Annotated in this window: 60 protein-coding genes (2 of these 60 running past the window's edge); 25 read left to right on the top strand and 35 right to left on the bottom strand. The window is 71.8% G+C overall.

Going from position 1 to position 54,390, the window contains the following annotated elements; translation table 11 throughout:
- The 3 genes in view from IF61_RS0117770 to IF61_RS0117760 are tightly spaced (each overlapping or abutting the next) and all read right to left on the bottom strand, a layout consistent with a single transcriptional unit that may run on beyond the window.
- On the bottom strand, positions 1-714 hold the 5' portion of the coding sequence (locus IF61_RS0117770) for an L-aspartate oxidase (protein WP_030367396.1). The gene continues 1,038 nt to the left of window position 1, outside the view; only the first 714 of its 1,752 coding nucleotides appear in the window; it begins with the start codon at positions 712-714; its stop codon lies off the left edge, out of view.
- Positions 711-1,637, bottom strand: a complete 927-nt coding sequence (panC, locus tag IF61_RS0117765) for a pantoate--beta-alanine ligase (protein ID WP_245684542.1) — start codon at positions 1,635-1,637, stop codon at positions 711-713. The genes IF61_RS0117770 and panC overlap by 4 nt, the downstream gene beginning before the upstream one ends.
- The gene (locus IF61_RS0117760; protein ID WP_030367394.1) at positions 1,634-2,554 is read right to left on the bottom strand and encodes a Rossmann-like and DUF2520 domain-containing protein; all 921 of its coding nucleotides are present in this window, start codon (positions 2,552-2,554) and stop codon (positions 1,634-1,636) included. The genes panC and IF61_RS0117760 overlap by 4 nt, the downstream gene beginning before the upstream one ends.
- Before the next feature lie 266 nt (positions 2,555-2,820).
- On the opposite strand from IF61_RS0117760, the gene IF61_RS0117755 reads away from it, so the two are divergent.
- Positions 2,821-3,396 (top strand): Uma2 family endonuclease, encoded by a 576-nt coding sequence (locus IF61_RS0117755; protein ID WP_245684541.1) that lies wholly within the window; start codon positions 2,821-2,823, stop codon positions 3,394-3,396.
- Positions 3,397-3,446: 50 nt separating this feature from the next.
- On the opposite strand, the gene IF61_RS35310 is transcribed toward IF61_RS0117755, so the two are convergent.
- Entirely contained in the window at positions 3,447-3,785 is a 339-nt protein-coding gene (locus IF61_RS35310; protein ID WP_043189574.1) for a hypothetical protein, read from the bottom strand.
- Positions 3,786-3,884: 99 nt separating this feature from the next.
- Between IF61_RS35310 and IF61_RS0117745 the strand changes: the two genes are divergently transcribed.
- The gene (locus IF61_RS0117745; RefSeq protein ID WP_030367391.1) at positions 3,885-4,958 is read left to right on the top strand and encodes a DUF5937 family protein; all 1,074 of its coding nucleotides are present in this window, start codon (positions 3,885-3,887) and stop codon (positions 4,956-4,958) included.
- 371 nt (positions 4,959-5,329) lie between these two features.
- On the opposite strand, the gene IF61_RS0117740 is transcribed toward IF61_RS0117745, so the two are convergent.
- On the bottom strand, positions 5,330-5,929 hold the full coding sequence (locus IF61_RS0117740) for a short chain dehydrogenase (protein WP_030367390.1): 600 nt from the start codon (positions 5,927-5,929) through the stop codon (positions 5,330-5,332).
- Positions 5,930-6,031: 102 nt separating this feature from the next.
- On the opposite strand from IF61_RS0117740, the gene IF61_RS0117735 reads away from it, so the two are divergent.
- A complete protein-coding gene (locus IF61_RS0117735; RefSeq protein WP_030367389.1) occupies positions 6,032-6,895 on the top strand; it encodes a LysR family transcriptional regulator in 864 nt (287 codons plus the stop codon).
- 15 nt (positions 6,896-6,910) lie between these two features.
- Here the strand turns inward: IF61_RS0117735 and IF61_RS0117730 are convergent, their stop codons facing one another.
- A complete protein-coding gene (locus IF61_RS0117730) occupies positions 6,911-7,591 on the bottom strand; it encodes a response regulator (RefSeq protein WP_030367388.1) in 681 nt (226 codons plus the stop codon).
- 82 nt (positions 7,592-7,673) lie between these two features.
- The gene (locus tag IF61_RS0117725) at positions 7,674-8,879 is read right to left on the bottom strand and encodes a sensor histidine kinase (protein ID WP_030367387.1); all 1,206 of its coding nucleotides are present in this window, start codon (positions 8,877-8,879) and stop codon (positions 7,674-7,676) included.
- Positions 8,880-9,000: 121 nt separating this feature from the next.
- Here IF61_RS0117725 and IF61_RS0117720 point away from each other — a divergent pair, with 121 nt between their 5' ends.
- Together IF61_RS0117720 and IF61_RS0117715 are read left to right on the top strand one after the other, a co-directional pair.
- Entirely contained in the window at positions 9,001-10,041 is a 1,041-nt protein-coding gene (locus IF61_RS0117720; RefSeq protein ID WP_052392781.1) for an SAM-dependent methyltransferase, read from the top strand.
- A gap of 22 nt (positions 10,042-10,063) precedes the next feature.
- Positions 10,064-11,206, top strand: coding sequence for an NADH-quinone oxidoreductase subunit D (locus IF61_RS0117715; protein ID WP_030367385.1), 1,143 nt, complete (start codon positions 10,064-10,066; stop codon positions 11,204-11,206).
- Positions 11,207-11,318: 112 nt separating this feature from the next.
- On the opposite strand, the gene IF61_RS0117710 is transcribed toward IF61_RS0117715, so the two are convergent.
- The 4 genes from IF61_RS0117710 to IF61_RS0117695 all read right to left on the bottom strand — a co-directional run bounded on the left by IF61_RS0117710 (position 11,319) and on the right by IF61_RS0117695 (position 15,003).
- Positions 11,319-12,356: a hypothetical protein gene (locus IF61_RS0117710; RefSeq protein WP_030367384.1), complete on the bottom strand. Its 1,038-nt coding sequence runs from the start codon at positions 12,354-12,356 to the stop codon at positions 11,319-11,321.
- 183 nt (positions 12,357-12,539) lie between these two features.
- On the bottom strand, positions 12,540-13,526 hold the full coding sequence (locus tag IF61_RS0117705) for an ABC transporter substrate-binding protein (RefSeq protein WP_030367383.1): 987 nt from the start codon (positions 13,524-13,526) through the stop codon (positions 12,540-12,542).
- A gap of 65 nt (positions 13,527-13,591) precedes the next feature.
- Positions 13,592-14,275 (bottom strand): ABC transporter permease, encoded by a 684-nt coding sequence (locus IF61_RS0117700; RefSeq protein ID WP_030367382.1) that lies wholly within the window; start codon positions 14,273-14,275, stop codon positions 13,592-13,594.
- Positions 14,275-15,003 (bottom strand): ABC transporter permease, encoded by a 729-nt coding sequence (locus IF61_RS0117695; protein WP_030367381.1) that lies wholly within the window; start codon positions 15,001-15,003, stop codon positions 14,275-14,277. The genes IF61_RS0117700 and IF61_RS0117695 overlap by 1 nt, the downstream gene beginning before the upstream one ends.
- Positions 15,004-15,140: 137 nt before the next feature.
- On the opposite strand from IF61_RS0117695, the gene IF61_RS0117690 reads away from it, so the two are divergent.
- Positions 15,141-16,304, top strand: a complete 1,164-nt coding sequence (locus IF61_RS0117690) for an ABC transporter ATP-binding protein (protein WP_030367380.1) — start codon at positions 15,141-15,143, stop codon at positions 16,302-16,304.
- 584 nt (positions 16,305-16,888) lie between these two features.
- On the opposite strand, the gene IF61_RS0117685 is transcribed toward IF61_RS0117690, so the two are convergent.
- The 6 genes from IF61_RS0117685 to IF61_RS0117660 all read right to left on the bottom strand — a co-directional run bounded on the left by IF61_RS0117685 (position 16,889) and on the right by IF61_RS0117660 (position 22,099).
- A complete protein-coding gene (locus tag IF61_RS0117685; RefSeq protein ID WP_030367379.1) occupies positions 16,889-17,377 on the bottom strand; it encodes a DUF3180 domain-containing protein in 489 nt (162 codons plus the stop codon).
- A gap of 55 nt (positions 17,378-17,432) precedes the next feature.
- Positions 17,433-18,026 (bottom strand): 2-amino-4-hydroxy-6-hydroxymethyldihydropteridine diphosphokinase, encoded by a 594-nt coding sequence (folK, locus tag IF61_RS0117680; RefSeq protein WP_030367378.1) that lies wholly within the window; start codon positions 18,024-18,026, stop codon positions 17,433-17,435.
- A complete protein-coding gene (gene folB, locus IF61_RS0117675; RefSeq protein ID WP_030367377.1) occupies positions 18,023-18,382 on the bottom strand; it encodes a dihydroneopterin aldolase in 360 nt (119 codons plus the stop codon). The genes folK and folB overlap by 4 nt, the downstream gene beginning before the upstream one ends.
- A 312-nt stretch (positions 18,383-18,694) precedes the next feature.
- Positions 18,695-19,192 carry a nuclear transport factor 2 family protein gene (locus tag IF61_RS0117670; protein WP_043189567.1) on the bottom strand — a complete coding sequence of 166 codons (498 nt, stop codon included), beginning with the start codon at positions 19,190-19,192 and terminating at the stop codon, positions 18,695-18,697.
- Complete coding sequence (folP, locus tag IF61_RS0117665; RefSeq protein ID WP_078660294.1) at positions 19,189-20,133, bottom strand: dihydropteroate synthase; 945 nt, start codon at positions 20,131-20,133, stop codon at positions 19,189-19,191. Before folP ends, IF61_RS0117670 begins: the two co-directional genes overlap by 4 nt.
- Before the next feature lie 112 nt (positions 20,134-20,245).
- Complete coding sequence (locus tag IF61_RS0117660; protein ID WP_078660293.1) at positions 20,246-22,099, bottom strand: phosphatidylglycerol lysyltransferase domain-containing protein; 1,854 nt, start codon at positions 22,097-22,099, stop codon at positions 20,246-20,248.
- A gap of 170 nt (positions 22,100-22,269) precedes the next feature.
- On the opposite strand from IF61_RS0117660, the gene IF61_RS0117655 reads away from it, so the two are divergent.
- Positions 22,270-23,379 carry an alpha/beta hydrolase gene (locus IF61_RS0117655; RefSeq protein WP_030367373.1) on the top strand — a complete coding sequence of 370 codons (1,110 nt, stop codon included), beginning with the start codon at positions 22,270-22,272 and terminating at the stop codon, positions 23,377-23,379.
- A 215-nt stretch (positions 23,380-23,594) separates the two neighbouring features.
- Here the strand turns inward: IF61_RS0117655 and folE are convergent, their stop codons facing one another.
- From folE to dacB, 6 genes are all read right to left on the bottom strand, one after another.
- On the bottom strand, positions 23,595-24,200 hold the full coding sequence (folE, locus tag IF61_RS0117645; RefSeq protein ID WP_030367372.1) for a GTP cyclohydrolase I FolE: 606 nt from the start codon (positions 24,198-24,200) through the stop codon (positions 23,595-23,597).
- A gap of 148 nt (positions 24,201-24,348) precedes the next feature.
- On the bottom strand, positions 24,349-26,343 hold the full coding sequence (ftsH, locus tag IF61_RS0117640; RefSeq protein ID WP_030367371.1) for an ATP-dependent zinc metalloprotease FtsH: 1,995 nt from the start codon (positions 26,341-26,343) through the stop codon (positions 24,349-24,351).
- A gap of 268 nt (positions 26,344-26,611) precedes the next feature.
- Positions 26,612-27,151, bottom strand: coding sequence for a hypoxanthine phosphoribosyltransferase (hpt, locus tag IF61_RS0117635; RefSeq protein WP_030367370.1), 540 nt, complete (start codon positions 27,149-27,151; stop codon positions 26,612-26,614).
- A 99-nt stretch (positions 27,152-27,250) separates the two neighbouring features.
- A complete protein-coding gene (gene tilS, locus IF61_RS0117630) occupies positions 27,251-28,273 on the bottom strand; it encodes a tRNA lysidine(34) synthetase TilS (RefSeq protein ID WP_030367369.1) in 1,023 nt (340 codons plus the stop codon).
- A 189-nt stretch (positions 28,274-28,462) separates the two neighbouring features.
- Positions 28,463-29,605 (bottom strand): zinc-dependent metalloprotease, encoded by a 1,143-nt coding sequence (locus IF61_RS0117625; protein WP_030367368.1) that lies wholly within the window; start codon positions 29,603-29,605, stop codon positions 28,463-28,465.
- 210 nt (positions 29,606-29,815) lie between these two features.
- On the bottom strand, positions 29,816-31,303 hold the full coding sequence (gene dacB / locus IF61_RS0117620) for a D-alanyl-D-alanine carboxypeptidase/D-alanyl-D-alanine endopeptidase (protein ID WP_078660292.1): 1,488 nt from the start codon (positions 31,301-31,303) through the stop codon (positions 29,816-29,818).
- Positions 31,304-31,385: 82 nt separating this feature from the next.
- Here dacB and IF61_RS0117615 point away from each other — a divergent pair, with 82 nt between their 5' ends.
- On the top strand, positions 31,386-31,883 hold the full coding sequence (locus tag IF61_RS0117615; RefSeq protein ID WP_030367366.1) for an inorganic diphosphatase: 498 nt from the start codon (positions 31,386-31,388) through the stop codon (positions 31,881-31,883).
- 579 nt (positions 31,884-32,462) lie between these two features.
- Here the strand turns inward: IF61_RS0117615 and IF61_RS0117610 are convergent.
- Together IF61_RS0117610 and IF61_RS34275 are read right to left on the bottom strand one after the other, a co-directional pair.
- Positions 32,463-34,139 carry a threonine/serine exporter family protein gene (locus tag IF61_RS0117610; RefSeq protein WP_030367365.1) on the bottom strand — a complete coding sequence of 559 codons (1,677 nt, stop codon included), beginning with the start codon at positions 34,137-34,139 and terminating at the stop codon, positions 32,463-32,465.
- Positions 34,140-34,401: 262 nt separating this feature from the next.
- Entirely contained in the window at positions 34,402-35,442 is a 1,041-nt protein-coding gene (locus tag IF61_RS34275; protein WP_078660291.1) for a DedA family protein, read from the bottom strand.
- Positions 35,443-35,724: 282 nt separating this feature from the next.
- Between IF61_RS34275 and IF61_RS0117600 the strand changes: the two genes are divergently transcribed.
- Complete coding sequence (locus tag IF61_RS0117600) at positions 35,725-36,090, top strand: YbjQ family protein (RefSeq protein ID WP_030367363.1); 366 nt, start codon at positions 35,725-35,727, stop codon at positions 36,088-36,090.
- Positions 36,091-36,188: 98 nt separating this feature from the next.
- Here the strand turns inward: IF61_RS0117600 and IF61_RS0117595 are convergent, their stop codons facing one another.
- On the bottom strand, positions 36,189-36,947 hold the full coding sequence (locus tag IF61_RS0117595; protein WP_030367362.1) for a MerR family transcriptional regulator: 759 nt from the start codon (positions 36,945-36,947) through the stop codon (positions 36,189-36,191).
- 76 nt (positions 36,948-37,023) lie between these two features.
- Here IF61_RS0117595 and gad point away from each other — a divergent pair, with 76 nt between their 5' ends.
- The 6 genes from gad to IF61_RS35910 all read left to right on the top strand — a co-directional run bounded on the left by gad (position 37,024) and on the right by IF61_RS35910 (position 41,987).
- A complete protein-coding gene (gene gad, locus IF61_RS0117590; RefSeq protein ID WP_030367361.1) occupies positions 37,024-38,484 on the top strand; it encodes a glutamate decarboxylase in 1,461 nt (486 codons plus the stop codon).
- 98 nt (positions 38,485-38,582) lie between these two features.
- Positions 38,583-39,329, top strand: a complete 747-nt coding sequence (locus tag IF61_RS33425) for a transglutaminase-like domain-containing protein (protein ID WP_030367360.1) — start codon at positions 38,583-38,585, stop codon at positions 39,327-39,329.
- 48 nt (positions 39,330-39,377) lie between these two features.
- Entirely contained in the window at positions 39,378-39,809 is a 432-nt protein-coding gene (locus tag IF61_RS0117580; RefSeq protein ID WP_052392777.1) for a DUF6234 family protein, read from the top strand.
- The gene (locus IF61_RS0117575) at positions 39,806-40,027 is read left to right on the top strand and encodes a GntR family transcriptional regulator (RefSeq protein ID WP_052392776.1); all 222 of its coding nucleotides are present in this window, start codon (positions 39,806-39,808) and stop codon (positions 40,025-40,027) included. Before IF61_RS0117580 ends, IF61_RS0117575 begins: the two co-directional genes overlap by 4 nt.
- Positions 40,028-40,128: 101 nt before the next feature.
- Entirely contained in the window at positions 40,129-40,632 is a 504-nt protein-coding gene (locus IF61_RS0117570) for an SH3 domain-containing protein (protein ID WP_030367357.1), read from the top strand.
- A complete protein-coding gene (locus IF61_RS35910) occupies positions 40,629-41,987 on the top strand; it encodes a hypothetical protein (RefSeq protein WP_030367356.1) in 1,359 nt (452 codons plus the stop codon). Before IF61_RS0117570 ends, IF61_RS35910 begins: the two co-directional genes overlap by 4 nt.
- Positions 41,988-42,334: 347 nt before the next feature.
- Here the strand turns inward: IF61_RS35910 and IF61_RS0117560 are convergent, their stop codons facing one another.
- Positions 42,335-43,282 carry a DMT family transporter gene (locus IF61_RS0117560; protein WP_169748827.1) on the bottom strand — a complete coding sequence of 316 codons (948 nt, stop codon included), beginning with the start codon at positions 43,280-43,282 and terminating at the stop codon, positions 42,335-42,337.
- Between the two features lie 273 nt (positions 43,283-43,555).
- Here IF61_RS0117560 and IF61_RS0117555 point away from each other — a divergent pair, with 273 nt between their 5' ends.
- A complete protein-coding gene (locus tag IF61_RS0117555) occupies positions 43,556-44,428 on the top strand; it encodes a 2OG-Fe(II) oxygenase family protein (RefSeq protein WP_245684540.1) in 873 nt (290 codons plus the stop codon).
- Between the two features lie 128 nt (positions 44,429-44,556).
- The gene (locus tag IF61_RS35300) at positions 44,557-44,679 is read left to right on the top strand and encodes a SapB/AmfS family lanthipeptide (RefSeq protein ID WP_107043058.1); all 123 of its coding nucleotides are present in this window, start codon (positions 44,557-44,559) and stop codon (positions 44,677-44,679) included.
- A gap of 55 nt (positions 44,680-44,734) precedes the next feature.
- Here the strand turns inward: IF61_RS35300 and lspA are convergent, their stop codons facing one another.
- The gene (lspA, locus tag IF61_RS0117545) at positions 44,735-45,301 is read right to left on the bottom strand and encodes a signal peptidase II (protein ID WP_245684539.1); all 567 of its coding nucleotides are present in this window, start codon (positions 45,299-45,301) and stop codon (positions 44,735-44,737) included.
- A 200-nt stretch (positions 45,302-45,501) separates the two neighbouring features.
- Between lspA and IF61_RS0117540 the strand changes: the two genes are divergently transcribed.
- From IF61_RS0117540 to IF61_RS0117525, 4 genes are all read left to right on the top strand, one after another.
- Positions 45,502-45,750, top strand: a complete 249-nt coding sequence (locus IF61_RS0117540) for a hypothetical protein (protein WP_030367352.1) — start codon at positions 45,502-45,504, stop codon at positions 45,748-45,750.
- 107 nt (positions 45,751-45,857) lie between these two features.
- Positions 45,858-47,144, top strand: coding sequence for an MFS transporter (locus IF61_RS0117535; protein ID WP_157848619.1), 1,287 nt, complete (start codon positions 45,858-45,860; stop codon positions 47,142-47,144).
- Positions 47,141-47,719: a hypothetical protein gene (locus IF61_RS0117530; protein WP_030367350.1), complete on the top strand. Its 579-nt coding sequence runs from the start codon at positions 47,141-47,143 to the stop codon at positions 47,717-47,719. The genes IF61_RS0117535 and IF61_RS0117530 overlap by 4 nt, the downstream gene beginning before the upstream one ends.
- A gap of 34 nt (positions 47,720-47,753) precedes the next feature.
- Complete coding sequence (locus tag IF61_RS0117525; protein ID WP_052392773.1) at positions 47,754-48,809, top strand: terpene synthase family protein; 1,056 nt, start codon at positions 47,754-47,756, stop codon at positions 48,807-48,809.
- 10 nt (positions 48,810-48,819) lie between these two features.
- Here the strand turns inward: IF61_RS0117525 and IF61_RS0117520 are convergent, their stop codons facing one another.
- The 4 genes from IF61_RS0117520 to IF61_RS0117500 all read right to left on the bottom strand — a co-directional run bounded on the left by IF61_RS0117520 (position 48,820) and on the right by IF61_RS0117500 (position 51,523).
- The gene (locus IF61_RS0117520; RefSeq protein ID WP_030367348.1) at positions 48,820-49,560 is read right to left on the bottom strand and encodes a TetR/AcrR family transcriptional regulator; all 741 of its coding nucleotides are present in this window, start codon (positions 49,558-49,560) and stop codon (positions 48,820-48,822) included.
- A 10-nt stretch (positions 49,561-49,570) separates the two neighbouring features.
- Positions 49,571-49,984: a hypothetical protein gene (locus IF61_RS0117515; RefSeq protein WP_030367347.1), complete on the bottom strand. Its 414-nt coding sequence runs from the start codon at positions 49,982-49,984 to the stop codon at positions 49,571-49,573.
- A 126-nt stretch (positions 49,985-50,110) separates the two neighbouring features.
- On the bottom strand, positions 50,111-50,557 hold the full coding sequence (locus tag IF61_RS0117505; RefSeq protein ID WP_030367346.1) for a hypothetical protein: 447 nt from the start codon (positions 50,555-50,557) through the stop codon (positions 50,111-50,113).
- Positions 50,558-50,650: 93 nt separating this feature from the next.
- Positions 50,651-51,523, bottom strand: a complete 873-nt coding sequence (locus tag IF61_RS0117500; RefSeq protein WP_030367345.1) for a universal stress protein — start codon at positions 51,521-51,523, stop codon at positions 50,651-50,653.
- A 108-nt stretch (positions 51,524-51,631) separates the two neighbouring features.
- Here IF61_RS0117500 and IF61_RS0117495 point away from each other — a divergent pair, with 108 nt between their 5' ends.
- Positions 51,632-52,129: a peptidylprolyl isomerase gene (locus IF61_RS0117495; RefSeq protein ID WP_030367344.1), complete on the top strand. Its 498-nt coding sequence runs from the start codon at positions 51,632-51,634 to the stop codon at positions 52,127-52,129.
- 68 nt (positions 52,130-52,197) lie between these two features.
- Here the strand turns inward: IF61_RS0117495 and IF61_RS0117490 are convergent, their stop codons facing one another.
- The 3 genes from IF61_RS0117490 to rpmB all read right to left on the bottom strand — a co-directional run bounded on the left by IF61_RS0117490 (position 52,198) and on the right by rpmB (position 53,641).
- Complete coding sequence (locus IF61_RS0117490) at positions 52,198-52,845, bottom strand: hypothetical protein (protein ID WP_030367343.1); 648 nt, start codon at positions 52,843-52,845, stop codon at positions 52,198-52,200.
- A 236-nt stretch (positions 52,846-53,081) separates the two neighbouring features.
- The gene (rpsN, locus tag IF61_RS0117485) at positions 53,082-53,387 is read right to left on the bottom strand and encodes a 30S ribosomal protein S14 (protein ID WP_030367342.1); all 306 of its coding nucleotides are present in this window, start codon (positions 53,385-53,387) and stop codon (positions 53,082-53,084) included.
- A 17-nt stretch (positions 53,388-53,404) separates the two neighbouring features.
- Positions 53,405-53,641 (bottom strand): 50S ribosomal protein L28, encoded by a 237-nt coding sequence (rpmB, locus tag IF61_RS0117480; RefSeq protein WP_030367341.1) that lies wholly within the window; start codon positions 53,639-53,641, stop codon positions 53,405-53,407.
- Positions 53,642-53,691: 50 nt separating this feature from the next.
- Here rpmB and rpmG point away from each other — a divergent pair, with 50 nt between their 5' ends.
- The 3 genes in view from rpmG to IF61_RS0117465 are tightly spaced (at most 5 nt apart) and all read left to right on the top strand, a layout consistent with a single transcriptional unit that may run on beyond the window.
- Positions 53,692-53,856, top strand: a complete 165-nt coding sequence (rpmG, locus tag IF61_RS0117475; RefSeq protein WP_030367340.1) for a 50S ribosomal protein L33 — start codon at positions 53,692-53,694, stop codon at positions 53,854-53,856.
- Between the two features lie 5 nt (positions 53,857-53,861).
- Positions 53,862-54,137, top strand: coding sequence for a type B 50S ribosomal protein L31 (locus IF61_RS0117470; protein WP_030367339.1), 276 nt, complete (start codon positions 53,862-53,864; stop codon positions 54,135-54,137).
- Positions 54,134-54,390, top strand: the beginning of a protein-coding gene (locus IF61_RS0117465; RefSeq protein ID WP_245684538.1) for a CobW family GTP-binding protein. Its footprint extends 937 nt past the window's final position; only the first 257 of its 1,194 coding nucleotides appear in the window; the start codon lies at positions 54,134-54,136; the stop codon falls past the right edge of the window. The genes IF61_RS0117470 and IF61_RS0117465 overlap by 4 nt, the downstream gene beginning before the upstream one ends.

The following is a 54,390-nucleotide window of genomic DNA, read 5'->3' as shown; positions in this document are numbered from 1 at the left end:
GACCTCGGCGCCGGCCCGCAGGGCGAGGGCGACGCCGTCGCCGGTGGAGACGGCCGGGTTCGTGGTCGCGGAGAAGACCTGGCCCATGCCGCCGGTCGCGAGGACGACGGCCCGGGCCCGTACGGCGCCGACGCCGTCGCGCTCGCCCTCGCCCATGACGTGCAGGGTGACGCCGGCGGCCCGGCCCTCCTCGTCCTTGAGGAGGTCGAGGACGAGGGCGTGCTCGATCGTTTCGATGCCCGCCGCGCGGACGGCCTCGACGAGGGCGCGGGAGATCTCGGCGCCGGTCGCGTCACCACCCGCGTGGGCGATGCGGCGGCGGTGGTGACCGCCCTCACGGGTGAGCAGGATGGCGCCGGTCTCGGCGTCGGTGTCGAACTGCGCGCCCGTGGCGATGAGCCGGCGCACCGCGTCGGGGCCCTCGGTGACCAGGGTCCGCACGGCCTCGTCGTCGCAGAGGCCCGCGCCGGCGACGAGCGTGTCGTCCAGGTGCTGCTCGGGGGTGTCGCCCTCTCCGAGCGCGGCCGCTATCCCGCCCTGGGCCCAGCGGGTGGAGCCGTCGTCGAGGAGCGCCTTGGTGACGACGGTGACGTGCGCGCCGGCGGCGGCGCAGCGCAGGGCGACGGTGAGCCCGGCGACGCCGGAGCCCACGACGACGACGTCCGCGTCGACGGACCAGCCGGGGCGGGGCGCGTGGAGCCGTATGCCGGTCATCGCTGCGCTCCCGTGGCCGGTCCGACGGTCAGGGGGACGTTGTCGATCAGGCGGGTGGTGCCGACCTTGGCGGCGACGGCGAGGACGGCTTCGCCCGCGAAGTCGCCGGGGACGTCGGTGAAGTCGGCGGGGTCGACCAGGGCCGCGTAGTCGAGGTGCAGCGGGGGGTCGAGCCGGGCGGCCTCGTCCAGGACGGCGCGGGCGGCGGCCAGGGCGGCCGGGGCGGCGGCCTTCTCCTTCTCGGCCGCGGCCAGGGCGCGGGACAGGGCGAGGGCGGTCCGCCGCTCGGCGGCGGAGAGATAGCGGTTGCGGCTGGAGAGGGCGAGGCCGTCGGCCTCCCGTACGGTCGGCACGCCCACGATCTCCGTACGGAAGTTGAGGTCGCGCACCATGCGGCGGATCAGGGCGAGCTGCTGGGCGTCCTTCTGGCCGAAGAAGGCCAGGTCGGGGCGGGTGAGATGGAGCAGCTTGGCCACGACCGTGAGCATGCCGTCGAAGTGCCCGGGGCGGGAGGCGCCTTCCAGGCGCTCGCCCATGGGGCCGGCGGTGAGGCGGACCTGGGGCTCTCCGCCCGGATACACCTCCTCGGCGGAGGGGGCGAACACGGCGTCCGCGCCCGACGCCTCGGCGATCTTCAGGTCGGCGTCCAGCGTGCGCGGATAGCGGTCCAGGTCCTCGCCCGCACCGAACTGCAGGGGGTTGACGAAGACCGTGGCGATCACGAGGCCCTTGCGGCCGACGCGCTCGCGCGCGGCGCGTATGAGCGTGGCGTGGCCCTCGTGGAGCGCGCCCATGGTCATCACGACCGCGGTGCGGCCGGGGACCGCGTAGTGGTCGAGGAGGTAGTCGAGATCCTCGACGGCGGGTACGAGCTCGAAGGCGGGCTCGCGGTCCCGGTCCTTCAGCCACTCGGCAAGCGTCACGGCCGTCCTCCGTCGGACAGTACGCCGAGCAGGTCCTCGGCCAGTTCGGGCTTGAGCAGGCCGGCCGCGAGGGCGCGGTCGGCGGTCGTACGGGCCATCGCCAGATAGCCGGCGACGGCCTGGGGCGCGTGGGTGCGCAGCTCGGCGATGTGCGCGGCGACCGTGCCGGCGTCGCCGCGGGCCACGGGGCCGGTCAGGGCCGCGTCGCCGCTGCGCAGGACGTTGTCGAGCGCGGCGCCGAGGAGCGGGCCGAGCATGCGGTCGGGAGCCGAGACGCCGGCGGTCCGCAGCAGGTCCATGGCCTGGGCGACCAGGGTGACCAGGTGGTTCGCGCCGAGGGCGAGGGCCGCGTGGTAGAGCGGGCGGGCCTCTTCCGCTATCCACTCGGGCTCGCCGCCCATCTCGATGACCAGGGCCTCCGCGGCGAGCCGCAGCTCCTCGGGAGCGGTGACGCCGAAGGAGCAGCCGGCGAGGCGGTCGACATCGACCGGGGTGCCGGTGAAGGTCATGGCGGGGTGCAGGGCGAGCGGGAGGGCCCCGGCGCGGCGGGCGGGGTCGAGGACGGCAGTGCCGTACCGGCCCGAGGTGTGCACGAGGAGCTGGCCCGGGCGCACGGCGCCCGTCTCGGCGAGGCCCGCGACCAGGCCCGGCAGGGCGTCGTCGGGCACGGTGAGCAGGACCAGCTCGGCGCGCGCGAGGACCTCGGCGGGCGGGACGACCGGGACCTCGGGCAGCAGGGCCGCGGCCCTGCGCACCGAGGCGTCGGAGACTCCGGAGACGGCGACCGGGCGGTGCCCGGCGAGCCGGAGCGCGGCGGCGAGCGCCGGGCCGACGCGGCCCGCGCCGACGACGCCGACGGTGAGCCGGGCGGGGCGGTCCTGGGGGCTCGGGTGCTCCGGGAGGATGTGTGCGTTCACGCGGCGATGGCCTTCCGTTCCAGTCCGCGGGGGGTACCGGACGATTCCTTCGTCATGCTACGCGAGGCGCGAGGAGTGGCCCCCGGTCGTCCCCAGCCCTGTGGATAACGCCGGAGATGTGGATAACTCGGCCACACGTTCGAGTGATCGGTCAGGGGAAGGCCGACGATCGCCGGTGGCCGGGTCTAGCCTGAAAACCTCAGGTAGAGGGAGGCACGCCGTGACCGCACTGGATGAACGGCCGCACACCGATGACGACTGAGCAGATGCTGACCAAGCAGTTCGAGAACCTCGCCGAAGCCACCATGCGCGAAGCCGAGGGGCTACGTCTGGAGCTCATCAACGGAAAGATGGGGGTCAAGGCCGTGCCCGATGGGCTCCACGAGACGATCACGATGTGGCTCGTCCGGCAGTGCCTGCAGCACCAACCCTCCCTGGATCTTCACACCGGGCAAGGCCTCAAGATCGAGACCTACCGCATGGGGCGTGCCCGCCCCGACGGGACCCTCGCTCCCACCGGCCATTTCGTCCAGGCCGGGAAGTGGGCCGAGCCGGACGGCGTGCTGATGACCGTCGAGGTCACTTCGCACGACTACGACACCAATAAGCGCGATCGCGTCGAGAAGCCCCGCGCCTACGCCGAGAGCGGCATTCCCGTGTACTTGCTCATCGACCGCGACGCCGACGAGGTCACCGTGTACAGCGAACCTGCAGAGGGCACCTACCAGGAACGTCACACCGCTGCCTTCGGCAAGAGCCTCGAACTGCCCGCACCGGTTGGGTTCATTCTCGACACCGAGCCCCTGAAGGCATGGAATGCCGGACGGGAGAACGCCCGGTAGTCCGGTCCCCGGTGCCGGGCGTCTCGTTCACCGAGGTCACCGTCGGCGCGTCAGCACTCGGCTGGACGGCCGCAGACGTCCGGGACGCGGCGGGTGCGGCCCTGCGCCGGATTCGGACGGACGACGGACGGGCGGAGGGCAGCGGGACGGACGACGGCCGGGCTGAGCACTGACACGCGCCGCGAGCCGCGGAGCAGGAGGAAACGGAACAGCTCCGCCCGGCGGGCGCGGCGGGCTGCGACCCGCTCGTCGACGACGCCCTGGAAGGCGCGCCAGGTACGGAAGGAGCGGTAGGCCTCCACGTCCCCGGTGCCGGGGGCGGGCGGAGCCGGCTGGTTGAGCTGGGCGGCGCGGTAGAGGTCGAGCATGTGCTGCTGAGCTGCGTTCATGTCCTCAACGGTGCGCCGGTGGGCGCTGACCTGCCGCGTCAATTGACGAGAGCCGTCAAATGACGGCCGGACCCTCGCGGGGGCAGGCACGATGGGCACATGAGCGTGGAGATCAACATCGCCGGGCTGCCGCACGAGCGCATCCTTTTCAACCCGTCGCCGCTGGCAGAGCTCGGTGCGATGCTGCACGTCCTGGCGGAGCCCGGCCACCACCCCGGGCTGCACGGCTGGGCCACGGCCACCGCCTCCGGGCTCCGGCCCGACCTCGCCGACCGGCTGACCGAGGCCGACTTCCTGTGGCGCTCGGCCCGCTCCGACCTGCTGCTGCCCGCCGCGCCACGCGCCACGCTCGCCGAAGAGCTCGACGACCTCGACCGCATGGACGACGAGAAGTTCGTGGCCGCGGCCTTCGAGGTCACCTGCAGCTCGCAGCCCGTCCCCTCCCCACTGGTGGACGCCGGGCAGCGGGCGCGGGTGCGCGAACTGTCCGCCGCCCGGGGCCCGCGGCAGGCGCAGTTCACCGACCGCATGCTGGAGAACCCGACCGCGCTGCGCGCCTGGCTGCGCAGGCTCATGGAGGACTGCGAGGAGGCGTTCTTCGCCGACAACTGGCAGCGCGTACGGGTGCAGCTCGCCGCGGACGCCCGTCACAAGGCGGACCTGCTGCGGCGCAAGGGGCTCGCCGAGGCCATGGCCGCGGTCTCCACGGCCGTCTCCGTCGGCGCGGACGGCACGCGGATCGTCTTCGACAAGTTGCAGGACGGCCGGGCGACGGCCTACGCGGACGGCCTGACGTTCATACCGACCGCCTTCGGGTGGCCGCACCTCATCGTCCTGAACCGGCCCGGCTGGCAGCCGATGGTGCAGTACCCCGTGGCCGCGCCCGAGCTCCCCAAGGGCCTCGCCCTGCAGCTGGTGCAGCAGCGGATGGAAGCGCTCGCGCACCCCGTCCGGATGCGGCTGTGCCGCACGCTGGCCCGCGGCCCGCACACCACCAGCGAGCTGGCCACCGTCTTCGGCCTGACGCCGCCCGAGGTGTCCCGGCACATAGCCGTGCTGAAGAAGGCGGGCCTGCTGTCCACGCGCCGCCGCGGCCGGTACGTCCTCCACCAACTGGACCTCCCGCTGGTGGCCCGCCTGGGCAGCGACTTCCTGGAGACGGTCCTGAGATGACGCGCCGGCTGCACCGGGCGCCCGGGGATGGGCACCCGCACCCATGAACCCGCCGCGACGGCGGCCGGCCCCCACGGGCGTGACCGGTGGTGCCGTACGCACCTCAGGCCAGCCCGGCACCGCCGGACACCTTGCAGGTGGCTGAGCGCCGCCGCGGCGGAAGAAGGTTGCCGGACCAGCAAAGGGCCGGCCAAGGCCACCGCCCATAAACCCGCCGCGACGGCGCCCAGCCCCCACAGACCTGACCGGCGGTGCCCTACACGCCCCACGCCGGCCCGGCACCGCCGGGCACCTTGCCGGTGGTCACGCACCGCCGCGGCGGAAGAAGCTGCCGGACCCGTAGCAGGGGGAACAGGCACGGGCCCCCGCGGTCAGCGGACCCCGTACACCCGCCCCGTCTGCGCGCCCTCGATCGCGCGGACGTACGCCGTTGCCACCCGGGACGCCGGGACCGCTTCCATGCCGGGGAAGAACGGGGCGTAGCCCGGGAGGGATTCCTCGACCACGGTCGGGCTGACCGCATTGATCCGCTGCGGCGCGAGCTCGATCGCCGCGGCCCGTACGAACGCCTCCACCGCCCCGTTCGCTGCGGAAGCCGCCGCCCCCGCCACGATCGGCTCGTCCGTGAGCACCCCGCTGATCAGCGTGAACGACCCGGTGGGGGCCACATGCCCCGCACCCTGGCGCACCAGCTCCACCTGGCTGAGAGCCTTGCCGCGCAGCGTCGCCGCGAAGTCGTCCGCCGTCAGCTCGCCCAGCGGCTTGAAGACGGCGTCACCGGCCGCGACCGCCACCGCGTCGAGCCCTTCCACCTGCCCGTACAGCCGCCCGACCGCCTCCGGGTCGGTGACGTCGCAGATCACGTCCCCGCCGCTGCGCCCCACGCCGATCACCTCGTGGCCCCGCGCGGCCAGCGCCCCCCGCACCGCGCCGCCCAGCGTCCCGCCCGCGCCCACCAGAAGGATCCTCATAATCCACCGTCCCCACATCGGAAATCGCTTGTGGAACCGACGCTACGGAGCCCTCCCCCTCCCCCGGAAATGCCTTCTGCGCAGCAGCTATGCTTCCCATGCATGGATGTGGAGCTGCGTCACCTCAAGGCTTTGGCCGCCATCGCCGACGAGGGCACCGTCACCGCCGCGGCGGCCCGGCTGCACGTCACGCAGCCTGCCCTGTCCCGGACGCTCGCCCAGTTGGAGGCCCGCGTCGGCGTGCGGCTCGTCGACCGTTCGTCCCGGCACCTGGACCTCACCCCGGCCGGGGTCACCCTGCTCGGGCACGGCCGGGCCATCCTGGCGCACCTCGACGCCGCGCTCGCGGACACCAAGGCCGTCTCCCGCCCCCTCCGCCTGGGCTACACCTGCGCGGTCCTGGGGCAGCAGACCGTTCCCCTGCTGCGCTCGTGGCGCCGCTCGCACCCGCACGTGCCCCTGGAAGTGGTCCGCCGGGACAACCACACCGCGGGCCTGGCCACCGGCGACGCCGACGTGGCCGTGCTCCGCACCCGCCCCCGCGACCCGCGCATCCGCAGCGAGGCCCTCTACACGGAGGACCGCATCGCCGCCCTCCCCGACGACCACCCGCTCGCCGGCCGGCCCCGCGTGCGCCTCGCCGAGCTCACCGAGGCCCCGGGCCTCCCCCTCGCGATGTGGCCGGAGACGGGCACCGCCTCGCCGGACCTGTGGCCCCCGGCGCAGCGCCCGTCCCGCACCGTCGAGGTGCACAACGTCGACGAGTGGCTGAACCTCATCGCCACGGGCGACGCGTTCGGCCTCGCGGCGGCGGGCACCGGGGAGAGCCACGGCCACCCCGGCGTCCGCTTCGTCCCGGTCGAGGACGCCCCCGCCGCGACGGTGTACCTCTCCAGCCCCGCCCACCCCACGCACCCCCGCACGGAGGAGTTCCTGGCGGCGGTGCGCGAGATCGTCAGCCGGTAGCGGCGCGCGGAGGGGCTACTGCTGCGCCGCCCCGCCCCCGGCCCGCACGAGGCCGCTCTCGTAGGCGAGCACCACGACCTGGACCCGGTCCCGCAGCCCCAGCTTGGTGAGGATGCGCCCCACGTGCGTCTTGACGGTGGCCTCGGACAGCACCAGCCGCGCCGCGATCTCCCCGTTGGACAGGCCCTGCGCGACGAGCAGCATGACCTCGCGCTCGCGCTCGGTGAGCCGCCCCAGCTCCGCGGTGGCCGGTTCGTTGTTCGTGCTCGGCAGCATGGGGGTGAAACGATCCAGCAGCCGCCGCGTCGTGCTCGGCGCGACCACCGCGTCCCCGCTGTGCACGGCCCGGATCGCCCCCAGCAGCTCGGCCGGCGGCACGTCCTTGAGCATGAACCCGCTCGCGCCGACCTTCAGCGCCGAGAACGCGTACTCGTCCAAGTCGAACGTGGTCAGGATGAGCACCTTCGGCGCACCGTCCTGCGCGCAGATGCGCCGCGTCGCCTCCACGCCGTCCAGCCGGGGCATGCGGACGTCCATGAGGACGACGTCCACGTCCGTGCCGGCCAGCACCTCCAGGGCCTCCGCGCCGTCCCCGGCCTCGGCGACGACCTCCATGTCGGGCTGGGCTGCCAGCACCATGCGGAAGCCGGTGCGCAGCAGCACCTGGTCGTCCACGAGCATCACGCGGATGGACATGCGGATGTCCCTTTCCTCGATATGAGCATTGATACGAGCGATATGAGCATTCCAGCAGTAAGCGTCAACGACATCATCATCGTCAGCGGCCGCCCGGCTTCACCGGCAGCAGCACGCTGATCCGGAAGCCTCCGCCCGGCCGCGGCCCCGCGTCCAGCGTGCCCCCGACCATGCCGACGCGCTCGCGCATGCCGATCAGGCCGTGGCCCATGCCGTCCGCGCCGCCCGATTCGTACAGCTCGTGCTGCGCGCCCCGGCCGTCGTCCTCGACGAGCAGGCCGAGCCCGTCGTCGAAGTAGGTGAGGCGGACGCTCGCGCCGGCCTCCGGACCGCCGTGCTTGCGCGTGTTGGTCAGGGCTTCCTGCACGATGCGGTACGCGGTGAGCTCCACACCGCTCGGCAGCGGCCGCGGCGCGCCCTCGACCTCGTACTGCACGGGCAGGCCCGCGCCCCGCACCTGCTCGACCAAGTCGCCGATCTGCTCGACGTCGGGCTGCGGCACGTAGTCCCCGCCCTCGGTCGTGCCCTCCTCCGTGCGCAGGACGCCCAGCAGGCGGCGCATCTCGGCGAGCGCCTGGCGGCCCGTGCCGGAGATCGTCTCCAGGGCCTGCTTGGCCTGCTCGGGCGAGGCATCGAGGACGTACGCGGCGCCGTCGGCCTGGACGACCATCACCGAGACGTTGTGCGCGACGACGTCGTGCAGCTCGCGGGCAATGCGCGCCCGCTCGGCGGTCACGGCCATCCGGGCCTGCTGCTCGCGGTCCTTCTCCAGGCGGGCGGCGCGCTCCTCCAGCTGGGCCCAGTACGCGCGGCGGGTGCGCATGGAGTCGCCGAGCACCCAGGCGAGGATGAAGGGGGTGGTGAGGAAGGCGAGCGTGATGAGCGTCTGCCCGGGCCCGTGGCCGACGAGCGGCCAGCGGATCAGGAAGAGCACCGGTGCGGCCAGCCCGCCGGCCAGGGCCACCCTCGACGCCCAGCGGACGTGGCCGGAGGCGACGGTGTAGACGATCGCGAGCATCGCGATGTCGGCGAGCGTGCCCTGCACGTCGCCCGCCAGCTGGGCCAGGCCGCTCGCGATCGCGAGGAACAGCATGGGGACGGGCGCGCGGCGGCGCAGGGCGACCACCAGGCTGAGGGTCACCACCGTGCCGACGTTCACGGCCCTCTGGACCGCCGACGTGCCGTGTTCTTCGGCGGCGGCCAGCAGGCTGATCCCGAGCAGCAGCAGAGCCCAGAAGGTGTCCACTCCGGTCGGGTGCCTGCGGAGAAAGTCGTAGAGGCGGTGCACGTCACCCAGCGTAGGCATGCCGGGTACGTGCCGGGGTCAGCCCGGCGATCGATCCGGTGACACTCCTTCTACTCCGCAAGGTGGAGGCGGCGTGCCCGCGAAGGGCGCATAGCGTGTGCGTATGGCAAGCGGAACGAGAACATGGAGCGCTGCGACCGAGGCCGCGCTCTACGGCCCGGGCGGCTTCTACCGGCGCCCCGAGGGCCCCGCCGGGCACTTCCGCACCTCCGTGCACGCCTCGCCGCTGTACGCCGGTGCCGTCGCCGAGCTGCTGTGCCGGGTCGACAAAGCGCTCGGGCACCCGGCCGGGCTCGCGTTCACGGACGTCGGCGCGGGGCGCGGCGAGCTGATCACCGGCGTCCTCGGGCAGCTGCCGGAGGACGTGGCCGCGCGGCTGCGCCCGTACGCGGTCGAGCGCGCCGCCCGCCCGCCGGGGCTGGACGGGCGCATCACCTGGGTGGGTGACGTCCCGGAAGGCGTCGAGGGCCTGCTGTTCGCCAACGAGTGGCTCGACAACGTGCCCGTGGACGTCACCGAGACGGACGCGGAGGGCGTCGCGCGCCAGGTGCTCGTCCAGGAGGACGGCGAGGAGCTCCTCGGGGAGCCGGTCACGGGCGAGGACGCCGCGTGGCTCGCCCGCTGGTGGCCCGTCGAGGGCGCGCCGCCCGGCACCCGCGCCGAGATCGGCCGGCCGCGCGACGCCGCCTGGGCGCGGGCCGTGGGCAGCCTGCGCGCGGGCCTCGCCGTGGCCGTCGACTACGCCCACGAGCGCGTCGGCCGTCCGCCGTTCGGCACGCTGGCCGGCTTCCGCGAGGGCCGCGAGGTGCGGCCGGTGCCGGACGGCTCGTGCGACATCACCGCGCACGTCGCCATGGACGCGTGCGCGCGGCCGGGCAGCACCGTGCTGACCCAGCGCGAGGCGCTGCGGGCGCTCGGCGTGGACGGCAGCCGCCCGCCGCTGTCGCTCGCCTCGACCGATCCGGCCGCCTACGTGCGGGCACTGGGGCGGGCGGGCGAGGCCGCGGAGCTCACCTCGCCGGCGGGGCTGGGGGCCTTCGGCTGGCTGGTGCAACCGGTGGGCGAGGCCTGCCGGGGGCTGCTCCCGGACGCCCCGGAGCGGGCCTCCGGCAGCGCCCCGGACGGGCCCGCCCCAGAAGGCTGACAGACTTGTCCCCATGACCCCCATGACGGAGACGACAGTCGGCATCGGCGGTGCGGCGGAGAGCACCGACATGGTGCTCAACATCGGACCCCAGCACCCGTCCACGCACGGCGTGCTGCGCCTGCGGCTCGTCCTCGACGGTGAGCGGGTCCGGGAGGCCGAGCCGATCATCGGCTACATGCACCGCGGCGCGGAGAAGCTGTTCGAGGCCCGCGACTACCGGCAGATCATCGTGCTCGCCAACCGCCACGACTGGCTGTCGGCGTTCTCCAACGAGCTGGGCGTCGTCCTGGCCGTGGAGCGGATGCTCGGCATGGAGGTCCCCGAGCGCGCCGTGTGGACCCGCACGCTCCTCGCCGAGCTGAACCGGGTCCTCAACCACCTCATGTTCCTCGGCTCCTACCCCCTGGAGCTCGGCGGCATCACCCCCGTCTTCCACGCCTTCCACGAGCGCGAGGAGCTCCAGACGGTGATGGAGGAGGTCTCCGGCGGCCGGATGCACTACATGTTCAACCGCGTCGGCGGCCTCAAGGAGGACCTGCCGGCCGGCTGGCTCGGCCGGGCGCGGCACGCCGTGGCCCAGGTCCGCTCCCGCATGGACGTCTACGACCGGCTCGTCCTCGGCAACGAGATCTTCCGGGGCCGCACGCGCGGCGTCGGCGTCCTCGCGCCGGAGACGGTGCACGCGTACGGGGTGAGCGGCCCGATCGCCCGCGCGTCCGGCGTCGACTTCGACCTGCGGCGCGACGAGCCGTACCTCGCCTACGGGGAGCTGCAGGACGTGCTCAAGGTCGTCACCCGCGAGGACGGCGACTGCCTGGCCCGCTTCGAGTGCCTGCTGGAGCAGACGCACAACGCGCTGGAGCTCGCGGAGGCCTGCCTGGAACGGATCGCCGAGCTGCCGCCGGGGCCGATCAACCAGCGGCTGCCGAAGGTGCTGAAGGCCCCCGAGGGCGCCACGTACGCGTGGACCGAGAACCCGCTCGGCCTCAACGGCTACTACCTGGTGTCGAAGGGCGAGAAGACCCCGTACCGGCTGAAGCTGCGCTCGGCCTCCTTCAACAACATCCAGGCCCTGACCGAGCTGCTGCCGGGGACGCTGGTCGCCGACATGGTGGCGATCCTGGGGTCGCTGTTCTTCGTCGTGGGCGACATCGACAAGTAGGGCACGTCGGCAGACACCGGCGAGCAGGGCCCGAGGCCCTCGGAGACGCAGAACCCCCCGGCGGGAGTCCCGCCGGGGGGTTTCGTTTCTGCAGGCCGGGCTCCGGAGCCGCCTACGAGACGGCCGTCCGCAGCTCGGCCACGTCTATCTGCTCGGTCTCGTCGTGCGCGGTCAGGTCGATGACGTCGTCTCCGGCCGCCTCGCCGTCCGCCTCGGCCTTCGCCTCGGCTTCCGCTTCGGCTTTGGCCTCGGCGAGCGCCTCCTCGCCGACGACGTCCGCGAGGTCCGTCTCCTCGACGGGGCGCTGGGCCGGGGCGGGGCCCTGGGTGCCGAAGAAGTCGAAGCCGCCCGTGGTGCGGGAGGCGGGGCGCCGGCCGGCCGGGGCCTGCGGCACAGCGGGCTTCTCGGCGTGTCCCTCGGCGGGGGCGGCAGGCGCGGGACCGGCAGCGGGGACGACGGCCTCGGCGCCGTCTGCGGCCCGGGCCGCAGCGGCGTCGGCCGGACCGGCGGCCGCACTGCCCTTGCCCGCGGCCTGACCGGCGCCGTCCGGGCCGCCCCGGCGGGCCTCCGCACGCGGCTGGGGCACGGCCTTGGGCGCCGCCTGAGGCGCCGTCACCGGCTGCTGCCGGGGCCCGGCCGCGGGCTTCAGCCCGGCCCGGGGTCCCGCCCCGGCCTTCGCCTGCGCGTCCGGCTCGCCGCCGGCAAGGCCGCGCAGCACCTCCGCGGCCTTGCGGAACGCGGCGGGGTCGACGGCCGGGCCGGGCACCGTGAGCGGGGCGCCGGACTCCAGCGCCGGCGCCCCGCCGCGGGCTACGCGGCGGCCCTCCAGCGCGCTGGCCCGCCCGGTCTCGGCGGTGGCGTAACGGCGCAGCAGGTCGGCGTGCTCGGTGCGGAGACGGGCCAGCTCGGCGCGCTTGCCGCGCAGCTTGGACTCCAGCCGGGCCTTGGCCGCCCGGGTGTCCTCCAGATCCGTCTCGAGCTCGGCTATGCGCTCCTCGGTCTTCCACTCGTCGCGAGTGCGGGCGGCGGTGAGCTGGGCGACCCGCTTCCCCGCGGAGCGGTCCCAACGGCGCATCAGCACGGCGCCGACCACCGCGGCGGCGGCAGCCGCCGCGGCGAGACCCCGGATGACGACCGTTTCACCTACCACCCAAGCACCGGCGGCGCAGGCGACCGATGTCGCGGCGACCGCCGATGGGGGAAGGAGCCTGTGCAGGGATGGCGAATGGCGGTGGCGTCCTCGTGGCATGGCCTGAAACTTACCGTGCGTCGCCTCGGGAGTGTGACTCCACCACGAAACTGTTCCCTTGATCTTACTTGTCGCCTACACCTCTCACTTCGTCAGCAGCCCCTTCTCCTTGAGGTACTGCGCGGCGACATCGGCAGGCTTGAGCCGCTGCGCATCCACCTTCTTGTTGAGTTCGGTGAGATCTTCCGTGGTCAGCACCCTGGTGAGCTTCGCGAGGGCGTCCGCGACCTTCTGCGAACCCGCCTTCTGTGCATTCACCACCGGCAGGACGTTGTCGGAGTTCTGGAGCTTCTTGTCGTCCTTGAGCAGAACCAGTCCGAACTGTTCGAGCGTGGCGTCCGTGGTCGTGGTCAGGAGCAGCTGGGCCTTGCCGTCCTTGACCGCCTGCTTGGCCTGGACGCTGCCCACCTCCAGCGGGGCGATGCCCGTGACGCGGATGCCGTACGTCTTCTCCAGACCGGGCTGGCAGAAGGGCCGCTGCGGGCATTCGTCACCGGCCGCGAGCTTGACCTCCTGGCCCGACTTTCCCAGGTCCGAAAGCGTCTTGAGCTGGTGTTTCTCCGCGAACTCCGTGGTGACCGCGAAGGCGTTCTGATCGACCGCGCGGCCGGGGTCGAGCACCTTCAGTCCGCGCGGCTCCGTGAGTTTCCGCAGGGCCTTCACCGTGGCGTCGGCGTCGGCGGACGCCACGGCGGGAGCGTCCTTGCCGTTCTGCTTCTTGTTCAGGAATTCGGCGAGCGTCGCCGCATACTCCGGGACGACGTCGATCCGGCCCTTCTCCAGCTCCGGTTCATAGAGCTCGCGAGCCTCGGTGGTCTTGATCGTCGGCGAATATCCGGCGTCCTTCAGCAGGCCCGCGTATATCTCTGCGAGCACTCTGGACTCGGTGAACCCGGCCGAGCCGATGACCAGCGCGTTCTCCCCCGGTTTCGCCGAGCCGCCGCCTCCCCCGGTGCCGGACTTCTCCAGGCTGTCGCCGCCGCACGCGGCGAGACCGGCCGCGAGGACGGCGACGGCGGCCGTCGCCAGCAGGGCGCGGGGGGTCCGTGCCCGGCGCGGGGTGCTGCTCATGGGGAACTCCTTCGGTTCCGGCGGCCGCTCTCCGGCCGCCGTCGGTTCGCTGACCGGCGCCGCGCCTACCCCGGCACCGGCACCGTACGCCGCCGCGCCGGGTCAAACAGCCGCTCCGCCAGCATCAGCACGCCCTCGACGAGCAGCGCGAGCGCCGCCACCAGCACGGCGCCGGCCACCACCTGGGCGGTGTCGGTGAGCCGGAAGCCCGCCGTGATGATGCGGCCCAGGCCGCCGCCACCGGGCAGGGCCGCGAGCGTGGTCGTGGCGACGACCTGCACGGCGGCGGTCCGCACGCCCGTCACGATCAGCGGGAACGCCAGCGGGAGCTCCACGCGCGCTATGAGCTGGCGGCCCGTCATTCCCATGCCGCGGGCCGCCTCGATCACATCGCGGTCCACCTCGCGCATGCCCACGTAGGCGTTGGTCAGCAGCGGGGGTATCGCGAACAGCACCAGCGCGATGACCGTCGGCCAGGAGCCGTGCGTGCCCAGCGGGCTGAGCAGCAACAGCACCAGCACCGCGAAAGTGGGCACGGCACGGCCCGCGTTGGAGATGTTGACCGCGAGGGCGCCGCCCTTGCCCAGATGGCCCAGCAGCACGGCCACCGGCAGCGCAATCGCGCAGGAGATCGCCAGGCACACCACCGTCAGGAAGAGGTGCTCGCCGAGCCGGTGCCACACGCCGTCCGTGCCCGACCAGTGCGCGCCCGTGATCAGCCAGGTCCACGTGCGCTCCACGACGCCCATCAGAGTGCCCCCTCGGCCGCCGGCCGGACCGCCGTCTTCCCGGCCTTGCGGCCTGCCGTCCTCCCCGCCCGCGTCCACGGCGTCAGCAGCCGCTGGACGAGCAGCAGGAGCAGATCCGCGGCGACGGCCAGCGCGACGCACAGCACCGACGCGGTGAGCACCTGCGCCTTGAAATAGCTGTGCATGCCGTCGTAGACGAGATTGCCCAGGCCGCCGTAGTGCAGGATCGCGCCGACCGTGGTGAGCGAGATCGTGGACACCGTGGTGATCCGCAGACCCGCCATCAGGGCGGGCAGCGCCAGCGGCAGTTCCACCCCGAAGAGCAGGCGCACCGGGCCGTAGCCCATGCCGCGCGCCGCCTCCCGCGCCTCCTCCGGCACCGCCGCGAGCCCCGCCAGGATGTTCCGCACGAGGATCGTCAGCGAATACAGCACGAGGCCCGTGACCACCACCGACACCGACAGCCCGAAGAACGGCACCAGCAGCGAGAACATCGCCAGCGACGGCACCGTGTAGAGCACGGTGGTCAGGCCGAGGACCGGGCCCGCCGCGGCGCGCCACCTGCGGGCCAGCAGCGCGAGCGGAAAGGCCACGAGCAGCCCTATGGCCACCGACGCGAGCGTGATGCCGACGTGCTGGAGCGTGGCGTCCGTCAACTCCTGGCCCCGGGTCCGCAGATACTCTCCGCAGATCCAGTCATTGCTGATCAGGCAGGACTGCCCCGCCATGCGCTCCCACCTCCCCCTGGCCGTACGACCCACGGATTACCGGTCGCCAACGACCCTAACCCGGGGCACTGACATTCGAGCCGGCCGCCACACAAAGGCAACAATGTCCCCAGCGAGTACGGCCAGAATGGGGAACCATGATCCGCTTCGAGCACGTCACCAAGCGCTACGCCGACGGCACGACCGCCGTGGACGACCTGTCCTTCGAAGTGGCGGAGGGCGAGCTCATCACGCTCGTGGGGCCCTCGGGGTGCGGCAAAACCACCACGATGAAGATGGTCAACCGGCTCATCGAGCCCACGTCGGGCCGGATCCTCCTCGACGGCGAGGACATCGCCGGCGTCGACCCCGTCGAACTGCGGCGCCGCATCGGCTACGTCATCCAGCAGGTCGGGCTCTTCCCGCACAAGACCGTGCTGGAGAACACGGCGACCGTCCCCCACCTGCTGGGTTGGCAGCGCAAGAAGGCCCGGGACCGGGCCGCCGAGCTCCTCGACCTCGTCGGGCTCGACCCCGCGGTCCACGGCTCCCGCTACCCGCACCAGCTCTCCGGCGGGCAGCGGCAGCGGGTCGGGGTCGCCCGGGCCCTCGCCGCCGACCCGCCCGTCCTGCTCATGGACGAGCCGTTCGGGGCGGTCGACCCCGTGGTGCGGGAGCGGCTCCAGAACGAGTTTCTGCGGCTGCAGTCGCAGGTGCGCAAGACCGTGCTGTTCGTCACGCACGACATAGAGGAAGCGGTGCGGCTCGGCGACCGCATCGCCGTCTACGGGCACGGCCGCATCGAGCAGTTCGACGCGCCCGCCACGGTGCTGGGCGCGCCCGCCACGCCGTACGTCGCCGACTTCGTCGGGGCCGACCGGGGGCTCAAGCGGCTCTCCGTCACCCCCATCGAGGAAGGCGACCTCGAACAGCCGCCGGTCGTGCGGCTGGACGACACGGCCGCCACGGCCGCCGCCGCCCTCGCCGCGGACGGCGCCCGGTGGGCCGTGGTCCTCGGCGACGCCGGGCGGCTGCACGGCTGGGTCTCGGCGGAGGCCCTCGCGGGCGGCGGCACCGTACGGGACCGGGCCCGCCGCATGGACGCGTGGCTCCCCGTCGGCGCCTCCCTCAAGCAGGCCTTCAGCACGATGCTGCAGCACGACGCGGGCTGGATCGCCGTCCTCGACGGCGACGCGACGGACCGGTTCGTCGGCGTCCTGACCCCGGCCAGGCTGCACGAGGCGCTGCGACGCTCGATCGACGCCGATGCGAGGGGCGCTGCGCGCGGCGATGTGGATCTGGAGAGCATCCCGGGGTCCTAGCCCCTGCGGGGCGGGCGCGCGCTCTCTTCCGCCGCGGCGGCGGCCGGCCACAGCGGCGGCATTTCGGCGGTGCCGAGCCCGCCTGCGGGCCGTACGGCACCGCCGGTCGGGTCCATGGGGGCTGAGCGCCGCCGCGGCGGCTTGATGAGTGCGGGCGCCCACGACCCATCGGCCCCCGGCCGGAGGCCGCACGGCACCGCCGGACTACACCGTCGTGGTTACGCACCGCCGTGGCGGAATCAAGGGCGCGGGCACCCATAAACCCACGACCCCCGGCCAGAGGCCGCACGGCACCGCCGGGCGCCACCGTCGTGGTTACGCGCCATCGCGGCGGAATCAAGGGTGTGGGCACCCAAAAGCCCATCGGCCCCCGGCCGGAGGCACGACACCGCCGGGTGTCACCGTCGTAGTTGCGCGCCATCGCGGCGGAATCAAGGGTGTGGGCACCCAAAAGCCCATCGGCCCCCGGCCGGAGGCCGCACGGCACCGCCGGGCGCCACCGTCGTGGTTACGCGCCACCGCGGCGGAATCAAGGGTGCGGGCACCCATGACCTACCAACCCCGGCCGGAGGCCGTCCGGTGGGTCAGAGTGCCCGGGCCGGGTCGCCGTTCTCGTCGTCGTCTTCCGGGAGTTTGCAGACGCGTTCCAGGAAGAACGCCGCGGCGATCACGGCGATGCCCGTTACTACGGACGCGCCCGCGTAGATCACCTGCTCGCGGCGGGGCTCGACGTCCAGGCCGTCGAGGCCGAGGAAGACGCCGACGCCGCCGTACATGCCGGCGACGAGCGCGGCGACCAGCGCACTGGCCTGGCCGAAGACGACCGCGCGGGCGGCCACCAGCGGATCGACGCCCTTCGCTCCGGGCCGCCGCTCGCGCTGCGCCCGCAGCCGGGCGCGCAGCGAGAGCGCCGTGGCCCCGAGGACGACGGCGATGACCGCCAGCACGATGGGCGCGGCCACCGGCACCCGCGGCAGCGTGCCGACCGAGTCCCACAGCCGGGCGCCCGCCCAGGAGAGGACGCCGGCCACGGCGAACAGCCCCGCCAGCACCCCGATCCGCAGTTGCCTCACCGAGCCGTCGCTCCTCATGTCGTCATCCCGATCGCGTTCTCACGCAGTCCAACGCCTACTCGGGCAGCCGGAGTTCCAGGTCGACACGGGGCTGTACGCCCTCCGTGCCGACGGCCGCGAGCAGCTCGACGACCGCGCCCCGGCCCGGGACGACGGCCTCGGGGTCGACGTCGTGCCAGGGGGCGAGGACGAAGGCGCGCTCGTGGGCGCGCGGGTGCGGCAGGGTCAGGACGGGGTCGGCGGAGACGATGTCCTGGTAGGCGACGATGTCGACATCAAGGGTGCGCGGGCCCCAGCGCTCGTCCCGCACCCGCTCGAAGGCCTCCTCGATGGCGTGGCCGCGCTCCAGCAGGGAGTCCGGCGGGAGGGTGGTCTTCACGAGGACGACGGCGTTGAAGTAGGAGGGCTGGGTGCCGGGCTCGACGCCCCACGGCTCCGTCTCGTAGACCGGGGAGACGGCCTTGACCCGGAGGCCGGGCGTGTCCTCCAGGGCGTCGATCGCGCCCTGCAGGGTCTCCAGGCGGTTGCCGAGGTTGCTGCCCAGAGAGATCACGGCTCGTTTGGGATTGCTCAGGGTCACGTCCGCCGCGTCCACCTGCTCCACCACGGAGGCGGGCACCGGCTGCACGGTCGGGTCGCTGCTGCTCATACTCGGCTCCGCGTAATAGTGATCGTCACATCGTCAAAGGGCACGGTGATGGGGGCGTCCGGCTTGTGGACGGTCACCTCCACCTCGCGCACCGCATCGTGCTTGAGGCAGTTGCGGGCGATTCGCTCGGCCAGGGTCTCGATGAGGTCGACGGGCTCTCCCTGGACGATATCGACCACTTCCTCCGCGACGACGCCGTAGTGCACGGTCTTCGTGAGGTCGTCGGAGGCGGCGGCGGGCCGGGTGTCCAGGCTCAGGACGAGGTCCACGATGAAGGTCTGGCCCTCCTCGCGCTCCCGGGGGAACACGCCGTGGTGCCCACGGGCCTTCAGGCCGCGCAGCGCGACACGATCCACACGAATCACTCCTGCTGGTCGTCGGACGGGGGCACCTCCCATGCCTGGTACCCACGTCGAATCTACCTGCGGGCACCGACAGCGCTCGCACATGGAGGCTAGGGATTTCTCCACATATTCACAGATACTTCCGCACGTTCCGGGCTCTTTCGGACGCCCTCCGTGCCGGGCCGGCCACGACTCCCGCCGCGCTTACCCGCAGACCCCGTCCCCCACCCCTACCCGGCCGCCGAGCAGCCCGAACGAGTGACGAGGACCCACTGCGCTGACGTCTCGCGGTCCCTCGGGGAACACGGCGCAACGCGAGATACGTCACGCCCCCGGAATACCGTCCGCCCCGCCGTTCGCACCGTTCGTGCCGTCTTCGTCCTCTTCCTCGTCGCGCCCGGCGAGCACCGGCGAGCCGTGGTGCGACCACACCTTCCACTCCTCGCCGACGCGCCGGAAGGCGTTCGTCGCCACGACCAGCTGGCCGACGAGGGGCCCCAGCTCGCCCTCCTCCTCGGCCGGGCCGCCGCTGAGGATGTTCTCCGTGCAGGTCACGAGGGCCGTGTCGCCGGCGACCGCCACCTCGACGTCGGTCAGGAAGAACTGGATGTAGTCCGTGCTCGCCATGATCAGCGCATATGAACGGAGCACCTCGCTCCGCCCGCGCAGCACCGGCCACCCCGGGTGGACGCACGACACCTCGGCGTCGGGATCGTCGAGCCACAGCCGGCCCATCGCGGCCGTGTCGCCGCGCTCCACCGCCTCGTACAGCGCGGTGTTCGCCAGCTCTACCTGCTCGCTGTCCGTACGGGCAGTGCTCACATGCCCCCCTCGGCGCCCGACGCGCCTGCCGCACCCGCCGGCCGCGGTGCCTCCGCGGCCTCGGCGATCTCCCCGGACTCGGCGGCCTCCTGCACCGCCCGCACCACGCGCACCGCGTCCGCGCTGGCCCGCACCTCATGCACCCGGACCGCCCACGCTCCCTCGCGCGCCGCGAGCGCCGAGACCGCGGCCGTCGCGGCGTCCCGCTCCCGGGCCGGCGGCGGCTCGCCCCCGGGGCCGGCCAGCACCCGGCCGAGGAAGCGCTTGCGGGAGGCGGCCACCAGCATCGGCAGCTCCAGCTCCCTGCGCAGCCGCGCCAGGCCCGCGACCAGGGCCAGGTCGTGCTCGGCCTTCTTGGCGAACCCCAGACCGGGATCGACGACGAGCCGGTCCGGGTCGACGCCGCCCTCGACCACGGCGTCCAGCCGCTCCCGGAGCTCGGCGAGGACCTCGCCGACCACGTCCCCGTAGACGGCCCGGCTGTTCATGTCGGCGCTGAAGCCGCGCCAGTGCATCACCACGAAGGGCACCCGGGCCGTGGCCACGACGGGCACCATCGCCGGGTCCGCGAGGCCGCCGCTCACATCGTTGACCAGCGTCGCCCCGGCCTCCACGGCCGCCTCCGCGACCGAGGCGCGCATGGTGTCCACCGACACCACGGCCCCCTCGGCCACCAGCTCGCGGACCACGGGCACGACCCGGCGCAGCTCCTCGCCCTCGTCGACCCGCGAGGCGCCGGGGCGGGTGGACTCGCCGCCCACGTCGACCAGGTCGGCACCGCCCGCGATCAGGTCCAGCCCGCGCTTGACCGCGAGTTCGGAGTCGAACCAGCGCCCGCCGTCGGAGAACGAGTCCGGCGTGACGTTGACGACGCCCATCACCGCACAGCGATTCCACTCCGGCAGACCGACGGGCCCGGGACGACCGCGCAAGGTACTCATGGGTCCAGCCTAGGGCGTGCCGCAAAGAGGAGTGCCCCCGACCGGAAGCCGGTCGGGGGCACTGCCGCACGCGTGTTCAGCGGGATCACCACGGCGCGCTCGCAAGGCGCGCTCACGCCGCGCGGGTGACCTCCGCGGCCGAGACCTGCTCGTCCGCGTCGTCCAGGACGTCCTTCGGCGGGGCGGGGCGGCGGCGCAGCAGGCGCGGCAGCTCCAGGAAGCCCTCCGCCTGCATCATCGCGAAGCCGATGCGGGGCAGGTCGCGGCTGTTCGGGAAGACGATGAAGCGGGGCTCCCAGCGCGGCCGGAACTTCTCGTTGAACTTGTACAGCGACTCGATCTGGAACCAGCGCGAGAGGAAGACCAGCACCGAGCGCTGGATGCGCACGACCGGGCCGGCGCCCAGCTTGCCGCCGCGCTCCAGGGCGGAGCGGAAGAACGCGAAGTTCAGCGACAGGCGCTTGACCTTGAGCTCGGGCGCGGCCTGCAGGAAGGCGACGATCAGGAGCTCGTTCATGCCCGGGTCCGCGCTGCGGTCGCGGCGCATGAGCTCCAGCGAGCTGCCGTCCGGGCCCCACGGCACGTAGTGCTGCATGGCGCGGAGGTCGCCGAACGGGCAGTCCTCGCCCTCCTCCGGGTCCTTGTGGGCGGTGGCGATGATGGCGTCCAGGTCCTTCGGGTCGCCGATGCGGCCCAGGGCCATGGAGAAGCCGCGCTCGTCCTCGGTGTCGCGCCAGGCGTTGGCGGCCTTCTGGACGGCCTCCAGCTCCTCCGGGGAGAGGTCGCCGACGCGGCGCACCTTGGTGCTGTAGCCGTTGCGCTCGATGCGCTTGACCATCTGGCGGACGTTGCGCATGGACCGGCCGGTGAGGGAGAAGTCGGACACCTCCACGATGGCCTCGTCGCCCATCTCCAGGGCGTCGAGCCCGGTCTCGCGGGTCCACACCTCGCCGCCGGTCTCGCTGCAGCCGGCGACGGCGGGCGTCCAGGAGTGGCGCTTGGCCAGCTCCATGAACTTCTCGATCGCGCCGGGCCAGGCCTCGACGTCACCGATCGGGTCACCGCTCGCGAGCATCACGCCGGAGACGACGCGGTAGGAGACGGCCGCCTTGCCGGAGGGCGAGAAGACCGCGCTCTTGTCGCGGCGCAGCGCGAAGTGGCCGAGCGAGTCGCGGGCACCGTGCTTGGCGAGCAGCTCGCGCAGCTTGTCCTCGTCCTCCTCGGTGAGGACGGCGGCCGGGTACGCGGGCATGAAGGCCAGGTAGGCGGTGGTGGCGACGGTCAGCAGACCGAGGGCGCCCAGGGAGTAGCCGACGGTGTAGTCGACGTGCTCGGTGTAGCGGATCGAGCCCTCGAAGCCGAAGAGGCCCCAGATCACGTGCTCGATCTGCTCGATCACCGGCGGGTCGCCGATCATCTGGTCCGGGTGCGAGCCGACGATCACCCAGCCGAGGCCGAAGCTGAGCGCGCCCATCAGCACGAAGTTGGCCGCGACCTTCCAGCGGCTGCGCGGGTCCGGGAGCGCGTAGAAGGAGCTCTTGTGCCACACGAGGTAGATGAAGAGCAGCAGCGACAGGATGGCGCCGATGTAGGAGTGGCGGTAGACGAGCTGCGCGGCCGCACCGATGGGCAGCAGCACCACGGCGGCGAGCCAGGCGCGCTGCTTGGCCCGCTTGAGGCCGTGGGCCAGCATCAGCAGCAGGACGCCGACGATGATCGAACCGGCCGCGGCGAGCTGGGTCACCGAGCCGGGCAGCACCTCGGCGAGGCTGTGGACCTTGCTCCAGCGGAACCGCGGAACCACACCGGCAAGGACGTCGACCAGGCCGATGAGGGCGGCGACCGTTCCCACGACGGCAGGCACGTTCTCGGGCTTGGGCCCTCTGACGATACGCGCAAGCCTCGACAGTCGCTTGGTTCCCTCGGGAACCCCATCGGACTTTTTGCCATCTACCCTGACAGACATCTCTTCCCGTCGTCCTGTCGAGTGGACGTGCGCCATGCGGCGGCAGCGCCCGGACAATGTGCGCCCTGTAGGACGACGGTTTCGGGGTTGAGGTTCCGCGGGGGGCCGAGCCCGGAAAGACGTAACCATTCCGCGACTCGGCGCCGGGTCGCCTCGGCAGAAAGCACCTCATGGGTCTCACCAGCATGGCAGTACTGCTGCTTGCCATCGCGGCTGCGATAGTGCTCTTCGCGTTGACCATCTGGCTCTGGCCTCGCCTGGGCAAACGGAGCGTGGGCTCCATACTCGGCAGGGTGGGCATGATGCTGGCCACGCAGCTCACCCTGTTCGCAGCGATCGGTCTCTGGGCCAACCAGTCCTTCGGCTTCTACGGCTCCTGGGCCGACCTCTTCGGTCAGGTCAAGGAGGAGGGCGTGGTCGTCGACCACAGCGCCAGCGGCAAGCGGGTGCAGGTCGTGAACACCCAGGCCGTCAAGGTGCCCCGCGGCAACGTCCCGCGCGTCGGCGGAAAGATCGAGAAGATCCAGGTCGCCGGCGTCGAGTCCAAGATCAACGGCCCGGCGTACGTCTACCTGCCGCCGGAGTACTTCCAGCCGGAGTACGCGAACCGCAAGTTTCCCGCCTCCGTCGTCCTGACCGGCTACCCGGGCACCGCCGAGGCGCTCATCAAAGGGCTCGACTACCCCGTCCGCGCGCACAAGCTGAGCAAGGACAAGAAGATGCAGCCCACCGTCCTGGTGATGATGCGTCCGTCCATCGTCGGCCAGCGCGACACCGAGTGCATGGACATACCGAACGGCCCGCAGGCCGAGACCTTCTTCACCAAGGACCTGCGCAAGGCCGTCGCCCAGCACTACCGCGTCGGCGACAAGGCCGCGAACTGGGGCATGATCGGCGACTCCACCGGCGGCTACTGCGCGCTGAAGATCGCCATGCGCCACCCGGACGCGTACAGCGCCGCGGCCGCGCTCTCCGGCTACTACAAGGCTCCGCAGGACCCGACGACCGGCTCCCTCTTCGGCGGCAGCAAGCAGCTGGAGAACGAGAACGACCTGCTGTGGCGGCTGAAGAACAAGGAGATGCCGCCCGTCTCGCTGCTGGTGACCACCAGCAAGCAGGGCGAGCACAACTACAAGGACACCATGAAGTTCATCAACGCGATCAAGGCTCCGGCCCGCGTCTCGTCGATCGTCCTCGACACGGGCGGTCACAACTTCAACACGTGGCGTCGTGAGCTCAACCCGACGCTGAAGTGGATGGGCAGCCGCCTCTCCGCGTAGCGGTTCGCCGATACGTTCCGGTGACGCCTGTGGGCATTCCGCCGGACCCCCGCCGTCGTGGCTCGTCGCCGCTGCGGCGGGCATTTTTTTGCGGCAGCAAGCGATTTTGCTGCCGCATCACCCACTGTCTGCCGCCGCTGCGAAAACCTTCCGCCGCAACGGCGACCAGCCACGAGGGCGCATCCCGGCGGTGCCGGACCCAGCGATTGATCCGGCTATCGAGCCATGATCAGGCTCATCGCCTCGGCCCGCGTGGCCGGGTCACGCAGCTGACCCCGCACCGCGGAGGTCAGCGTCTTCGCGCCCGGCTTGCGGATGCCCCGCATGGACATGCACATGTGCTCGCACTCGATGACGACGACCACGCCCCGCGGCTCCAGGATCTCCATCAGGGAGTCCGCGATCTGCGTGGTGAGCCGCTCCTGGACCTGGGGCCGGCGGGCGAAGACGTCCACGAGGCGGGCGAGCTTCGACAGGCCGGTGATCTTCCCGCTGGTCGACGGGATGTAGCCGACGTGCGCCACGCCGTGGAACGGCACCAGGTGGTGCTCGCACGTGCTGTAGACCTCGATGTCGCGGACGAGCACCATCTCGTCGTGACCGAGGTCGAACGTCGTGGTCAGCACGTCCTCCGGCTCCTGCCAGAGGCCCGCGAATATCTCCTTGTACGCGCGCGCCACCCGCGCCGGCGTCTCCCGCAGGCCCTCCCGGTCCGGGTCCTCGCCCACGGCGAGCAACAGCTCCCGCACCGCGTTCTCGGCGCGCTTCTCGTCGAATGCGCCGACGCTCCGCACGGCGTCCAGGGTCACCGGGTCGGTCATGGAGTGCCTCGTTCTCTCGTACGTATGTACCAACCGGCACCGCCCGGATAAACGGGATGCCGCGTCCACCAGGCTAAAACCTGGGTGACGCGGCATCCATTCCGGGCCCTGTGGTGCAGGGCCCGTGAGCCTTACGGAGCGGCTGTGATCAGCTCTCCGGCCGGGTGTCGTCCGGGAGGGCGGACTGCTCGATCGCCTGGCCGCCGTTGCTCGGGGCGAGCTCCTTGGGGGAGAGCACCGGCGGGCGGGTGGACGGGGTGCGGCGCGAGGAGCCGGTCCACGCCGGGCGGGCGGGGCGCCGGACCACGTGCTTGAAGATCTCGGCGATCTCCTCCTTGTTCAGCGTCTCCTTCTCCAGGAGGGCCAGAACCAGGTTGTCGAGGATGTCGCGGTTCTCGACGAGGATCTCCCACGCCTCGTTGTGCGCGGTCTCGATGAGCTTCTTGACCTCTTCGTCGACCAGCGCGGCGACCTCTTCGGAGTAGTCGCGCTGGTGCGACATCTCGCGGCCCAGGAACGGCTCGGAATTGTCGGAGCCGAACTTGATCGCGCCGAGGCGCTCGGTCATGCCGTACTGCGTGACCATCGAGCGGGCCGTGGCCGTGGCCTTCTCGATGTCGTTGGCGGCACCGGTGGTCGGGTCGTGGAAGACGAGCTCCTCCGCGGCGCGGCCGCCCAGCATGTACGCCAGCTGGTCGAGCATTTCGTTGCGCGTGGTGGAGTACTTGTCCTCGTCGGGGAGGACCATGGTGTAGCCGAGGGCGCGGCCGCGGGACAGGATCGTGATCTTGTGCACCGGGTCGGAGTTCGGAGAGGCCGCCGCGACCAGGGCGTGACCGCCCTCGTGGTACGCGGTGATCTTCTTCTCCTTGTCGCTCATGATCCGGGTCCGCTTCTGCGGGCCGGCCACGACGCGGTCGATCGCCTCGTCCAGCATGTGGTTGTCGATCAGCTTCCGGTCGCTGCGGGCCGTCAGCAGGGCGGCCTCGTTCAGCACGTTGGAGAGATCGGCACCGGTGAAGCCGGGGGTGCGGCGGGCGACGGCCGACAGGTCGACGTCCGGGGCGACCGGCTTGCCCTTCTGGTGGACCTTGAGGATCTCCAGGCGGCCCTGCATGTCCGGGCGGTCGACGGCGATCTGCCGGTCGAAACGGCCGGGCCGCAGCAGCGCCGGGTCGAGGATGTCGGGCCGGTTCGTGGCGGCGATCAGGATGACGCCGCCCTTCACGTCGAAGCCGTCCATCTCGACAAGGAGCTGGTTCAGGGTCTGCTCGCGCTCGTCGTGACCGCCGCCGAGGCCGGCGCCGCGGTGGCGGCCGACCGCGTCGATCTCGTCGACGAAGACGATGGCCGGGGCGTTGGCCTTGGCCTGCTCGAAGAGGTCACGGACGCGCGAGGCGCCGACACCCACGAACATCTCGACGAAGTCGGAGCCGGAGATCGAGTAGAAGGGCACGCCCGCCTCGCCGGCGACGGCGCGCGCGAGCAGGGTCTTGCCCGTACCGGGCGGGCCGTAGAGCAGCACACCCTTGGGAATCTTGGCGCCGACGGCCTGGAACTTCGCCGGCTCCTGCAGGAACTCCTTGATCTCGTGGAGCTCCTCGACGGCCTCGTCGGCGCCTGCGACGTCGGAGAAGGTCGTCTTGGGGGTGTCCTTGGTGATCAGCTTGGCCTTGGACTTCCCGAAGTTCATGACCCGGGAGCCGCCGCCCTGCATCTGGTTCATCAGGAACAGGAAGACCACGACGATGAGGACGAACGGCAGCAACGACAGCAGGACGCCGATGAACGGGTTCTGCTTGGACGTCGAGACGTTGTATCCCTCGGGGATCATGTTCTTTTCGGCGTTGGCCTGCAGGGACTTGGCGATGTCAACGCCCTGCTCGCCGATGTAGTTCGCCTGGATCTTGCTGGAGCCCTTGACCTTCTGGCCGTCCTTGAGCTCAACCTTGATCTTGTTCTCGTCACCGGTCGTCAGCTCGGCCGATTTCACCAGGTCCTTGTTGATCGCGTTAACGACCTGGCTGGTGTCCACCGACTTGTAGCCGCCGCCGGAGCCGACGACCTGCATCAACACGACCACGGCGAGGACGGCCAGCACGATCCACATGACCGGCCCACGGAAGTAGCGCTTCACGTCCATCCATACGGGGCGCAAGCGCCCCGTCCCTCCTGCCACAGTGAGGCACGGCCAGCCCCTCGACGGGGTGCCTGTGCGTACGGTGTCCTGCTCGACCTTGAAAGCTTGACTTGAAAGTCTGAAAAAGACTGACCTTCGGACGGTACCCCAGCATTGTCTCCCGACGCCGCTGCAGACGGTCAACCAACCCGCCTTACCCTGCTCCAACGGCGGGAACCGTCATTCGGTTCCCGCGTGCCGGACGGGGTGGCCCGCACCGAGGGCCCGGAGCTCAGCCGCCGTAGACGTGCGGCGCGAGCGTGCCCACGAAGGGCAGGTTGCGGTACTTCTCGGCGAAGTCGAGACCATAGCCGACGACGAACTCGTTGGGGATGTCGAAGCCGACCCACTTGACGTCGATCGCGACCTTGGCCGCGTCCGGCTTGCGCAGGAGGGTGACGACGTTGAGCGAGGCGGGCTCGCGCGAGCCGAGGTTCGACAGCAGCCACGAAAGGGTCAGGCCCGAGTCGATGATGTCCTCGACGATCAGGACGTCCTTGCCCTTGATGTCGGTGTCGAGGTCCTTGAGGATGCGAACCACGCCGGAGGACTGGGTGCCCGCGCCGTACGAGGACACGGCCATCCAGTCCATCGTGACGGGGTTGGAGAGGGCGCGCGCCAGGTCGGCCATCACCATCACGGCGCCCTTGAGGACACCGACGATCAGCAGGTCCTTGCCCGCGTACTCCGCGTCGATCTTCGCAGCCAGCTCCGCCAGCTTCGCGTCGATCTCTTCCTTGGTGATGAGCACCGACTTGAGGTCGGTGCCCATGTCCTTGTCGTCCACCCGCGCCACTCTCGCTTGTCTACGGATCGTCCGGCATTTCCGCGGCGAGCTGAGGCCCGTTCGTGACGTTCGTGCCCGTTCGAATCAGCCCTGCCGGAGGACCAGTCTGCCACCCTGCCTGCGGACCGCGACCCGCCCGGGCAGATTGATGGCTCCCTGGCCGCGCCATCCGGTGATCAGCCGGTCGACTTCCTCGATGTGCCGGGCGAAGAGCGAACCGGCCGGTGAACCCGCCGAGATGGCCGCCCGGCGCAGCACCCGGCGGCGGACCGCGGGCGGCAGGGCGTAGAGCTTGGCGGTCTCCAGGGCGCCGCTGTCGTCCCGGACGGAGGGCTCCACGGCGGCGGCCCAGTCGTCCAGTGCGTCGGCGTCGTCCCGGGAGAGCTGGGCCGTGCGGGCGAGGGCCTCGATGACGCCCTTGCCGAGGGCCTTCTCCAGGACGGGGAGGGCTTCGTGGCGGACCCGGGAGCGGGTGTAGGCCGGGTCGGCGTTGTGCGGGTCGTCCCAGACGGGGAGGGACTGGACCATGCAGGCCTTGCGCGCGGTCTGCCGGTCGAGGCCGAGGAAGGGCCTGCGGTAGCGGCCGCCGACGCCGGACGTCACGGCCATGCCGGCGAGGGAGCGGGTGCCGGAGCCGCGGGCGAGCCCGAGGAGGACCGTCTCCGCCTGGTCGTCCCGGGTGTGGCCGAGGAGGACGGCCGCTGCGCCGTGCCGCTCGGCGGCGGCGTCGAGGGCGGCGTAGCGCGCGTCGCGCGCGGCGGCCTCGGGGCCGCCGTCCCGGCCGACGTTGACGGTCAGCGCCTCGACGGGGTCGAGGTCGAAGGCCGCGAGGCGGCTCGCCACCTCCGCGGCGCGCAGGTCGGAGCCGTGCTGAAGGCCGTGGTCGACGGTGACTCCGCCGGCCCGGATGCCGAGGCGGGGGGCCTCGAAGGCCAGCGCGGAGGCGAGCGCCATGGAGTCCGCGCCACCGGAGCAGGCGACGAGGACGAGCGGCTTGTGGCCTGCTGGGGCGGGGGGGACGGATGAGGGTGTGGTGGGGGTGAGGACGTCGTGAAGTACGCGGCGGACCGCCAGGCGTATCGCGGCGACCGCGGGATGTGGACCCATGTCCGTGTGTCCAATCGTTCCATATGGAGATCGTTCGGAGCTGCGCGAGCTTCGAAGCCTCAGTCACGCTGTGTGCGTCGATGGTGACAGAAGCGAGCCATTACCCGAGCATCGCACGCCCACCCCTGGCTCACGGTCCCTCGGACGGGTGATTACGGAGGCGTTCTACCCGGAGGTGGAGCTTCCGGTTCACGGCTCTGTACGACGGTGCACCCTCGCGACCCAGTCCGCCGGTTTGGCGATCTCCGCCTTGGTGGGCAGGGTGTTCGGGGATGTCCACACCCTGTTGAAACCGTCCATGCCGACCTCGTCGACCACGACCCGCACGAAGCGCTCACCATCACGGTACTGGCGCAGCTTCGCATCCAGACCCAGCAGCCTCCGCAGCGCCGCGTCCAGCCGGCCCGCGCCCTTCGCCCGCCGCTGCTGGAACTTCTCCCGGATCTCCGCCACCGACGGCACCACCTGCGGCCCCACGCCGTCCATCACGTAGTCCGCGTGGCCCTCCAGCAGCGACATCACCGCCGTCAGCCGGCCCAGGATCTCCCGCTGCGCGGGCGTCTGCACCAGATCCACGATGCTGCGCCCGCCCTCGTCCGCGCCGTCCTCCTCCGGAGGACGGCCACCCGCCAGCGACTGCGCCGCCTCCCGGATCCGCTCCAGCAGGGTGGCCGGGTCGACGTCCGTCTCCGCCAGGAACGCCTGGATCTCGCCCTCGACGTGGTCGCGCAGCCAGGGCACGGCCGTGAACTGCGTCCGGTGCGTCTCCTCGTGCAGGCACACCCACAGCCGGAAGTCGTGCGGGTTCACGTCCAGCTCGCGCTCCACGTGGACGATGTTCGGCGCCACCAGCAGCAGCCGGCCCCCGCCCGTCGCCGAACCGGGCAGGTCCCTGCTCGGCGGGGCGAACGTCTCGTACTGGCCGAGGACGCGGGACGCCAGGAACGACAGCAGCATCCCCAGCTCCACGCCGGTCACCTTGCCGCCGACCGCGCCGAACACCGCCCCGCCGGGGACGTTCGCGCGGCGGTCCTGCATCTTCTCCAGCAGCGGGCCGAGGATCGCGCGGAACCCGGCCACGTTCGCCTTGATCCACCCCGCCCTGTCCACGACGAGGACCGGGGTGTCGCTCCCCGTGCCCTCGCCCTTGCCGGGCCACATCCGGGTGAACGCCCTGACGTGCTCCTCGGACGTCGCCGCATGCCGCCGCAGCTCCGCGACGACCGCCCGCGCCTCCTCCCGGCTGACCTCCGGCCCGGGCCGTACGAACCGGGTCGCGGTCGCCACCGCGAGCTTCCAGTCGACCATCTCCGCACCACCGATGCTCGTCATGGCTTCACCGTACGTGGGCCGCTCCGCTCGGGGTAGCGAAGTGTCTCCGGCGAGGGCCCGGGGGCGGCGGAGCATTCCGCCGGACCCTCGCCGTGGGGGTGCGGCGCCATTGCGGCGGGAGGCCCTTGCGGGCTTGCCGAAGTGCGGCATGGCGCCCCGTAAGGCGGCGCGGGGAACCGCGCGACCAGCCACGGACGGCCCGCGGCCGGCTCAGCGGCAGCCGCAGCCCGCGACGGTAGTCGCCAGGCGATCGAGCGCGCCCTGAGCCGCCTCGCCGGACGCCGCGCCCGCCGTCATGAAGGCGAACGACAGCAACCGTCCGTCCGCGTCCACGACCGTGCCGGAGAGCGTGTTCACCCCCGTGAGCGTGCCGGTCTTGGCGCGGATGAGGCCGCGGCCGGCCGCATCCGCCCCGTACCGCCCGCTGAGCGTCCCGCTGAAGCCCGCGACGGGCAGCCCCGTCAGGACGGGCCGCAGCTCCGGCCGGGCCGGATCCGCCGCACGGGCGAGGAGCCCGGCCAGGAAGGCCGCCGAGACGTGGTCCGCGCGGTCGAGCCCGCTGCCGTCGGCGATCCGCGCCCCGGACAGCGGCAGGCCGAGCTTCTCCAGGCGCGCGCTCACCGCCCTGGCCGCACCCTCGAAGTCGGCGGGCTGCCCGGACGCGAGCGCGGTCTGCCGGGCCAGCGCCTCCGCGATGTCGTTGTCGCTGTTGGTGAGCGTGCGCTCGACGAGCGCGGCCAGCGGCGGCGAGGACACCGAGGCGAGACGTTCCGCCTTGGCGCCCGCCTGCCCCGCGGCCGGGTCGCCGTCGGCGTCCACGCCCGCGTCGTGCAGCATCCCGGCGAACTTCCGCGCCGCGTCCCCGGCCGGGTCCGTCGTGCGGTCGGCGGGGCCGTGGTCGGAGTCGTCCAGCCTCCCCTCGTCCACCATGAGGGCGCTGACCGGCGCGATGTTCTCGTTGGGCCCGATGGGGTGCAGGGCGGGCCCGGAGTAGCGGGAGACGTCGTACGCGACCTTCACCCGGCCCTTGCCCCGCGCCTTGAGGCCACGCGCGGTCGCGTCGGCCAGCTCCTTCAGGCTCGCGGCGGCCGGCGCCCCCTCCTTCGCGGGGCGGGCCGTCAGCGTCGGGTCTCCCCCGCCGACCAGCACGACGGTGTCACCGTCGCCGACGACGGTGGTCTCGATCCGGTGATCCGGGCCCAGCGCGGCCAGCGCCGCCGCGGCCGTGGCCGTCTTGATCGTGGAGGCGGGGGTGTACGGCGTGTCCTGGTCGGCCCCGTACAGCTGCTGCCCGGTGGCGACGTCCACGACGGCCGCCGACGTCTGCGCGCCCAGCGCCCCGTCCTTCAGCAGGCCCTCCAGCGCCCCCGCGAGGCCCTCCCGGGCCGGCAGCGGCGCCGTGGCCCGCCCGCCGAGGCCGGCGAGCACGGGCGGCGCGGCCGGGCGCACGGGGCCGCCGCCGTGCTCGTCGCGCTCCGCCTCCGGGCCCGCGGCCGCCCGGGCGCGCTCGGCCCTGCGCTGACCGCCCTCCCAGGGCCCGGCCGCGCCCACGGCACCCGCCGCCACGACGCATCCGGCCAGCGCGGACACCGCGACGAAACGGACGGTCCGCGCCCGCGGCGAGCCACCGCGCAACGGCTGCGGCAGCCGCGGCCGGAGCTGCAGCCGCGGCCGCCACGACCTGGTCTCCGACTCCACGACCAGCCCCTTTCGCCAGCACACACCCACGTGAGAGACACTTAATCACCAGACGTATGTGTTGATCATGGAGGAGCCACCCGTGGAGTTCGACGTCACCATCGAGATCCCGAAGGGTTCGCGGAACAAGTACGAGGTGGACCACGAGACCGGTCGCATCCGCCTGGACCGCCGTCTCTTCACCTCGACCAGCTACCCGGCGGACTACGGCTTCGTCGAGAACACCCTCGGTGAGGACGGCGACCCGCTGGACGCCCTCGTCATCCTGGACGAGCCGACCTTCCCCGGCTGCCTCATCAAGTGCCGCGCCATCGGCATGTTCCGCATGACCGACGAGGCCGGCGGCGACGACAAGCTGCTGTGCGTCCCGGCGAACGACCCGCGCATGGAGCACCTGCGCGACATCCACCACGTGTCGGAGTTCGACCGCCTGGAGATCCAGCACTTCTTCGAGGTCTACAAGGACCTGGAGCCGGGCAAGTCGGTCGAGGGTGCGGACTGGGTCGGCCGCGCGGAGGCCGAGGCGGAGATCGAGGCCTCCTACAAGCGCCTCGAGGCGGCGGGCGGCGCCCACCACTGAGCCTGCGGCTCGCTTTGCACGGGGCCGGGGTGCCGTACGCGACGTACGGCACCCCGGCCCCGTGGCCTTTCAAGGATGCGCTCGCATCCTTGAATCCGCCGCGATGGTGGATCTCGGCGGTGCCCGTACGGGCAGAGGCGCGCTCGGCACCGCCGGGGATATCCGCTGTGGCGGGTCACCGTCGCGGCGGATGGAAGCTGCCGGGGCACCCGGAAACGCATGGTGCTGTCCGGCCAGGCCAACTCCTGCCCGCCGCAGCGGTGCGCGACCACGACGGTGGATCCCGGCGGTGCCGTACGAGCTGAGGTGCGCTCGGCACCGCCGGAGACGTCCGCTGTGGCGTATCGCCGCCGCGGCGGACGAGGGGTGCCGCAACACCCGGAACGCATAGGTGCTGCCCCAGCCACCCCCTACCCGCCGCAGCGGCACGCGACCACGACGGTGGAGCCCGGCGATCCCGTACGAGCAGAAGCGCGCTCGGCACCGCCGGAGACGTCCGCTGTGGCGGGTCGCCATCGCGGCGGATAGAAGCTGCCGGGGCGCCCCGAGCCGTGCGGCGCGCCCCGCGCAACGCTCGCGCTAGAAGCCTCGTGTGCGTTTCGCCGCGCGGCGGCCCGCGGCCTCGCCCGGGACCTTGAGGAACATCCGGGCCATCTCGGAGCCGAGGTTCACCCCGATGGCGATGGCCAGCGCCAGCGCCGCCGCCTTCGTGAGGCTGGCGATGCCCGTGTTGAGCTCGTTCTTGGCGAAGTTCAGCAGCGCGAAGTAGACCGCGCTACCGGGCAGCAGCGGCCCGATCGCCGCCGTCACGTACGGCAGAGCGGACGCGTACCGGTAGCGCGAGAGCAGTTGCCCGAAGAGGCCCACCAGGCCCGCGGAGATCGCCGTGGCGGGCACCGGGTCGAGCCCGGCGGTGTCGGCGAGCGCGCCGTAGACGACCCAGGCAACCCCGCCGTTGAGGGTGACGACCCACACAGAGTGACGTTCCTGCTGGAGCAGCAGGGCGAAGGCGAACGACAGCAGCATCGCCGCGACGATCTGCACCCCGGGCCGCTCGACGCGTTCCAGCGCCGCCCCCGGGTTGAGCGTGGCCCCGCCGATGTGCACGCCCCCGTAGAGGACGATCAGCACGCCGCAGACGATGCCGGCGATCAGGTAGCCGACTTCCAGCAGGCGGGCCGCGGCGGTGATGTAGTAGCCCGTCAGGCCGTCCTGAACGCCCGCCACGAGCGCCCGCCCGGGGATCAGGGCGAACAGCCCACCGGTGATCACGGCGGACGCCTGGACGTCCACGTAGCCGTGGAGGGCGCTGAGCGCGACACCCATCGCCGCGGGCGGCAGCGCGGCCGCCACGAACTGGTAGAACTCCGGCAGCCCGCGCCCCGCCGCGAGCCACGCCAGCCGGTCGCCCAGCATCGCGCCGGCCGCGGCCGCGAGGAACACCACGAGCCCGCCGCCCACGAGCATGCTCGCCGCGCCGGCGAGCAGCCCGGAGGCCGCGGTCAGCGCCCACCCCGGGTAGGGGTGGCGGTTGCGGCGTATCTCGGCGAGGCGGCGGTACGCCTCCTCCAGCGTCAGCCCCTGCGACGTGATGTCGTGGACGAGCCGGAAGACGGCGTCCAGGCGCGTGTAGTCGGTGCCGCGCCGCCGCACCGTGCGGTTGGCGGTGACGGGGTCATCCACAAGGGACGGCTGATAGCTGACGGTCAGCAGCGTGAAGGTGACCGTCGGCTCGCAGCGGTGGAGCCCGTACGCGTGCGCGACGCCGAACATCGCCGCCTCCACGTCCTCGGCGCCCTCGCCGCCCGCGAGCAGCAGCTCGCCGATGCGGAGGGTGAGGTCGAGGATGCGGGGTACGGGCGGGCCGGGCTCGTCCTGCTTCGTGGCCCGCTCGGGCGCGGGCCGCTCCCCGACCGGCATGCGCAGCATGGTGCGCATGCGGTCCTGCCAGGGCGTGTCCTTGGTCAGGCTGACCTTGGGCATGCCGTAGGGCGGCGTGTAGCCCGGCAGCAGGGTGCTCTGCGTGGTGCTGGAGTCGGGGGCGACGGTGCCCGCGGGGAGGGTGAAGGCCGAGCCCTCGGGTTCGCCGGGCGGCTCGGGGGCGATGCCCTCGGGGACGGCGAACTCGGAGGTCGGGTGCTCGTCCTCGGGCGGGGGCGGGAGGGGGACGCCGAGCGGCGGGGTGAAGGCGCTGCGCGCCTCGTCGGACTGGGGTTTGCGATCTTCCGGTGCCTCACCCCGCTGGCGCTCAGCCACCTCGTTCTCCTCGTAACGCCCTGCCCGCCGGTCGTCCGGGGCGTTCCGCGGCCGGCCCCTCACCGCCGATGCCGGCGCACGCCGCCCGCCGAGACGGCGCGCGGCCACGACGGCGACTGTCGGCGGTGCCGGACCAGCCGTATCGCCGGAACGTCCCGCAGAGCCGTAGCCCTAGGGTCACAATGCCTGATCAGAGGTGCGTGTGCCCAGTGGGGTCGGCTCTATGCGGAATGGGGCTGCAGCCGGGCGGGAGCGCGGGCCGTCAGCGACGGGCGTGCCGCCCCCGCTGGGACGGCGGTCGCGGGCCGCCCGCAGGGCCCTGGTCCTGGTCCTGGTCGTGGCCTTGACTCTGGTCCTCGCCGGAGTACGGCACCTGGCCGGGACCCGCGTAGGGGCTCTGCCCCGGGTACGGGTTCTGGCCCGCGTACGGGCTCTGACCCGGATACGGGTTCTGCCCCGGGTATTGGTTCTGTCCCGGGTAGGGGCTCTGGCCCTGACCGCCGTACGGGCTCCGGCTCTCGCCGGGGAACCCGCTCTGACCCTCGCCGCCGTACGGGCTCTGCCCCGTGCCCGGGTAGCCGTTCCGGCCCTCGCTGCCGTACGGCGCCTGCCCCGCGCCCGGGTACCCGCCGCCGTACGGCGGCTGCGGCGCCGGCGCCGCAGCGGCCTGCGCCGCCGCCTTCTTGCTCTTCGAGCGCGCCCGCAGGAATTCAATGATGATCGGCACGACCGAGATCAGCACGATCGCGACCAGCATCAGCTCGATGTTCTTGTTGACGAACTCGATCTTGCCGAGCGCCGCGCCCAGCAGCGTCACGCCGACGCCCCAGAGGATGCCGCCGATGATGTTGAAGGTGAGGAACGAGCGGTAGTTCATCCGGCTCACGCCGGCGATGATCGGCGTGAACGTACGGATCACCGGCACGAAGCGGGCCAGAACCAGCGATTTCGGCCCGTACTTCTCGAAGAACTCGTGCGCCTTCTCCACGTTCTCCTGCTTGAAGAGCTTGGAGTCGGGGCGCCGGAACAGCGAGGGGCCGACCTTGCGGCCGAAGAGGTAGCCCGCCTGGTCGCCGAGGATCGCCGCGACCGCCACCAGCGTGCACACCAGCCACAGCGGCTTGCTGATCTGGTCCGTGGTGACCAGCAGGCCCGTGGTGAAGAGCAGCGAGTCGCCGGGGAGGAAGAAGCCGATCAGGAGGCCGGACTCCGCGAAGACGATGGCCAGGACGCCGATCAGACCGAATTGCTCGATCAGATAGTTCGCGTCCAGCCACTGCGGGCCGAGCGCGAGAGTGGTCATGGGGGTCACGGGTGACAGGCTCCTGGGTCGAGGGCGCAGGCTCGTGCGAGGCCCGGGCACAGGCTGGGTGGGGTGATGTGCGGCCCCAAGTTACCAACGCGGCGGGCCTCAGCCGCGTTCCAGTGTGATTACCAGTGTGCGGCAGCGGCCCGCCCCGCGTCCTCCCTTACGCCTCCCCTCACCCCCTCCCCCGCGCCCGTGCCTCCGGTCGGCGCAACCCCGCGGCCCCGGCATGCGTCCTGGTCAGGCACCCGCAAAACTGCACACACGGAGGTGGATGCGATGGGCATCGAGGAGTACGGCGGCGGGCAGTCCCAGTCCGACGTCCTGGTGGTGACGACGAACGACGTGCCGGGTTACAAGGTGGACCGCGTGATCGGCGAGGTCTTCGGGCTCACCGTGCGCTCCCGCCACATCGGCAGCCAGATCGGTGCGGGCCTGAAGTCCCTCGTCGGCGGCGAGCTCAAGGGCCTGACGAAGACCCTGGTGGAGACCCGCAACCAGGCCATGGAGCGGCTGATCGAGCAGGCGCGGGCCCGCGGCGCGAACGCGGTGCTGATGTTCCGCTTCGACGTGACGGAGGCGGCGGACGTGGGCACGGAGGTGTGCGCGTACGGCACGGCGGTCGTGATCTCGTCCCGCCCGTAGGAACGCGGCAGGAAAGCAGCAGGCGGGGTGGGCCGGCAGATGCGCCGGCCCCCCCCGCCTTTCACAACCCCCCGGGCCCCTCAGGCCCCTCGGACCCCTCAGGCCTTGCGCTCCGCGTTCGCGCGGATGGCGTCCCGCAGGTAGGTGCCCATGCCGGGCCGGATCGCCTCGTAGTGGGCGGCGAACCGCTCGTCTGTGACGTACATCTCGGCGATGCCGGTGTGAATCTCGTACGTGCAGTCGTAGTAGAAGCGCACGATCTGCTGCCGGTGCTCCTCGGCGAGGTCCATGGCCTCCGCGGAGTCAGCGGCCGCACCGGTGCCCATGAGGGCGGCGATGCGCGTGTTGAGGCCGTTCGTCTCGTCCTGGATCCGCTGCCAGTCCTCCTTCGTGTACGAGGCGGTCCGGCGCTGCGACTCGCGGTAGGCCTCCGTGTCGCCCCACCGCTGCTCGACCTCCTCCGCGTGCACGTCGGGGTCGAAGTCCCCGAACACCTCGAACTTCTCCTCCGGCGTGAGCTTGATACCCATCTTCTTCGCCTCCATGGCGTGCTCCACTGCGGTGGCCATGCGCTGGAGCTGCTCGATCCGCTCGGTGAGTAGGCCGTGCTGGCGGCGCAGGTGCTCGGCCGGGTCCGCGCCCGGCTCGTCCAGCAGCACCGCCACCTCGTCCAGCGGAAAGCCGAGCTCCCGGTAGAACAGGATCTGCTGCAGCCGGTCGAGATCGGCGTCGTCGTAGCGCCGGTGACCCGCGTGGCTGCGGCCTCCGGGCGAGAGCAGCCCGATCTCGTCGTAGTGGTGCAGCGTCCGTACGGTCACCCCGGCGAAGGCGGCGACCTGCCCCACGGAATAGCTCATGTCCGCTTCCTTTCGCTTACGGGCTCCACGGTGCGTCCTCCCGTTACGTGAGGTGCAAGTCCGTATCGTCACGATCATGGCCCTGCACCGAGGCGAGGACGTACGCGGCGTACGAGAGGCACACGGCGTACACGGCGGCCGCTCCGCACGCCGCCACGGCCGCCTGGCGGTGAACCCGTTCCTGTACGGCGAGGCCGACCCGGTCGGCGGGATGGCGGCCGAGCCGCCGCGCCACCGGCTGCCCGACGGGCCGATGGCCCCGCACGCCGCCTACCAGGTCGTCCACGACGAGCTGATGCTCGACGGCAATTCCCGGCTCAACCTGGCCACCTTCGTCACCACCTGGATGGAGCCCCAGGCCGCCGTCCTCATGTCCGAGTGCCGCGACAAGAACATGATCGACAAGGACGAGTACCCGCGCACCGCCGAACTGGAGCAGCGCTGCGTGGCGATCCTCGCCGACCTGTGGCACGCCCCCGACCCGTCCGCGGCCGTCGGCTGCTCCACCACCGGGTCGAGCGAGGCGTGCATGCTCGCCGGCCTGGCCCTCAAACGGCGCTGGGCCGCCCGCAACGCCCACCGCTACCCGGGGGCCGGCGCCCGCCCGAACCTGGTGATGGGCGCCAACGTCCAGGTCTGCTGGGACAAGTTCTGCAACTTCTGGGAGGTCGAGGCCCGCCAGGTGCCCCTGGCCGGCGACCGCTTCCACATCGACCCCGGCGCCGCGGCCGCCCTCTGCGACGAGAACACGATCGGCGTCGTCGCCGTCATGGGCTCGACGTTCGACGGCTCCTACGAGCCCGTCGCCGACGTCTGTACGGCCCTCGACGAACTCCAGCACCGTACGGGCCTGGACGTCCCCGTCCACGTCGACGGCGCGTCCGGCGCGATGGTCGCCCCCTTCCTCGATCCGGAGCTCGTCTGGGACTTCCGCCTGCCGCGCGTCGCTTCCGTCAACACCTCCGGCCACAAGTACGGGCTCGTCTACCCGGGCGTCGGCTGGGCCCTGTGGCGCGACCGCTCAGCCCTCCCCGAGGAGCTGGTCTTCCGCGTCAACTACCTCGGCGGCGACATGCCCACCTTCGCCCTCAACTTCTCCCGCCCCGGCGCGCAGGTGGCCGCCCAGTACTACACGTTCCTGCGACTCGGCCGCGACGGCTACCGCGCGGTGCAGCAGAACGCCCGCGACGTGGCCTGCCGCCTGTCCGGCCTGATCGAGGAGACGGGCGACTTCCGCCTCCTCACCCGCGGCGACGAGCTCCCCGTCTTCGCCTTCACGACGGCCGGCGGCATCGACGCGTACGACGTCTTCGACGTCTCCCGCCGCCTGCGCGAACGCGGCTGGCTCGTCCCCGCCTACACCTTCCCGCCCGACCGCGAGGACCTCTCCGTCCTCCGCGTCGTCTGCCGCAACGGCTTCTCCCACGACCTGGCCGACCTCTTTATGGACGACCTCCACGCCCTGCTGCCGGAACTCCGCCGCCAGCCCCGGCCGCTGGGGCGGCCGGAGACGGTGGCGACGGCGTTCCACCACTGAGGACGGGCGCCTTCCGTCCGCCCATCCGTCCACCTATCCGAGTGCCGTGGCCGCCATCACCGTGAGATGCCGCCACGGCGTCGAGGATCCTCCCGTCCATGCACGTGAAACGCACGGGTTTCCTGGACAGCACACGCTTCTGTGACGCCGGATCAAAGGCGATAGCCGACGCGGCGGCCGAGGCCACCGACGGAGCGATAACCGACCGCGACAAGGCAGTGGCGCTCTTCCGGTGGGTGCAGGATGAGATCAAGTACGCGATCCTCCACGACTGGACGCACACCGCGACGGAAACGCTGCGGATGGGCCGCGGATCCTGCTCGAACAAGGCGAACCTGCTGTGCGCCATGCTGCGCGCGCAGAACATCCCCGCCGGATTCGGGGTACTCGTCGTCAACGGAAAGGAATACTTCGGCCAAGGCTGGTTCCCCGCGCTGCGGGAGATGTGCGACGAGACGTCGCGGCACTTCTTCGGCGTCGTTCACCTCGGCGGCAAGTGGCTGCGGTGCGACCCGAGCGACGACCGCGCCCTGTCAGCGGGCGCATCCCACATCAACCGGCCGTCCACACGCATTCACTTCGACGGCACCGCCCACGCCGACATGCTCCTCGACCCCGCACACGTCCTTTCCTCCTCCTGGCCCGTGCCGGACATCGACCGGTTCCTCGCCAGGAAGACCACGAAACCGAGGGAGAATTTCGCGTACATGAACTCGTATGTCGAGTTCGTACGTCTCCACGGGTCCCGGTACGCCGGGCCGCGGGCGCTGGAGGAAGCCTTCCACGCGTGGCGGCGCGAGACGATCGCCGGGGCGGGCGCGCGAGGCGGGCAGCGCGCAGGCTGAGTACGCGTACTCATGCGTGCCCCGCAAGCCGCCCGGCAAGGTGCGGCTATGACGAGCGCACTCCCCGAACCTCCGCCCCGGCGCACATGGCGGCCCTGGTCACGCAGGACGTCACTCGGTCAGGACGTCGGCGTCGGCATTCTGCTGTTCATAGTCGAGGCGGCCGTATTCGTGGCGGTCGAATTCGGGTACGGCATGGAGGTGTGGGCCGCGCAAGGGCACGCAGAGCAGATCGAGGCGGCAAGGCTCGCGGGGCTCGCCTGGACGCAGCACTTCCTCATCGCCACGCTCGTGCTTGCCGGGCTCGCGCTGCTGTCGCGCGCGCCCTGGACAGTCCTGTCGCAACTCCTGGCCGCCGGCGCGGTAGCCGCGCTGCTCACACTCGCTCAGCACGACTACGACCGCCGCCACCCGGCTCCCCTTCCTCCCCCGAACCCGGCCTACACGCCCTGCTTCAGCGGCAGCGGAAGGTGTAACTGAGCCGACTGATCCCGATTCATTTCCCCAGGCACTTTCGGCGACGCATCGCCAGGGGCGAGTACCCGCCGAACTACCTCCTTTCCGAGACGAAGCTCGAACAGGAGTGCATGGTCGCGAGAGCGACCGTCCGCAAGGTCACGGCGGCCCTCCGCGCCGAGGGGCTGATCGTGACGACGCCCGGCATGGGCTCGTTCGTCACCGCCCAGCCTGAGACATAAAGACTGACACCGGCCGCCCCAAGAGCCCCCATCAATGCCCTGACCTGCGAGTTCTCCCGAAGTGAGAGACTGGCAACAGGGGCCTCTGAGAGGGGGCGGCCATGGACCGTTCCGACACGTCGCGGGAGCCGTTCAGCGCGAGCCACACGACCCCCGCCGATGGCTTGGACTTCTGGCAGGCGCCGGACCCGATGAAACAGCCGGACGGCCGTCTGGCTCCCGGCGTGGAAGTGCAACTCCTGGAGCGGGCCCCCAGCGGTTGGGCCCGCGTACTGAGGGCCTCCGGCGGCTGGCCCGTCTGGGTGGACGGGCGGCGCCTGGAGGAACGCGCGTCGCCTGCTTCCGCGGACGGGGAGCTCGTACCGAAGCTGCAGGCGGCGCTGTCGGCCTGTTCACGACTCCTCGAAGACCTGGCCGCCAAGCGCATCGACGCCCCGTCCTTCCGCGCCCAGGCATTCCGCGCCGGGCTCGTCGTGCACGGCGGGGAGGCGTGGATGTGGGACTTCACGAACGGCTGGTACTGCTACGACGGGGCCGCCCTGCGCCACATGGAACTGCCCGGGGACGCGCAGGAGCGCGATGAGGGGCACGAGGTACAGCCATGAACCCGTGGGACGCGGTCAACGACCTGCTGAAGATGGAAGAACTGCAGCGAGAGATCCGGGCGTGGGAGAGCATCCTGGACCTCAAACGGACGGTCCTGGACACCTGCAGGCGCTATCTCCTCTCGGGAAAGTACGTCAACTACGGCCTGACCGCCCAGACGGCCCAGAAGGAGATCCAGCTTCTGGAGAAGACCATCGAGCTCGGAACGGAGAGGGTGTCCGCGTACCAACAGGCCTTGAAGCAAGGGCCGCAGGCCGCACGCTCGATGCTGGAACAAGTGTCTGCGCAGAAGGGTGAGCTCGACCTGACGAAGGCCACGCAAATGGCTGAGGAGTACGAGGCCGCGGAAGCAGCGCAAGCGGCGGAAGCGGCGGAAGCCGCTCAGGCCGCACGCGCCGGGCAGCTGGCGCGGATGCCCGGCGCCGGTCCCGGCGTGGGTTCCGGAGTTCCCACCGGCGGCCCTCCCGGGCCGCAGTGGGCGAAGGTGCCGGGCGGCGGAGGCGTGGGGCCCGAGGTCCCGACGGGTGGCCCTGCCGCGGCGGGCGAGAGCGCCGCAGCGGGCGAAGGGGCCGCCGTGGGTGAGGGAGCAGCCGTCGGAGAGGGCGCCGCCGTGGGCGAGGGGGTGGCCGTGGGCGAGGGCGTCGCCGCGGAGAGCGCGCTTGCCGGGGAGGCCGTGGGAGCCGCCGCGACCGGCGAAGCCGTCGGCGGTGCGGCGGCTGCCGAGACCGTGGGCGGCATAGCAGGGGGGCTCGGCCTGGGGACGCTGATCGTGGGCGGGCTGGTCATCCTGGCCCTGGCGGGCGGGGCCGTCTACCTCTGGAACCGCACGCACCAGCCGTCCCCACCCCCGCACCCGCCCGGAGTGACGGCCCCGCAGCAGCCGGGGAATCCGGCCCCGGGCAACCCGTCGACGCCCGAGCCGTCGAACCCTCCGCCCGCAGCACCGGCGTCCTTCGATATCAACGGCACGTACAACGGAACCCTGAACGGGGCGGTCTGCGCGGTCCCCGAGTGCTTCGTCGACATCGCGAAGCAGAGCGACCCGACCGGCCCCGGCCCCGACGAGGCCGGGCACATCACCATCACCGTCACCGAGGTGAACTACGCCCCGGCCTTCAACGGCGTAGCCACCCTCCTCAATGAGAAGCTCGGGCCGATGGACGCGGCACTGTTCCAGGACGGCACGGTCCAGGGCTCCGGCACCACGACGGACACCGACACCAGCCCGGGCGGCAGCACCAGGACAGGGCCCTACCTCGTGAGCGGCAGCTTCAAGAACGGCACTACCGGCTCGCCCTCGTACACGCTCACCCTGACGTTGGACACCCAGTACAACCTCACCGGCGCACGCTAAGACGTGCCCGGCGATCGGCCTGGAACGGGCGTACGGCCGCGCCTTCACCCGGTCACGGCCCGTTCGCTCCCAGATCCCGGCGGCGAACTGAGCAGTGCGCTACGGTGGATGCCGTGTGGTACGGCACCTGAGGTACCGGACTACGCAAAGACGCCCGCCGCAGGGACTGGCCCCGCGACGGGCGGGCCGAGAGTTGGCCGTACGGGGCGTACTGGGTATACGCCCCGCCGGTCAGCCCTTACCGATCATCACCAGTGTCAGGACGATATCGCCTGAGCCCGGTAACTCGCATGCGTTTGACCGCTGTTCCCGCTCCCAGTCACGGTCCCGCTCGACGCGAGCCGGGCTCAACCGGCCGCGTCGGCCCGCTTCCCCGACTCCGCGAGGAGGATCGCGGAGACAACGAGACCCGCCCCGCTGAGGTTGACCGCGGTGAAGGTCTCCCCGGCGAACCAGTAGCCGGAGAGGCCGGCGAAGACCGGTTCCATCGCCATGATCAACGCGATGCGGCCGGGCGATGAGGTCGCGAACGCCTTGGTCTTGACGAAGAAGGCGAGTGCGGAGCCCGGGAGCGCGGTGACGGCCAGGGCCACCCAGACACCGCTCGTGGCGGGTGCGGCGAGAGTTCCGGTGACGAGGGACCACAGCAGTCCGCACAGGCCCACTGTCGTCAGCTGTACGACGGTGAGGAGCCCGGTGCGGGCGCCCGGGCCGATGCGCGCGAGGACGACGTTCTGCACGGTGAACGCGAGGGCGCAGCCCAGCATCAGTGCGTCGCCGCGGTTGACCGACAGGCCCTTGAGCGTGAGGAGGGCCAGTCCGGCGAGGGCCAGGACGGCGCCGGCGGTCCGGCGAGGGCGCGGTGGCGTCCGGTAGGCGAGGGCCCATAGGAGCGGGGTGAAGACGACGGCGAGTCCGGTGATGAAGGCGGCGTTCGACACGGTGGTGTCCTGAAGGCCGGCGGTCTGCAGCGCGTACGCGGCGAAAAGCACGCCTCCGGCGACGGCGCCGCCCGCCACTTCACGAGCCGTCATCCGTGCAAGGTCGCGGTAATGGAAAAGGCCGACGAAGGCTGCCGCGCCTAGGAAGCGGTAGGCGAGGAACGCCGGTACGGGGAGGAGGACGACGGCGTCCTGGACGACGACGTAGGTCCATCCCCACAGGGCCGTGATGCCCAGCATGGCCAGCGCCCACCCGGTGGAATGGCGGGCTGCCGGGCGTTGCGGGATGCGGGCGGAGTCGGGGGCGGGGGCGAGGACGGGTCCGGTGGCGTGCCGGTCGGCACGGGGGTTCACGAAGGGCATTCCTGGCAGCCGCACTCGAGTACCTCTCGTCGGGCAGCGAGGAAAGTAGTGCGAGCGGAAAACGACGTCAACGCCGGGCCGCATTCTTACACTTGGCTGAAACCGTCTCCGTAAACCGGCGTACGGAGGAGAACACTTTGAGTGGATGCCCGGTCGGCACCTGGTCGGGATACTGAGCTACGGAGATCCCCTTCGCATGGAAGATCTTTCGGAGGTGTCACAGGGGTGATTTCGGCAAAGGTATCGGGATCGGCCATCGCGTCAGTGGACCTGACCTCGGAAGATGCGGTCGCCGAGATAGGCGCAGCGTGCCGTCGCGACGGATTCTTCTTCGTGCTCAATCATGGCGTACCAACCGGCCTGGTATCGCCTGCGTTCGAGGAAACACTGCGGTTCTATGCACGTCCGGCTCACGAGAAGAAGAACCTGGCCGCCGATGTGCGCTCGCAGTTCCTGGGCTACCGGAGCGTGGGTCAGGAGAGAAGCACCTCGCACGCGGGCGGCGAGGCTTGTGAGCAGTACAGGATCGGGCGGACGACCGGTGCCCTCGCGTCGGGCCGGCCGGCGGATTTCTACCACGAGCCCTTCCGGCGGTGCGCCGAACTCTTCGAGCGCATGGTCGTCCTGGGCGACTCGCTTCTCTCCGCGTGCGTCGCCGATCTCGCTCTGAACGGTGGCTTCTTCGATTCCTGCATGAAGTCGCCGATGCACCGGCTGGGGCTCAATTACTACAAGGTGGGATACGGCGCGGAGATCGCCAATACGGTGGACTATGCGATGTCACCGCATGTCGATCACGCCCTCTTCACCGTCCTGGCGCAGGACGAGCCGGGCCTGGAGGTACGGGGCGCGGATGGCGGATGGATACCGGTTCCGGTGATCCCTGACGCGTTCTTCGTCTTCCTCGGCGACTACTTGCAACGGTGGACGAACGGCACCTACCGGGCGGCGCTGCACCGCGTCGGTCCGGTGCCCGTCGACAGGGTCTCCATCCAGTACAAGCACCGCCCTTCCTACAGCACGGTGGTCGCGCCACTGGAGCCGTTCATCAGTGAGACCGACCCGCCCCGCTACGAACCGTTCGACACGGGCAGCCAGTACGCGTCCCTCCTCGAATCCCTCCTCGAAGGGCGCTAGACGCCCGGTCGGCCGGAACTCTTCTGCGCGCCCGGCAGCGGCCGGGGCCGGTTGCCCCGGCCCCCCGCGGGGCAAGGCCCCTACGGGCCCCCTGCGGGCATCGGCGAGCGGGACGGAAGGGGAACGAGATGGTGCTTCTCGATCTGCAGGTGATGGAGTCCGCCATGGCCGCGGGACAGGGCACGGGGTTCGGAGCCAGCACCGAGCCTGACAGCGGACTCAGCCTGCTCATCTGCCACAAAGCCGGGTGAAGGCGGTGCGGCACCCGCGTGGGTGCCGCACCATCCGGCTCCGGTTGCCCGGGAGTCAAGCGGCCTCGGCACTCCGGGCGCCGGCTTGTCCCCTCGTGCCGTCCAGTTCCCATCCCCGAAGAGTGCAGAACACGATCAGGACGCCGCCGCAGAACACCGCCCAGTCGGCGAGATTCATCACGCTGAAGCCGCGGACGGAGATGAAGTCGACGACCGCGCCCTGCAGGCCTCCGGGGGAACGGAAGAGACGGTCCGTCAGATTGCCGAGCGCGCCGCCGAGCAGCAGGCCCAGGGCGATGGCCCACGGGGTGCTGTAGAGCTTGCGCGCCAGGCGGACGATCGCCACGGCGACGGCAGTGGCTATGAGCGTGAACACGATGGTCGTCGTCTCGCCGATGCTGAACGCCGCGCCGGGGTTGCGCATCACCCGTAGCTCCAGCCACGAGCCGATCACCCGGACGGCAGGCCGGTTCTCCAGCTCGGCGACCACAACCAGCTTGCTGCCCAGGTCGATCAGGTAGGAGAGCCCCGCCACGGCGAGAAGCAGCAGCACCCGCCGCCTGCCCCCGGCGCTCGCTCCCCGCTCACCGGATATGCCCGCCGCGCCACTCGGCCCGCTCACGTCCACTCACCCCGAAATCGTCGTCCGGCCGTGCTGCGGCCCGCTCTTCCACACCTGCGCACGAGACCGCCCCGGCCCCCAGCGTACGGATGTCCCTCGCACGGGGAGCCGTCAGCACCGTCGGTTCCGGCGGCTTCTGGCACAACGGTTGCCTGATTGTCCGCTTGTTAGGATCCGCAGACCACGACAGAGGGGGCCCCATGGCTGACGGCTACAAGGACATCAAAGCTGCGGCGAAAGACACCCACAAGAATATTTGGGGTGCCTGGTTCTTCTTCGGAATCGTGGCAATCGCCGTCGCCCTTTTCACCGACGACGACTCGGTCACCGGCATCATCGCGGACTTCGTCGCCAAGTGGGGATGGATACCTTCGACCGTCATCGCCTTGCTCGCCTCCGGCCGGGCGAGCAGCCGGGCGGACGAGGCCCGCAAGCGGGCGCTGCAGTAAGACTCCTGTCGGCCGAATGGCCGTACCGCCCGCCGCTCCCCATGGCGGGCACCCGCCGCGTCCCGCATCATCGCAAATGATCGATTTATCGACTTTGCGAGGTTGATGTGACGGTATCGCCGCCGGCATCGGTGCCGGGCCGCTCCATCGCCGCAGGCCTCATCGGCACCACGCTCACCTGGTACGACTTCTTCCTCTACGTCAACGCGAGCGTGCTGGTCTTCAAGCACCAGTTCTTCCCCTACCTCGCCCCCTTCACCGCCGTGCTCACCGCCGTCGGCCTCTACGGCGTCAGCCTCGTCGCGCGGCCGGTCGGAGGGCTGGTCTTCGGGCACATCGGTGACCGGCACGGCAGGCGTGCCGCGCTCGTGGCCACGCTGGTGCTGACCGGCGCGGCGACGGGACTGATCGGGGTGCTGCCCCCGTACGGGGAGATCGGGATCGCCGCCCCGCTGCTCCTCGTGGCGCTGCGCCTGCTGCAGGGCCTCGGCCTGGGCGGCGCGTGGGCGAGCGCGGCCGTCGTCGCGCTGGAGTGCGCGCCGCCGGGGCGCCGCGGCCGGGTGTCGAGCTGGGCGCAGATCGGGGCCCCGGCCGGGAACCTGCTGGCGTTCGGCATGCTGACGGGCGTCTCGGCCCTGATGTCTCCCGGCGCGTTTCTGACCTGGGGATGGCGGTTGCCGTTCCTGTTCTCGGCGCTGCTCGTCGTGGCGGGGCTGTGGGCGCGGGCGCGGATCGCGGAGAGCGGGCCGTACCAAGAGCTGTCCTCGGCGGGTGACCGGGCGGCACGGCCGCTCGCCGCTCTCCTGTCCGCCCACCGGACCGAGCTGCTGACCGCCGCGGCCGTCGCCCTGGGCGCGGACGTCGTGCTGTTCGCGTTCTCCTTCGGTTCGGCGCTGTTCTCCCTGAAGGTCGCGGGCCTGTCCGTCACCGCGCTCGTGGCGGCCGCGGTCCTCGCCCCGCTGGCCCTGATCGCGCTGATCCCGTTCTTCGGCGCCCTCTCCGACCGCTGGGGCGCCCGCCGGGTCTGTCTGGCGGGCACCGCGGGAACGGCGCTGTGGGCCGCCGCGTTCGTGCCCTTGTCCCGGGCGGGTTCGGCGCCCGCCCTGGCCGCCGGCTGCGTTCTGGCGCTGGTCGCCTTCGCCGCGATGTACGCCCCGCAGGCCACGCTCGTCGCCGGGCTCTTCCCCGGCCGCGTCCGCCTCAGCGGCACCGCGGCCGGCAACCAGCTGGCCGGGCTCCTCGGCGGCACCCTCGCCCTTTCCGTCAGCGGCGCTTCCTGGGCCCGCGGCCCCCTGACGGTCCCGCTGTACGCCGTCGCCGCGCTGGTCCTCAGCGGCGCGGTGCTCCTCTTCGCCCGGCGTTTCACCCACCCCACCCACGGAGTCCCCACATGAAGATCCCCTGGCGCGTCCCCTGGCGCATAACCACCGTCGCGGCCATCGCCGCCCTGTTCGGCGGACTCCTCGTGCACGACGTCTCGTCGGCCGAGGAAGCGCAGGTCATCACCTGTACCCACACCTGGACGATGACGTTCGAACCGGCCCTGACCCTCACCCCGCAGCCCAGCGTGACGGCCAGGATCGGCTCCCCCAACGGTACGCTGAACAACTGCACCGGCGACCCGGCCGTCACCACGGCGGACTTCGTGTCCGAGGGCGTCGGCAAGAACGTGACCTGCGGTGCGGGCACGTACAGCAGCAAGCCGGAGGCGGCGAACCACGCCACCTGGAACGCCACGAGTGGGACGCCGGCCATGGACTACAGCTGGTCGCTGCAGCCCATCTCGGACCTGCTCAACGTCCAGACCCCGCTGAGCGGCGGCATCACCCAGGGCCGCTACCAGGGCGGCACCTGGACCGCGGTGATCGACGCGGTCCACTCCACGATTCCCCTGACGGACTGCTCGGCCCCCGGCGGGCTCAAGTCCATGAAGGTCTCGGGGACGCTCGTCATCACCACCCCCGCGTAGGACTCGTCATCACCACCCCCGCGTAGGAGAGGCCATGACGACAACCGTCCGTACGGCGCCGCCCCCGACCCCCTACGGCCTCGACGGCATCGTCGTCCCCGAGGTCGCCATGCCCGCCCCTCCCCACGCCCCGAGCCCTCACCTACGAGCGGCGCACGCCGCGGCGGAGGCGTGGCTGGACCGGTTCGGGCTCTGCCGGTCCGCCGCCTCCCGGCGCATTCTCCGCCGGGCCCGCCTGCCCCTCACCGCCACGCTCTTCTACCCGGCGGCGAGTCCGCCCGTGCTGGCCCGGCTCACACCGTGGCTGTACTGGATCTGCATCATGGACGACGAGTTCGACGACGGCCCGGACGGACGCGACCCCGCCCGCTGCGCCTCCACGCTCGCCACCCTGCTGGACGTGCTCGGCGGACGCCCCGGCAGAACGCCGGCCGAGCGTGCCCTCGCCGACATCCGGCTGCGCGTCCAGGAGGGCCGGTCGCCCGGCTGGAGCCGGGCCTTCCGCCGGGACGTCGAGGGCTGGTTCCGGACGTACCGCGAGGACGCCGCCGACCGGGTCGCGCACCGCTACCCCCGCCTGGACGCCTACCCGCGCCAGCGTGCCCACGCGTTCGGCGCGTACGTGATGCTGTCCCTCGCCGAGCCGGGCGCGGGCGTCGACCTGCCCGAAGCCGTACGCCGTCTCCCCGCCCTGCGGGACCTGCGCCACGCCGCCGCCGAATACCTCGGCCTCCACAACGACTTCTGGTCCGTGGGCAAGGAACGCGAAGCCGGCGCCTTCCACAACGCGGTGATCCTGATCGGGCACCACGAGCGCGTCGGCCTCCAGGAGGCCGTGGACCGCTGCGCCGGCATGCTGGACGTACGCGCCCGGCGGATGGTCGCGGCCCAGCAGGACCTGCCGGGCCGGCTCGACGCGGCCGGCGTCACAGGGCGGACGAAGGCCGACGCTTTGAAGTGCGCCACCGCGTACTGGCACGTCGTCCGCGGCGCCCACGACTACTACCGGCAGGTCGACCGCTACACCCGTGCCGACCCGGGGCCCAAGGACGGTCTCGCCCCTCCCCACGGTCTCTTCACGGGCCGGTGACCGGCCACCGCTACGACTTGCGCGCGACCACCGTCTGCGCCATGCCCGGCAGGAAGTCCGTGAACAGCTCGTGGATTTCGAGGACGAGGGGGCGGAGCACGCGGAAGCGGGCCAGGGAGATGCCGCGCGTCGTCAGGCGGGCACCGCGGTCGGCGAGGCGGCGGGTGCGTTCGCGGCCGGGCGAGCGGTCGAAGACCCAGTAGAGGACGAGGCCCATCTGGGAGAGCCACATCAGCTCCGGGAGGACGTCGCGCAGTTCGGCCGGGATCTTGGCCTTGGCTCCGGCGAGGACCTCGCGGTGGACGTCGATGGCCGCTTCCCGCGCGTGCTCGGACTCGGCGGAGAACGGACTGAGCGGGGAGTCCGGGTCGGCGGCGTTCTTGAAGAACTGGGCCGCGAACTCGTGGTACGGCGCGGCGATGTCCAGCCAGGCCTGCAGCACGCCGGAGAGCCGCGCCTCCAGGTCGGTCTCCCGGTCCAGCACCTCGCGGACCGCCGCCTGGTGCTCGGCGGCGATCCGGTCGTAGAAGCCCTGGATGAGGTGTTCCTTGCCGGCGAAGTAGTAGTACGCGTTGCCGACGGAGACCCCGGCCTCCTGGGCGATGGCCCGCATGGTGGTCTTGTCGTAGCCGCGCTCCTGGAAGAGCCGCATCGCGGTCTCCAGGATGAGGGTGCGGGTCTGCTCGCTCTTCTCGCTCTTCGCGGGTTTTTCGCTTTTCGCAGGCCGGGGCTCGTTCTCTGCTGCTGGCACGGATCAGAGCCTAAAGGGTCTTCTTGAAGCGGAACTGGGTGGCCGTGTCCCCCGGCGGCTTGATGAACAGGCCGTCGCGCGCGCCCTCGCCCGCGATCGACACCTCGTACGTCTCCCCGGCCTCGTTCTCGATCCGGATCCGCTGGTGGCCGAGCTTGGGCTTCCTCTTCAGGGACCAGGTTCCGCGGCCGGTGAACCAGGCGGTGGGCCGCTCGTCGTCCGCGGCGAAGGCGGTGGGGACGCGCACCGCGATGAACGTGCCGTCCGCGCGCAGGGTCAGGGCCCCGGCCTGGTGACTGCGCCAGGAGCCGATCACGTCCCCAGGCTCCGCCGACCCGGCGGGCGGGCTCAGCAGGACCACCAGGGCCGTCAGCACGGCCACGGCACCGAAGGCGGCGAGGCCGACCAGAGTGCGGCTACGCATTGCGCACATCGCAGCCGCCGGCCGGCTGGACGGTGAGCCGGCGGACCGGGGCGCTCCGAAGAGCGGTGCCGGTGCCCCGGAGTCCGGCGGCGCCCCGGCCGGCGGTGGCAGCGGTGGCCATCGGGCTCAGTGCCCGCCGGCCGGGGCGGCAGGCGCGACCGGCGCCGTCCACGGCCCCTGCTGCCCCGCGTAGCCCTGCGGTGCGACCGGCGGGACCTGCTCCCGGTCCATGAGACCGCGGCGGCGGAACCGGTTGAGGACGTAGACGTTGCCCAGGTGCATCGCGCCGAGCACGAGAAGGACGACGCCGAGGTTGCGCGACAGCACCTCGAAGACGCCGCGGGCGTCGGCGATCGTGCTGTCGTCCCGCAGGTACAGGGCGATGAAGCCGAGGTTGACCAGGTAGAAGCCGACCACCAGCAGGTGGTTCACGGCGTCCGCGAGCTTCTCGTTGCCGTGCAGGACGTCGGCGAGGAAGACCCGCCCGTTGCGGCTGAGCGTACGGGCGACCCAGACCGTGAGGCCGAGGCTGATCACCAGGTAGACGGCGTACGAGACGACGGTGAGATCCACGTCCCCACCCCTTCTTGAACGTGTTCAAAAGCTTTGGTGGTCGAGACTGTAGACCTGTTTTTGAACACGTTCAAGCGAGTCGCTCATGCGGAGCTACTCCTGAGGCGCGACCGCCACCGGGCACTCCGCGTGGTGCAGCGCCGTATGGCTGACGCGGCCGAGCTGGAGGCCGAAGCCCCGGCGGCGGCGCACGGAACCGACGACCAGCAGGTCCGCCGTCGCCGACGCGTCGATGAGCGCCTTGCGGGCGTGCCCCTCGTAGACGGTGCGGTGCACGGTGACGTCGGGGAACTCGCGCTGCGGCTCGCGCAGGGCCTCGATCAGCTCGCGCCCGGCGTGCTCCTCGTGCTCGATGGCGTCGTCACTGGGCAGCGGGTAGTGGTCCGCCGACTGGTGGACGGGGTGCCGCCAGGCCCGTACGGCCTCGACGCCGCAGCCGCGCGCCGCGGCCTCGCGGAGGGCGAAGCGGAGGGCCGCCGGGGCCTCCTCGGGGTCGCCGACGCCGACGACGATCCGGCCGTGATCGCCGCGCACGTTCGCCTCGCCGCCCCGTACGACGACGACCGGGCAGTGGGCGCGGGCCGCAACCGAGAGGCTGACCGAGCCGAGGAGCAGACCGGTCAGCGTGCCGCGCCCCGACGGACCGGTGACGAGCGCGACGGCGTGGCGGGACTCCTCCAGCAGCGCGTTCAGCGGCTCCTCGGGAAGGACCTCCGCCTCGACGGCGAGGGCCGGGTTGCGCCCCTGGGCCCGCAGCGCGGCGACGGCGATGACGCGCTCCTCGGCGACCGCCTCGGGGGAGGGCTCGTCATCGGACGGCAGACGGGTCTCGTAGCGCTCCCAGCGGGAGGCGTAGACCATGCGGAGCCGCACGCCGTGGCGGGTGGCGGCATCCACGGCCCAGTCCAGGGCCTGCATGCTGCCGGCGGACCCGTCGACGCCCACGACCAGGGGCGGCTGCTCCATCGTCGTCACAACATCACCATGGCACCGGGTGTGGCCCGGCTCACCTCAGCAGGGCCGTTCGGGGTGCCTGAGCAGCGGCTACGGAGGCCGAAGTGTCAGGATGAGGGCATGACGACCAAGGTTTACTTCGACATCACCATCAACGACGAGCCCGCCGGGCGCATCAACTTCAACCTCTTCGAGGACGTCGTCCCGAAGACGGCCGAGAACTTCCGCGCCCTCTGCACCGGCGAGAAGGGCTTCGGCTACGCCGGCTCCTCCTTCCACCGGGTCATCCCGGAGTTCATGCTGCAGGGCGGCGACTTCACCGCCGGCAACGGCACCGGCGGCAAGAGCATCTACGGCGAGAAGTTCGCCGACGAGAACTTCACGCTCAAGCACGACCGCCCGGGCCTGCTGTCCATGGCCAACGCGGGCAAGAACACCAACGGCTCCCAGTTCTTCATCACGACCATCGTGACCGGCTGGCTGGACGGCAAGCACGTCGTGTTCGGCGAGGTCGCCGACGAGGACAGCATGAAGCTCGTCAAGAAGATCGAGTCCCTCGGCTCGCAGAGCGGTACGACCAAGGCGAAGATCACGATCTCCGCGTCCGGCCAGCTCTGAGCACCGGCAGTCTCCTCGGCCCGCCGCCCACCGGAAGGTGAGCGGCGGGCCGGACGGCTTTCCGCCGCCTATCCGTCCATCAGGTTCGTGATGAGCTTCCGCAGCCGGCCCTCGACGACGGTTTCGACGCCGTGGACGAGCTGCGCGCCGTAGACGACGGCCGTCCTGGCGGGCGGCGCGCTGGTCCAGCGGGTGCGGGGGACGCCGGCCAGGGCCGCGAGGTCCTCCGGGCGCCCTTCGTGGGAGATCTCCCGCGCGAAGCGCGTCCCCGGCAGGAAGGCGCTCCCGGGGCCCGCGGTGCGCCCGGTCCACAGGTCCTCGGCGGAGCAGGTGTCGACGTAGAACCGCCCGCCGCGCCCGGCCTCCTGGAGGTGGAAGGCCACGCGCGCGACCCGCTGGGGCCTCGCGTCCGGGGCGCCGACGCCGTGCAGGTGCGCATCGATCCGGTCGCCGGGCCCGAGGTCGTGGTAGTCCCACGGCGTTGCGGCGGCGACGGACGGGAAGACCCTGCGGATCGCGGGCAGGGCACGCTCGATGCCGGCGGCCAGGATCTCCTGGGCGGCCCCGGGCGGGACGAGCCCGTCGGAAGGCCGCTCGGGAACCCAGCCGGTGAGGGCGAGGTGCTCGTCCAGCACCTTGGTCAGCTCGGCGGTCTCGTCGGGGGTGAGGAAGCCCTCGATCGTGTGGACGGCGAGGGTCTCGGTCATGTGGATCACGTTCCGGCTCCTCTCGCGGTGCGGATGCACGTGCAGGTGCGGGGGCACGCGTATGTGCGGGGGCACGCGTATGTGCGGTTGCGGTGCGGAGTGCGCTCGGTGCGGGCGGACCGTCGGATCGGTGCCGCCGCACCATCGAACCGGAGCCGGGTACACCTGCCAAGTGCCCCGCCGGACACGGACGGGGCCGGCGAGCCCCCTCTGACCCGCCGGCCCCGTGCCTTCACGCCCCACCCTTACCAACTCGACTTCCTCACCCCCGGCAGGTGCCCCGCATGGGCCTCCTTGCGGAGGTTCACTCGGCTCAGGCCGAACGTCCGGAAATAGCCGCGCGGGCGGCCGTCCCCCGAGTCGCGGTTGCGGACGCGCGTGGCGCTCGCGTCGCGCGGCTGGCGCCGCAGCTCGCGCGCGGCGGCGAGCCGTTCCCCCTCCGGTGCCCGCGGATCGCGGATGACGGCCTTGAGGAGGGCGCGCCGGGCCGCGTAGCGGGCGACCGTCAGGCGGCGCTGCTCGTTCTTTGCGATCTTGCTCTTCTTCGCCATGGGGCTTTCCGTCCTCCTCAGACCTTCTCGCCGCGCGCCCGGATGCGGGCGACCGCGGCCTCGATGCCGATCGCGTCGACCGTCCGGATGCCCTTCGCGCTGAGCCGCAGCCGTACGTGGCGGCCCTCGCCGGGGAGCCAGTAGCGCTTGGTCTGGATGTTGGGGTCGAACCGCCGGGACGTGCGGCGGTGGGAGTGGGAGATGGTGTTGCCGAAGCCGGGCTTGCGGCCGGTCAGTTGGCAGTGGGCGGACATCCGGCGCTCCTCCTAATGAAAATGGAAACCATTTCTGTATAGTAGCCCCCATGGCCCGCAACGAGCTACGCCCCGTCATCAAGCTCCGGTCCACCGCCGGAACCGGATACACCTACGTCACCCGCAAGAACCGCCGTAACGACCCCGACCGCATGCAGCTGCGCAAGTACGACCCCGTCGCCGGCCGTCACGTCACCTTCCGAGAGGAGCGCTGACCCCCATGCAGCCCGGAATCCACCCGCCCTACGGCCCCGTCGTCTTCCGCGACCGCGCGGCCGGATTCGCCTTCCTCACCCGGTCCACCGCCACCAGCGACAAGACCGTCGAGTGGGAGGACGGCAGGACGTACCCCGTCGTCGACGTCGAGATCTCCTCGGCGAGCCACCCCTTCTACACCGGCACGGCCCGAGTCCTGGACACGGCCGGACGCGTCGAGCGGTTCGAGCGCCGCTACGGCGCCCGGACCGTCGACGGTGAACGCGGAGGCCCGCGGTGACCGCGCCGCGCCCCCTGCCCGTGGCCCTGGTGGGCGGTCTGCACGCGGACGCCCGCCGGGCCGCGGTCGAGCACCTCCTCCGCACCGTCCCCGGCAGCGTCGCCCTCCACCACGACCTGTCCACCGCCGCCGACGGAACGGTTCGCCGGACCGTACGGGACCGCACCGGCACCCTCGACGAGGGCGAGACCCCGCTCGTCAACGACTGTGCCTGCTGCGCCCTGCGCGAGGACCTCGTGCCCGAGCTGGAGCG

It is taken from the genome of Streptomyces roseoverticillatus (assembly GCF_000719265.1).
Lineage (GTDB): Bacteria > Actinomycetota > Actinomycetes > Streptomycetales > Streptomycetaceae > Streptomyces > Streptomyces roseoverticillatus.
The sequence above is the reverse complement of the archived record's forward strand: the minus strand, read 5'-3'. Positions and strand labels throughout refer to the sequence as shown.

Bases quoted from the DNA above. Each gene is read 5' to 3' on its own strand.
- IF61_RS0117755 (WP_245684541.1), top strand. From the start codon at position 2,821: ATGCTGACCAAGCAGTTCGAGAACCTCGCCGAAGCCACCATGCGCGAA.
- IF61_RS35310 (WP_043189574.1), bottom strand. From the start codon at position 3,785: ATGAACGCAGCTCAGCAGCACATGCTCGACCTCTACCGCGCCGCCCAG.
- IF61_RS0117745 (WP_030367391.1), top strand. From the start codon at position 3,885: ATGAGCGTGGAGATCAACATCGCCGGGCTGCCGCACGAGCGCATCCTT.
- IF61_RS0117740 (WP_030367390.1), bottom strand. From the start codon at position 5,929: ATGAGGATCCTTCTGGTGGGCGCGGGCGGGACGCTGGGCGGCGCGGTG.
- IF61_RS0117735 (WP_030367389.1), top strand. From the start codon at position 6,032: ATGGATGTGGAGCTGCGTCACCTCAAGGCTTTGGCCGCCATCGCCGAC.
- IF61_RS0117730 (WP_030367388.1), bottom strand. From the start codon at position 7,591: ATGTCCATCCGCGTGATGCTCGTGGACGACCAGGTGCTGCTGCGCACC.
- IF61_RS0117720 (WP_052392781.1), top strand. From the start codon at position 9,001: ATGGCAAGCGGAACGAGAACATGGAGCGCTGCGACCGAGGCCGCGCTC.
- IF61_RS0117715 (WP_030367385.1), top strand. From the start codon at position 10,064: ATGACGGAGACGACAGTCGGCATCGGCGGTGCGGCGGAGAGCACCGAC.
- IF61_RS0117705 (WP_030367383.1), bottom strand. From the start codon at position 13,526: ATGAGCAGCACCCCGCGCCGGGCACGGACCCCCCGCGCCCTGCTGGCG.
- IF61_RS0117700 (WP_030367382.1), bottom strand. From the start codon at position 14,275: ATGGGCGTCGTGGAGCGCACGTGGACCTGGCTGATCACGGGCGCGCAC.
- IF61_RS0117695 (WP_030367381.1), bottom strand. From the start codon at position 15,003: ATGGCGGGGCAGTCCTGCCTGATCAGCAATGACTGGATCTGCGGAGAG.
- IF61_RS0117690 (WP_030367380.1), top strand. From the start codon at position 15,141: ATGATCCGCTTCGAGCACGTCACCAAGCGCTACGCCGACGGCACGACC.
- folK (WP_030367378.1), bottom strand. From the start codon at position 18,026: ATGAGCAGCAGCGACCCGACCGTGCAGCCGGTGCCCGCCTCCGTGGTG.
- folP (WP_078660294.1), bottom strand. From the start codon at position 20,133: ATGAGTACCTTGCGCGGTCGTCCCGGGCCCGTCGGTCTGCCGGAGTGG.
- IF61_RS0117660 (WP_078660293.1), bottom strand. From the start codon at position 22,099: ATGTCTGTCAGGGTAGATGGCAAAAAGTCCGATGGGGTTCCCGAGGGA.
- IF61_RS0117655 (WP_030367373.1), top strand. From the start codon at position 22,270: ATGGGTCTCACCAGCATGGCAGTACTGCTGCTTGCCATCGCGGCTGCG.
- folE (WP_030367372.1), bottom strand. From the start codon at position 24,200: ATGACCGACCCGGTGACCCTGGACGCCGTGCGGAGCGTCGGCGCATTC.
- ftsH (WP_030367371.1), bottom strand. From the start codon at position 26,343: ATGGACGTGAAGCGCTACTTCCGTGGGCCGGTCATGTGGATCGTGCTG.
- hpt (WP_030367370.1), bottom strand. From the start codon at position 27,151: ATGGGCACCGACCTCAAGTCGGTGCTCATCACCAAGGAAGAGATCGAC.
- tilS (WP_030367369.1), bottom strand. From the start codon at position 28,273: ATGGGTCCACATCCCGCGGTCGCCGCGATACGCCTGGCGGTCCGCCGC.
- IF61_RS0117625 (WP_030367368.1), bottom strand. From the start codon at position 29,605: ATGACGAGCATCGGTGGTGCGGAGATGGTCGACTGGAAGCTCGCGGTG.
- IF61_RS34275 (WP_078660291.1), bottom strand. From the start codon at position 35,442: ATGACCACTCTCGCGCTCGGCCCGCAGTGGCTGGACGCGAACTATCTG.
- IF61_RS0117600 (WP_030367363.1), top strand. From the start codon at position 35,725: ATGGGCATCGAGGAGTACGGCGGCGGGCAGTCCCAGTCCGACGTCCTG.
- IF61_RS0117595 (WP_030367362.1), bottom strand. From the start codon at position 36,947: ATGAGCTATTCCGTGGGGCAGGTCGCCGCCTTCGCCGGGGTGACCGTA.
- gad (WP_030367361.1), top strand. From the start codon at position 37,024: ATGGCCCTGCACCGAGGCGAGGACGTACGCGGCGTACGAGAGGCACAC.
- IF61_RS33425 (WP_030367360.1), top strand. From the start codon at position 38,583: ATGCACGTGAAACGCACGGGTTTCCTGGACAGCACACGCTTCTGTGAC.
- IF61_RS0117580 (WP_052392777.1), top strand. From the start codon at position 39,378: ATGACGAGCGCACTCCCCGAACCTCCGCCCCGGCGCACATGGCGGCCC.
- IF61_RS0117570 (WP_030367357.1), top strand. From the start codon at position 40,129: ATGGACCGTTCCGACACGTCGCGGGAGCCGTTCAGCGCGAGCCACACG.
- IF61_RS35910 (WP_030367356.1), top strand. From the start codon at position 40,629: ATGAACCCGTGGGACGCGGTCAACGACCTGCTGAAGATGGAAGAACTG.
- IF61_RS35300 (WP_107043058.1), top strand. From the start codon at position 44,557: ATGGTGCTTCTCGATCTGCAGGTGATGGAGTCCGCCATGGCCGCGGGA.
- IF61_RS0117540 (WP_030367352.1), top strand. From the start codon at position 45,502: ATGGCTGACGGCTACAAGGACATCAAAGCTGCGGCGAAAGACACCCAC.
- IF61_RS0117530 (WP_030367350.1), top strand. From the start codon at position 47,141: ATGAAGATCCCCTGGCGCGTCCCCTGGCGCATAACCACCGTCGCGGCC.
- IF61_RS0117525 (WP_052392773.1), top strand. From the start codon at position 47,754: ATGACGACAACCGTCCGTACGGCGCCGCCCCCGACCCCCTACGGCCTC.
- IF61_RS0117515 (WP_030367347.1), bottom strand. From the start codon at position 49,984: ATGCGTAGCCGCACTCTGGTCGGCCTCGCCGCCTTCGGTGCCGTGGCC.
- IF61_RS0117500 (WP_030367345.1), bottom strand. From the start codon at position 51,523: ATGGAGCAGCCGCCCCTGGTCGTGGGCGTCGACGGGTCCGCCGGCAGC.
- IF61_RS0117495 (WP_030367344.1), top strand. From the start codon at position 51,632: ATGACGACCAAGGTTTACTTCGACATCACCATCAACGACGAGCCCGCC.
- rpsN (WP_030367342.1), bottom strand. From the start codon at position 53,387: ATGGCGAAGAAGAGCAAGATCGCAAAGAACGAGCAGCGCCGCCTGACG.
- rpmB (WP_030367341.1), bottom strand. From the start codon at position 53,641: ATGTCCGCCCACTGCCAACTGACCGGCCGCAAGCCCGGCTTCGGCAAC.
- rpmG (WP_030367340.1), top strand. From the start codon at position 53,692: ATGGCCCGCAACGAGCTACGCCCCGTCATCAAGCTCCGGTCCACCGCC.
- IF61_RS0117470 (WP_030367339.1), top strand. From the start codon at position 53,862: ATGCAGCCCGGAATCCACCCGCCCTACGGCCCCGTCGTCTTCCGCGAC.